General features: G+C 71.7%; 51 protein-coding genes and 1 pseudogene (1 of these 52 only partly in view). 6 read left to right on the top strand and 46 right to left on the bottom strand.

Annotated elements, in window-relative coordinates; translation table 11 throughout:
• The 3 genes in view from WA762_RS20220 to WA762_RS20210 are tightly spaced (at most 31 nt apart) and all read right to left on the bottom strand, a layout consistent with a single transcriptional unit that may run on beyond the window.
• On the bottom strand, positions 1 to 49 hold the 5' portion of the coding sequence (locus WA762_RS20220; RefSeq protein WP_335937317.1) for a cytochrome P450. Its footprint begins 1,136 nt before the window's first position; 49 of the gene's 1,185 nt are visible here — the first part of the coding sequence; the start codon lies at positions 47 to 49; its stop codon lies off the left edge, out of view.
• A 31-nt stretch (positions 50 to 80) separates the two neighbouring features.
• Complete coding sequence (locus tag WA762_RS20215; RefSeq protein WP_335937316.1) at positions 81 to 1,451, bottom strand: NAD(P)/FAD-dependent oxidoreductase; 1,371 nt, start codon at positions 1,449 to 1,451, stop codon at positions 81 to 83.
• Positions 1,438 to 1,650 (bottom strand): ferredoxin, encoded by a 213-nt coding sequence (locus WA762_RS20210; RefSeq protein WP_335937315.1) that lies wholly within the window; start codon positions 1,648 to 1,650, stop codon positions 1,438 to 1,440. Before WA762_RS20210 ends, WA762_RS20215 begins: the two co-directional genes overlap by 14 nt.
• Positions 1,651 to 2,111: 461 nt before the next feature.
• On the opposite strand from WA762_RS20210, the gene WA762_RS20205 reads away from it, so the two are divergent.
• Positions 2,112 to 3,950, top strand: a complete 1,839-nt coding sequence (locus tag WA762_RS20205; protein WP_335937372.1) for a glycoside hydrolase family 15 protein — start codon at positions 2,112 to 2,114, stop codon at positions 3,948 to 3,950.
• A gap of 191 nt (positions 3,951 to 4,141) precedes the next feature.
• On the opposite strand, the gene WA762_RS20200 is transcribed toward WA762_RS20205, so the two are convergent.
• Positions 4,142 to 4,906 (bottom strand): GNAT family N-acetyltransferase, encoded by a 765-nt coding sequence (locus WA762_RS20200; protein ID WP_335937371.1) that lies wholly within the window; start codon positions 4,904 to 4,906, stop codon positions 4,142 to 4,144.
• Between the two features lie 929 nt (positions 4,907 to 5,835).
• Positions 5,836 to 6,765 (bottom strand): NmrA family NAD(P)-binding protein, encoded by a 930-nt coding sequence (locus WA762_RS20195; protein WP_335937314.1) that lies wholly within the window; start codon positions 6,763 to 6,765, stop codon positions 5,836 to 5,838.
• A 256-nt stretch (positions 6,766 to 7,021) separates the two neighbouring features.
• Between WA762_RS20195 and WA762_RS20190 the strand changes: the two genes are divergently transcribed.
• Positions 7,022 to 7,648, top strand: coding sequence for an isochorismatase family protein (locus WA762_RS20190; protein ID WP_335937313.1), 627 nt, complete (start codon positions 7,022 to 7,024; stop codon positions 7,646 to 7,648).
• 340 nt (positions 7,649 to 7,988) lie between these two features.
• Positions 7,989 to 8,927 (top strand): NADP-dependent oxidoreductase, encoded by a 939-nt coding sequence (locus WA762_RS20185; protein WP_335937312.1) that lies wholly within the window; start codon positions 7,989 to 7,991, stop codon positions 8,925 to 8,927.
• Between the two features lie 759 nt (positions 8,928 to 9,686).
• On the opposite strand, the gene WA762_RS20180 is transcribed toward WA762_RS20185, so the two are convergent.
• Positions 9,687 to 10,853, bottom strand: coding sequence for an FAD binding domain-containing protein (locus WA762_RS20180; protein WP_335937311.1), 1,167 nt, complete (start codon positions 10,851 to 10,853; stop codon positions 9,687 to 9,689).
• Positions 10,850 to 11,527, bottom strand: coding sequence for a DsbA family oxidoreductase (locus tag WA762_RS20175; RefSeq protein WP_335937310.1), 678 nt, complete (start codon positions 11,525 to 11,527; stop codon positions 10,850 to 10,852). The genes WA762_RS20180 and WA762_RS20175 overlap by 4 nt, the downstream gene beginning before the upstream one ends.
• A gap of 89 nt (positions 11,528 to 11,616) precedes the next feature.
• On the opposite strand from WA762_RS20175, the gene WA762_RS20170 reads away from it, so the two are divergent.
• Entirely contained in the window at positions 11,617 to 12,177 is a 561-nt protein-coding gene (locus WA762_RS20170; RefSeq protein WP_335937309.1) for a TetR/AcrR family transcriptional regulator, read from the top strand.
• A gap of 145 nt (positions 12,178 to 12,322) precedes the next feature.
• Here WA762_RS20170 and WA762_RS20165 read toward each other — a convergent pair whose 3' ends face one another.
• From WA762_RS20165 to WA762_RS20065, 21 genes and pseudogenes are all read right to left on the bottom strand, one after another.
• Positions 12,323 to 12,814 (bottom strand): (2Fe-2S)-binding protein, encoded by a 492-nt coding sequence (locus WA762_RS20165; RefSeq protein WP_335937308.1) that lies wholly within the window; start codon positions 12,812 to 12,814, stop codon positions 12,323 to 12,325.
• The gene (locus tag WA762_RS20160) at positions 12,811 to 13,743 is read right to left on the bottom strand and encodes an FAD binding domain-containing protein (protein WP_335937307.1); all 933 of its coding nucleotides are present in this window, start codon (positions 13,741 to 13,743) and stop codon (positions 12,811 to 12,813) included. Before WA762_RS20160 ends, WA762_RS20165 begins: the two co-directional genes overlap by 4 nt.
• Positions 13,740 to 16,013 (bottom strand): xanthine dehydrogenase family protein molybdopterin-binding subunit, encoded by a 2,274-nt coding sequence (locus WA762_RS20155; protein WP_335937306.1) that lies wholly within the window; start codon positions 16,011 to 16,013, stop codon positions 13,740 to 13,742. The genes WA762_RS20160 and WA762_RS20155 overlap by 4 nt, the downstream gene beginning before the upstream one ends.
• Before the next feature lie 272 nt (positions 16,014 to 16,285).
• Positions 16,286 to 17,656 carry an IS1380 family transposase gene (locus WA762_RS20150; protein WP_335937305.1) on the bottom strand — a complete coding sequence of 457 codons (1,371 nt, stop codon included), beginning with the start codon at positions 17,654 to 17,656 and terminating at the stop codon, positions 16,286 to 16,288.
• 220 nt (positions 17,657 to 17,876) lie between these two features.
• On the bottom strand, positions 17,877 to 19,163 hold the full coding sequence (locus WA762_RS20145; protein ID WP_335937304.1) for a vanadium-dependent haloperoxidase: 1,287 nt from the start codon (positions 19,161 to 19,163) through the stop codon (positions 17,877 to 17,879).
• Between the two features lie 785 nt (positions 19,164 to 19,948).
• On the bottom strand, positions 19,949 to 20,461 hold the full coding sequence (locus tag WA762_RS20140) for a DUF6529 family protein (protein WP_335937303.1): 513 nt from the start codon (positions 20,459 to 20,461) through the stop codon (positions 19,949 to 19,951).
• 58 nt (positions 20,462 to 20,519) lie between these two features.
• Positions 20,520 to 20,684, bottom strand: coding sequence for a hypothetical protein (locus tag WA762_RS20135; RefSeq protein ID WP_335937302.1), 165 nt, complete (start codon positions 20,682 to 20,684; stop codon positions 20,520 to 20,522).
• 528 nt (positions 20,685 to 21,212) lie between these two features.
• Positions 21,213 to 22,433, bottom strand: a complete 1,221-nt coding sequence (locus tag WA762_RS20130) for an acyl-CoA dehydrogenase family protein (protein WP_335937301.1) — start codon at positions 22,431 to 22,433, stop codon at positions 21,213 to 21,215.
• Complete coding sequence (locus WA762_RS20125; RefSeq protein ID WP_335937300.1) at positions 22,430 to 22,843, bottom strand: hypothetical protein; 414 nt, start codon at positions 22,841 to 22,843, stop codon at positions 22,430 to 22,432. Before WA762_RS20125 ends, WA762_RS20130 begins: the two co-directional genes overlap by 4 nt.
• Positions 22,840 to 23,259, bottom strand: a complete 420-nt coding sequence (locus WA762_RS20120; protein ID WP_335937299.1) for a hypothetical protein — start codon at positions 23,257 to 23,259, stop codon at positions 22,840 to 22,842. Before WA762_RS20120 ends, WA762_RS20125 begins: the two co-directional genes overlap by 4 nt.
• Positions 23,256 to 24,866 carry a hypothetical protein gene (locus tag WA762_RS20115; RefSeq protein WP_335937298.1) on the bottom strand — a complete coding sequence of 537 codons (1,611 nt, stop codon included), beginning with the start codon at positions 24,864 to 24,866 and terminating at the stop codon, positions 23,256 to 23,258. Before WA762_RS20115 ends, WA762_RS20120 begins: the two co-directional genes overlap by 4 nt.
• Positions 24,863 to 25,231: a hypothetical protein gene (locus tag WA762_RS20110; RefSeq protein WP_335937297.1), complete on the bottom strand. Its 369-nt coding sequence runs from the start codon at positions 25,229 to 25,231 to the stop codon at positions 24,863 to 24,865. Before WA762_RS20110 ends, WA762_RS20115 begins: the two co-directional genes overlap by 4 nt.
• On the bottom strand, positions 25,228 to 26,727 hold the full coding sequence (locus WA762_RS20105) for an arsenate reductase/protein-tyrosine-phosphatase family protein (protein ID WP_335937296.1): 1,500 nt from the start codon (positions 26,725 to 26,727) through the stop codon (positions 25,228 to 25,230). The genes WA762_RS20110 and WA762_RS20105 overlap by 4 nt, the downstream gene beginning before the upstream one ends.
• A gap of 532 nt (positions 26,728 to 27,259) precedes the next feature.
• The gene (locus WA762_RS20100) at positions 27,260 to 27,679 is read right to left on the bottom strand and encodes a hypothetical protein (protein WP_335937295.1); all 420 of its coding nucleotides are present in this window, start codon (positions 27,677 to 27,679) and stop codon (positions 27,260 to 27,262) included.
• The gene (locus tag WA762_RS20095; RefSeq protein WP_335937293.1) at positions 27,676 to 28,632 is read right to left on the bottom strand and encodes a metallophosphoesterase family protein; all 957 of its coding nucleotides are present in this window, start codon (positions 28,630 to 28,632) and stop codon (positions 27,676 to 27,678) included. Before WA762_RS20095 ends, WA762_RS20100 begins: the two co-directional genes overlap by 4 nt.
• Positions 28,629 to 29,138: a cupredoxin domain-containing protein gene (locus tag WA762_RS20090; RefSeq protein ID WP_335937290.1), complete on the bottom strand. Its 510-nt coding sequence runs from the start codon at positions 29,136 to 29,138 to the stop codon at positions 28,629 to 28,631. The genes WA762_RS20095 and WA762_RS20090 overlap by 4 nt, the downstream gene beginning before the upstream one ends.
• Before the next feature lie 543 nt (positions 29,139 to 29,681).
• A pseudogene (locus WA762_RS20085) lies at positions 29,682 to 29,885 on the bottom strand (oxidoreductase C-terminal domain-containing protein); the annotation flags it as partial.
• A gap of 805 nt (positions 29,886 to 30,690) precedes the next feature.
• On the bottom strand, positions 30,691 to 31,242 hold the full coding sequence (locus WA762_RS20080) for a helix-turn-helix transcriptional regulator (protein WP_335937288.1): 552 nt from the start codon (positions 31,240 to 31,242) through the stop codon (positions 30,691 to 30,693).
• Between the two features lie 946 nt (positions 31,243 to 32,188).
• Complete coding sequence (locus WA762_RS20075) at positions 32,189 to 32,926, bottom strand: SDR family oxidoreductase (protein WP_335937286.1); 738 nt, start codon at positions 32,924 to 32,926, stop codon at positions 32,189 to 32,191.
• Between the two features lie 156 nt (positions 32,927 to 33,082).
• Complete coding sequence (locus WA762_RS20070; protein WP_335937370.1) at positions 33,083 to 33,790, bottom strand: SDR family oxidoreductase; 708 nt, start codon at positions 33,788 to 33,790, stop codon at positions 33,083 to 33,085.
• Between the two features lie 149 nt (positions 33,791 to 33,939).
• Positions 33,940 to 34,605: a TetR/AcrR family transcriptional regulator gene (locus tag WA762_RS20065; protein ID WP_335937284.1), complete on the bottom strand. Its 666-nt coding sequence runs from the start codon at positions 34,603 to 34,605 to the stop codon at positions 33,940 to 33,942.
• Positions 34,606 to 34,741: 136 nt separating this feature from the next.
• Here WA762_RS20065 and WA762_RS20060 point away from each other — a divergent pair, with 136 nt between their 5' ends.
• On the top strand, positions 34,742 to 36,262 hold the full coding sequence (locus tag WA762_RS20060) for a DHA2 family efflux MFS transporter permease subunit (RefSeq protein ID WP_335937282.1): 1,521 nt from the start codon (positions 34,742 to 34,744) through the stop codon (positions 36,260 to 36,262).
• A 640-nt stretch (positions 36,263 to 36,902) separates the two neighbouring features.
• Positions 36,903 to 37,580 carry a response regulator transcription factor gene (locus WA762_RS20055; protein WP_335937280.1) on the top strand — a complete coding sequence of 226 codons (678 nt, stop codon included), beginning with the start codon at positions 36,903 to 36,905 and terminating at the stop codon, positions 37,578 to 37,580.
• A gap of 96 nt (positions 37,581 to 37,676) precedes the next feature.
• Here the strand turns inward: WA762_RS20055 and WA762_RS20050 are convergent, their stop codons facing one another.
• The 18 genes from WA762_RS20050 to WA762_RS19965 all read right to left on the bottom strand — a co-directional run bounded on the left by WA762_RS20050 (position 37,677) and on the right by WA762_RS19965 (position 56,550).
• Complete coding sequence (locus WA762_RS20050) at positions 37,677 to 38,588, bottom strand: alpha/beta hydrolase (protein ID WP_335937279.1); 912 nt, start codon at positions 38,586 to 38,588, stop codon at positions 37,677 to 37,679.
• A 113-nt stretch (positions 38,589 to 38,701) separates the two neighbouring features.
• The gene (locus WA762_RS20045) at positions 38,702 to 39,526 is read right to left on the bottom strand and encodes an SDR family NAD(P)-dependent oxidoreductase (RefSeq protein ID WP_335937277.1); all 825 of its coding nucleotides are present in this window, start codon (positions 39,524 to 39,526) and stop codon (positions 38,702 to 38,704) included.
• Between the two features lie 148 nt (positions 39,527 to 39,674).
• Positions 39,675 to 41,570 (bottom strand): AfsR/SARP family transcriptional regulator, encoded by a 1,896-nt coding sequence (locus tag WA762_RS20040; protein WP_335937275.1) that lies wholly within the window; start codon positions 41,568 to 41,570, stop codon positions 39,675 to 39,677.
• Between the two features lie 11 nt (positions 41,571 to 41,581).
• The gene (locus tag WA762_RS20035; protein ID WP_335937274.1) at positions 41,582 to 42,259 is read right to left on the bottom strand and encodes a hypothetical protein; all 678 of its coding nucleotides are present in this window, start codon (positions 42,257 to 42,259) and stop codon (positions 41,582 to 41,584) included.
• A 187-nt stretch (positions 42,260 to 42,446) separates the two neighbouring features.
• The gene (locus tag WA762_RS20030; protein WP_335937272.1) at positions 42,447 to 43,130 is read right to left on the bottom strand and encodes a putative quinol monooxygenase; all 684 of its coding nucleotides are present in this window, start codon (positions 43,128 to 43,130) and stop codon (positions 42,447 to 42,449) included.
• 101 nt (positions 43,131 to 43,231) lie between these two features.
• Positions 43,232 to 43,825, bottom strand: coding sequence for an NADPH-dependent FMN reductase (locus WA762_RS20025; protein ID WP_335937271.1), 594 nt, complete (start codon positions 43,823 to 43,825; stop codon positions 43,232 to 43,234).
• Between the two features lie 54 nt (positions 43,826 to 43,879).
• Positions 43,880 to 45,097, bottom strand: a complete 1,218-nt coding sequence (locus tag WA762_RS20020) for an MFS transporter (RefSeq protein WP_335937270.1) — start codon at positions 45,095 to 45,097, stop codon at positions 43,880 to 43,882.
• A 19-nt stretch (positions 45,098 to 45,116) separates the two neighbouring features.
• Entirely contained in the window at positions 45,117 to 45,881 is a 765-nt protein-coding gene (locus WA762_RS20015) for an SDR family oxidoreductase (protein WP_335937268.1), read from the bottom strand.
• 82 nt (positions 45,882 to 45,963) lie between these two features.
• A complete protein-coding gene (locus WA762_RS20010) occupies positions 45,964 to 47,955 on the bottom strand; it encodes an SDR family oxidoreductase (RefSeq protein WP_335937266.1) in 1,992 nt (663 codons plus the stop codon).
• Between the two features lie 3 nt (positions 47,956 to 47,958).
• Complete coding sequence (locus WA762_RS20005; RefSeq protein WP_335937265.1) at positions 47,959 to 48,906, bottom strand: aromatase/cyclase; 948 nt, start codon at positions 48,904 to 48,906, stop codon at positions 47,959 to 47,961.
• A gap of 43 nt (positions 48,907 to 48,949) precedes the next feature.
• Positions 48,950 to 49,735, bottom strand: coding sequence for a 3-oxoacyl-ACP reductase FabG (gene fabG, locus WA762_RS20000; RefSeq protein WP_335937263.1), 786 nt, complete (start codon positions 49,733 to 49,735; stop codon positions 48,950 to 48,952).
• A 70-nt stretch (positions 49,736 to 49,805) separates the two neighbouring features.
• On the bottom strand, positions 49,806 to 50,075 hold the full coding sequence (locus WA762_RS19995) for an acyl carrier protein (protein WP_335937262.1): 270 nt from the start codon (positions 50,073 to 50,075) through the stop codon (positions 49,806 to 49,808).
• 89 nt (positions 50,076 to 50,164) lie between these two features.
• On the bottom strand, positions 50,165 to 51,385 hold the full coding sequence (locus WA762_RS19990) for a ketosynthase chain-length factor (protein ID WP_335937260.1): 1,221 nt from the start codon (positions 51,383 to 51,385) through the stop codon (positions 50,165 to 50,167).
• Positions 51,382 to 52,662, bottom strand: a complete 1,281-nt coding sequence (locus tag WA762_RS19985; RefSeq protein ID WP_335937259.1) for a beta-ketoacyl-[acyl-carrier-protein] synthase family protein — start codon at positions 52,660 to 52,662, stop codon at positions 51,382 to 51,384. Before WA762_RS19985 ends, WA762_RS19990 begins: the two co-directional genes overlap by 4 nt.
• On the bottom strand, positions 52,659 to 52,985 hold the full coding sequence (locus tag WA762_RS19980) for a TcmI family type II polyketide cyclase (RefSeq protein ID WP_335937258.1): 327 nt from the start codon (positions 52,983 to 52,985) through the stop codon (positions 52,659 to 52,661). Before WA762_RS19980 ends, WA762_RS19985 begins: the two co-directional genes overlap by 4 nt.
• Positions 52,986 to 53,011: 26 nt before the next feature.
• Complete coding sequence (locus tag WA762_RS19975; protein ID WP_335937257.1) at positions 53,012 to 54,517, bottom strand: FAD-dependent monooxygenase; 1,506 nt, start codon at positions 54,515 to 54,517, stop codon at positions 53,012 to 53,014.
• 87 nt (positions 54,518 to 54,604) lie between these two features.
• Positions 54,605 to 55,642, bottom strand: a complete 1,038-nt coding sequence (locus tag WA762_RS19970; RefSeq protein ID WP_335937256.1) for a methyltransferase — start codon at positions 55,640 to 55,642, stop codon at positions 54,605 to 54,607.
• Between the two features lie 317 nt (positions 55,643 to 55,959).
• Positions 55,960 to 56,550 (bottom strand): hypothetical protein, encoded by a 591-nt coding sequence (locus tag WA762_RS19965; RefSeq protein WP_335937369.1) that lies wholly within the window; start codon positions 56,548 to 56,550, stop codon positions 55,960 to 55,962.
• Positions 56,551 to 56,568 lie beyond the last annotated feature (18 nt).

Genomic DNA, 56,568 nt, shown 5'->3' with positions numbered 1-56,568 from the left:
GCCGGCTGGCGTAGTCGGTTATCCGGGCCAGCAGGGTCTCGGAGTCCATGATGGCTCCTCGTCGTGGGACGGGGCGTGGTTCAGCGTGCGGGCCGCACCACGGTCAGTCGGCGGTCGGGCAGGTATCCGGTGAGCGCCACGGTGGGTCCGTGCGACAGTCCCTTCGGATCCGGTACGTCGGACGGAACCGGGATGTCGGCCGCGAGCGCGCGGTCCAGCGCGCCGGGCGGGGGCGGGAACGGGGCCGCGGTCTCGATCAGGTGCCGGTAGTAGTCGAGCGACTTGGCCATGTCGACGGTGACCGCGGCGGTGACCCGCCCCTGGAAGCCGTAGACCATCGCCAGACGGCGCGCCTCCAGGGAGCCCTGGGCGATGACCAGGTGGTCGGAGAAGGTCGGTACGCCCACGGACTTGATGTTGAGTCCGAACTGGGTCGACCAGAAGGTCGGGATGGCCAGGTGCGGGCGTCGCCTGGGCCCCGGGTTGATCATGTTGTGGGCTGCCACTTCGGCCTGCTCGACCGCGTTGCCCCAGTGCTCCAGGGAGAGCATCTGATAGCCGAAGAGCGGGTGGGGGAAGCGGGAGACGTCGCCGGCCACGAAGACGTCGTCGGTGACGATGCCGTACATGTCGAAGGCGCGGCACCCGGCGTCGCAGGCGATCCCGCGCGGGCCCGCCGCCAGTCCGGAGTCGGCCAGCCATTCGACGTTGCGGATCGCCCCCAGCGCCACGACGCACACGTCCGCGTCGACACGCGTGCCGTCGGACAGGTCCGCGCCGGTGAAGCCGCCGTTCCCGCGCAGGGCCGTGACGGTGACCCCGCAGCGCAGGTCCACGCCGTGGTTGCGCTGCATGGCGGCCGCGAGTTTCGACAGGGTGCCGCCGAGTGCGCCCACCAGGGGCGCGGGGCCGCGTTCGGCGACCGTGACGTCCAGTCCGCGTTCCCGGCAGGCCGAAGCGATCTCCGAACCGGTGAAACCGGCGCCGATCACCAGGACCCGCCTCGGCCCGGCGTCCAGTCGCTCGGCCAGTCCCGCGGCGTCCTCGCGCGTGCGCAGGGTGAACACCCCGTCCAGGGCGCCCTCCGCCGGATTGGGCCAGGGCCGTGCCCGAGTCCCCGTGGCGATCAGCAGCCGGTCGTACGGCAGCGACTCCCCGTCCGCCAGCAGCACCCGCTTCGCCAACGGGTCCAGCCCGGTGGCGGCCGTTCCCAGCCGCCACTCGGCGTCGGGGTCCCGGCGCATCGGCAGCTCCGTGGTGTCCGCCTTCGCCCGGCCGAGCAGTACCTGCTTGGACAGCGGCGGCCGGTCGTAGGGCGGATGGGGCTCGTCCCCGACCACCGTGAGGGAGCCGGTGAAGCCCTCCTCGCGCAGCGTCTCCGCGGCCCTCAGCCCGGCCAGGGACGCACCGACGAGCACGATCCGGCCCTCACGAGGATCACCGGCGGCCATCGGGGTCCACCTCCTCACCGACGAGGATGGCCTGGACCGGGCAGGCTGCCGCGGCCTTGCGCACGTGTTCGACCTGGTCGTCGGGGACGGCCGTGGCGTACAGCAGTCCTTCCTCGCCGTGAAGTTCGAACATCTTCGGCGCGAGGAACACGCACTGTGCGTAGCCCTGGCAGCGCGTGAGGTCCACTACGGTTCGCATCCCCACCACTCCCTCAGTCGCCACCCCCCTTTTTCTTTGAGTTTCTCTTCGAGCATGAGCCGAGTACCGCTTCTTTCAGCATGAGCCGAGTACCGCGGGCCCGCACGGCGACTGCTCGCGGGGGGCCGCCGGGCCGGTCCTCGTCCCGTGACCTCGCCCAGGCCGCGTCCGGCGCCGACGAGGCCCGGATGTGTGAACGTCTCGGGAAAGAGCCTCAGTTGTTCTCCGGCGTGGCTGGTCTCCTCGGCTCTCTTCGGCGTACGGGCCGAGAGCGTCGGCGCGGGCGGGAGGCTCCTCCGAAGGCGGCGGCATGCTCCGCCCACCACCAGCATGACCGCGCCGAGCAGCGTCAGGCCCCCGGGTTCCGAGCGCCGCGCGCCCCGGGCCCATGGGTGCTCCCCTGGCGTCCCCGGCGAACGGGCACGACAGTGAAAGCGGGGACTCGGAAAGGCGACAGGATGATGGAGCGCTACCCGCCCATCGCCGACCACGGCATGGTCGGCGACCTGGAGACCGCCGCTCTGGTTTCTTCGGAGGGGGTCGTCGATTGGTTCGCGGCCCCTCGGTTCGACTCGCCGAGCATATTCGCCGCGCTGCTCGATCATGATCGCGGCGGTCATTTCCTGTTCGCCCCGGAGACCAGGGGCACCACGTGCAAGCAGCTCTACTATCCCGACACCGCGGTCCTGGTGACGCGTTTCCTGTCGCCCGACGGGGTCGGGGAGATCTTCGACTTCATGCCGCCGGGCCGGACCGGCAGGGCGACCGACCGCCATACGCTGATCCGCGGGGCGCGGGCAGTGCGCGGCAGTATGCGCTTCGTGCTGGAGTGCCGACCGCGGTTCGACTACGGCCGGGCCGACCACGAACTCGACTTCCGCGACGGCTCCGCCGCCTTCCGGGCCCCGGGTGTCACCGCGTATGCGCAGAGCACGTTCCCCCTGCGGCCGGACGGCAGGGATGTGCGGGGCGCCGTCACCTTGAACGCGGGGGAGGTGGCCGCCGCGGTGTTCACCGTCGACACCGTGGACAGTGGGCCCCCGGCTCCCCCGACGCCGGACGGTGTGACCGGCCAGTTCTGGGACGTGGTGGAATTCTGGCAGCGCTGGGTCCGCGCCTCCCGGTACCGCGGGCGCTGGCCGGGTGTGGTGAACCGGTCGGCCATCACTCTCAAACTGCTCACCTACGCTCCGACGGGCGCTCCGATCGCCGCGGCCACCATGGGGCTGCCCGAGCAGATCGGCGGGGAACGCAACTGGGACTACCGGTACACCTGGATCCGCGACGGCTCCTTGTCGGTGCGGGCCCTGCTCGACCTCGGGTACGTCGAGGAGACGGCGCACTTCACCCGTTGGCTGAGGGACCGCTTCCGAGCCCGTGAGAGCGCCGGAGGCGAACCGCTGCAGATCATGTACCGCGTCGACGGAGATCCCCGGCTGCCGGAGGAGGAGCTCACGCACTTCGAGGGCTATCGCGGCTCGTATCCGGTGCGGGCCGGGAACGGCGCCGCCGGTCAGTTGCAGCTGGACATCTACGGCGAGGCGCTCTACGCCCTGGCCGAGGGCGGCGAAATCACCATGCGGGCCGGCTACCACGGCTGGAAGAACGTCGCCCGGACGCTGGACTGGCTTGCCGACTCCTGGGACCGGCCCGACGAGGGCGTGTGGGAAACCCGCGGCGGGCGCAAGGACTTCACCTTCAGCCGGGTGATGTCCTGGGTGGCCTTCGACCGGGGGCTGCGCCTGGCCGCCGAGTACAGCCGTCCCGCCGATACGGCGCGGTGGACCGCCTCCCGTGACGCCATCCTCGAACAGGTGATGGAACGCGCGTGGAACGAGAGGGACCAGGCCCTCGTGCAGCACTACGGCGGCGACGTCCTCGACGCCTCGCTGTTGCTCATCCCCCGGGTCGGCTTCCTGACTCCGAAGACGGAGAGCTGGTTGTCCACGCTCGATGCCATGGAACGCACTCTGGTGTCGGACAGCCTCGTCTACCGCTACGACCCCGAGGCCTCCCCCGACGGACTGCGCGGCTCCGAAGGCACCTTCAGCATGTGCACCTTCCTCTACGTGGACGCCCTCGCCCGTGCCGGACGGCTGCGCCCGGCACGCTACGCCTTCGAGAAGATGCAGACCTACGCCAACCACGTCGGTCTGTTCGCCGAGGAGATCGGCCCCAGCGGTGAGCAACTGGGCAATTTCCCGCAGGCGTTCACTCATCTGTCGTTGATCATGGCCGCCACGACTCTGGACGACGCCCTCGACCGGCAGCGCGTGGAGGGCGCCGGCGCCCCCTTCTGAAGAACGGTGGGCCACCATGCCCGCCCGGGGATCGGGCAGTTGAGCGATGGGGCTGCCCGGAGACGTTGTCGCTCCGGGCGCAAGAAGCCGGGCCGTCCGTCGACACGGGCCGGGCGGCAGCTGATCGACGGCGTACGGTTTCGCACCCGGCCCGGCCGGTCCGTGCCGGGGGGTTGTGAGGGCCCGGCGGTTCAGGGGCTGATGGCGTGTTCGGTGAACTGGCCGCAGGAGCGGAAGCCCAGGCGGCGGTAGACGGGCTCGCCGTCGGCCGACGCCTGCAGGACCGCGATGCGGTGGTCCCGGTCGCGGGCCGTGCGGAGTGCGGCGAGCGTCATGGCGCCGCCGTAGCCGCGTCGGCGGTGGGCGGCCAGAGTGGAGATGTTGTAGATACCGGCGACCCCCGCGTGGTGAAACACTTCGGCCGAACACACCGGACGGCCCTCCGCATAGCCGACCAGGTATCGGGCCGGGCCGTGGGGGGCCAGCGCCTGCGGGGCGGCCTGGGCGAAGAAGCGGCGGACGGTGTCGGCGGGCGGGACCCAGTTCGCGGCGAGAACCGTGGCGTAGTCGGCAAGCTGGTCGGGCGTGGCCACCGTCCGAATGTCCAGTCCTTGGGCGGCGGGCGGTGGCGGGGCGTCGTCCAGTTCGGCCCACATGGCCGTCTCGCGTTCGGACGCCGGCAGGCCGGCCGCCGTCAGGCGGGCGCCGAGATCCGGTGGCGTCGAGGCAGGCCCCACCCACCAGGAGAAGCGGCGACCGGTGCGAGCCAGCGTCCGAACGGTCTCGGTGATGCGCGCCGGGGCGGTGGCAGCGGTGAAGCGGGCCGCGGCAACGATGTTGAAGGTGTCGTCGTCCAGGCCGCTGTCGGCGACCAGCAGGTCACCGGCTTCGGTGACGGCCGCACCGGTCATGCTCCGATGCAGGTGACAGGCATGTTCCGCCAGGTTCCGTTCCATCCTGTCCATCAAGTCGGCTTCATTGAGGAAATGATCATTCATAGCGATCGATCTCAGCATGACCGGGCGAAGGTCGCATGCGATTTTGGGTCGTCCGCCGTCGGTGCCGCGCCGGCGACCGGCGCGTTCGACACGCGGCCCGGCACTGGGCCGTGACTGCGCGATACGGCGAGCAGCCTCGGCTCGTCCGCGAGGCGTGGAGTCACGGCAGGTCGCCGACCGGGTCGACGATCAGTTCCAGGGGGGAGTGGCCGTTGTACCCTCAGCCCGTGTTGGTTCCACACGACGTCCTCGGGGCGAGGCTGAATGTTGCCTCTCGTGTCCTCGGCGCGCGTCGTGATCCGGTAGTAGCCCGGCCGCACATTCCGCCATGGCAGCTCGAAACGCACCCACATGAGGGGCTCGGCATCGGTGAGAAGCTTCTCCTGGCGCCACGGAATCACGGGTGGCCCATTTTCCGGGCTTGACGAGTTTCTCCAGAGTGACGTCGACCCGGTCGATGGCACCGCTTCCGGACCAGGCGCGACCGTACAGCGTGTGATCGCCCGGCATGAGCGTACGGTCGGGCTCGTGCTCGACGGCGCTGCGAACGCGCGGTCGGCACCGCAGTCGAGCGTGCGGCGCAAGGTCACCTGAGGCATCGCCAAAAGCTCGGCGTAGGTGAACGACCGGGCTTGCGCGAGCGCGTCGCCGGTAAGCCGAGCCGCCATGTCTCGACGTCGATGGCGGACGGCCCGGATCGATTATGGCTAAAGGACTGATCGTTCGGGATTTCGCGGTGCGACCATTCGGGTGCCGACATCGATTGAGATCGGAAAGGAAAGGCGTCCGATCACCCACCGTCAGATCGGTTGACTGCGCCACTGACTCCGCCGTCGAGGTGACGCTCACCGCGCTGCCTTGCACAGCAGGGCGATGGGGCCGCTGTTTCAGGAGCTGAACAGGCCGGGATTCTCACGGACGTATGCGGCCACCCCGGTCGGGGGTCGCCCGGTGACCTGCTCGACGCCTTCTGCCTTGCGGTCGTATCGGTTCTCCGCGTGGAGGCGCGCCATGGTGGTGATGTGCTGAAGGACGTGGTCGGGCAGCCCCAGCGGCCCGAGATCGTGGTCGATCCATTCCCGCAGGGGGACATCGGTGTACCCGACCGGACGGCCCAGAGCGGTGGAGACCTCCGCCGCCATGGCGGCGATGTCCTGCGAGCGCGGGCCGGTCAGCTCGTAGGTTCTGCCGATGTGCGGGGCCGGGGCGGCCAGGATCTCCTCCACGACCGCGGCGACGTCGCCGGCCGCCACAGGCGAGGTTTTCGCCCGGCCGAAGGGCAGCCTGATGGTCCCGTCCTTCGCGACCGAGGAGAAGCCCGCACGGAACAGGGGGTTCTCCATGAACACGGTGGGCCTGACCTCGACGACGGGCAGACCCGACCAGTCGAGGACCTGTTCCACCAGCCACTGCTGCCGCTGCTGCGTGGACTCGAAGGTGCTGGTGAGGCCGACCTCGGCGACGGTCAACTGGGACATGTTCACGAACGCTTCCAGCCCCCCGTGCGCACGCGCGACGGCCGCCGCTGTCACGGCGGCCTGCAGATACTGCGCCGACACCCCCATGCCGAAGTACATGCGCGTACAGCCGGCCAGGGCATCGGCGATGTCGCCCGCGCGCGTCAGATCTCCGACGACGACCTCGGCGCCGGTCGCACGCAGCGCCCGCGCCCGCTCGTCGTCGCGATGGACCATCGCCCGGACGGGCAGGTCCCGTCGCCGCAGCCCGTCGACCACGGACCGCCCGACGGCGCCGACGCTGCCCGCCGCGCCCGTCACCAGAATGGGCGGCAGGCCGACTTCTCGGGTGCCGTTCATAGAGGCAGCCTGCGGTGCGCACGACTACACCGCAACCAGAAGCCCGGCGAACCTCGGCGCTCGCCCCGCCCGCCCCGCCCGCCCGGCTCGACATGGCCTCCCTGGCCCCGACTCGGCCGCCACGGCGTCGGCTCCGGCACCGCCGAGGACCTGGAACGCGGGGCGTCCGGTGCTCGGCTCCGGGGCTGAGGCGCGGCCTCGAAGTCACTAAACTCGGTGAACAGGGCTGTGGCTCAACCCTCTGAAGGAGCGGAACATGAGCGAGCACAGCAAGTTTCTGGAGCCGATCACCCGCGAGAACGTCGCCGTGGTCCTGGTGGACCACCAGGTGGGCTTGTTGTCCGGCGTCCGGGACATCTCGCTCGGCGAGCTGAAGCACAACGTGGCGGCGCTGGCACGGGCGGCGACCGTACTGCGTATCCCGCTGGTCGTCACCACGACCGCGGCCGACAGCATGTGGGGGCCGACCGCCGCCGAACTGGTGCAGGCGCTGCCGGCCGGACAGCGGATCATCGACCGCAGCACCGTCAACGCCTGGCACGACGACCGGGTCCGCGCGGCCATCGAGGCCACCGGCCGGCAGAAGCTGATCTTCGCCGGAGTGTCGCTCGAAGTGTGCGCTGCGCTGCCCGCGATCTCCGCGACGGCCGTCGGCCACGACGCGTACGTCGCCGTGGACGCCTCCGGTACCTTCAGCCCGGCCAAGCGCGAGGCCGGACTGCTCCGGATGCAGCAGGCGGGCGTCATCGTCAGCGACTACGCCACCCTCATGGTCGAGGCCCTGGCCGACAACGCGGCCCCCGAATCCGGCGCCCTCTACGCCGCCCTCGACATGCCGTTCGCCGTCCTGGTCGGTCAGATTTCCGCGGCTCACCATGCCTAAGGGCTGTCCCGTAATCCGTGGTGGATCAGCGCGCGGCGTCAGATGTGGTGCATCGCAAGGCGGAGGGGCGCCCGCATACGGGACGTATGCGGGCGTTCCGACAACGCCGCGAGGCGCCGCAGCTGTCGTCGCACGCCCGCCAGGGATTACGGGACAGCCCTTAGGGGTGTCCCTGATGAGTACCCGATACGGGTGACGAAGAGATGCGCGCGAGCAGGTGGGGTCGATCGCGCGGAACGGCATACATCAACGTGACGCGTCTCCTCGACGACGGGCCGCCATGAGACCCGCGTACGAAGGGGCCGCGCTCAAGTCGTCCTCCGTCCCCGAAAGGACCTGTATGCGAGCCATCACCGTGCGGGACCGCGACGCCGGTCTTGCCGGGCTGTCCCTGACGGACATGCCCTACCCCCATGCAGCCGAGAACGACGTCATCGTGCGGGTGCACGCCGCGGGCTTCACACCGGGCGAGCTGGACTGGCCGGGCACGTGGACCGATCGCGCCGGCCGCGACCGGACGCCGAGCGTGCCCGGGCACGAGTTGTCGGGTGTCGTCGCAGAACTCGGGTACGGCACCACCGGCCTGAGCGTCGGCCAGAGGGCGTTCGGCCTGGCCGACTGGACCCGCAACGGCTCGCTCGCCGAATACGCCGCGGTGGAGGCCCGCACCCTCGCGCCGCTGCCCGCGGACATCGACCACACTCTGGCCGCCGCACTGCCGATCTCCGGGCTGACCGCCTGGCAGGGCCTGTTCGACCACGGTCGCCTCGCCACCGGCCAGACCGTCCTGATCCACGGTGCCGCGGGCGGCGTCGGGTCGATCGCGGTACAGCTCGCCCGCGAGGCCGGCGCCCGCGTCATCGGCACCGGCCGGTCCGACGCCCGGGACAGGGCGCTCGCCCTGGGCGTCGACGTCTTCCTGGACCTGCAGACCGAGAAGCTGGAGGACGCCGGGGAGGCCGACGTCGTGTTCGATGTGATCGGCGGTGACCTCCTCGACCGCTCGGCCGCCCTGGTCCGGGCCGGCGGCACGCTCGTCAGCATCGCCATGCCGCCCAAGGTCCGGCCCAGGGACGGGCGGGCGGTCTTCTTCGTCGTCGAACCCGACCGCGCCCGGCTCACCGATCTCGTCGCGCGGCTGAGGGACGGGCGGATCAGGCCGATCGTCGGTGATGTGCGGCCGCTGGCCGAAGCACCCGCCGCGTTCGCCCCCGGCAGGCGCACCCCGGGCAAGACGATCATCCGCGTCGCGCAGGACCGGACAGGAGACCGATCGTGATGGGAACGCGGATCGCCGTCGGCCTGCCGGCCGTCGTCACGCCGGCCGCGGCCACGGCCTGCTCGGCCTCGGAGCAGCCCGCCCGCGCCAAGGGGCCGACCGCGGCCGTGGCGTCGACGCGCCCCTCCGAAACCCTCACCACACTCCTTCAGCAGGCCCTTCCGAATGTGAAGGGCAAGACGTTCACCTCCGCGATCGTGGACTTCCCGCCCCACGCACGCGCGACGCCGCACCGGCACGGCCGGGCCTTCGTCTACGCCTACGTCCTCGAAGGCACCGTGCGCAGCAAACTCGACCGCGAGCCCGTGACCACCTACCCACCAGGGCGAGAACTGGGTCGAGCAGCCGGGCGCCCACCACGTCCTCACCGAGAACACCAGCCGAACCGAACGGGCCAGGCTGCTGGTCGTCTTCGTCTCCGACGCCGGAGACGAGCTCAAGGTCGACGACCCGGGTTCGTGGCCCGGGGCGGGCAGCTGACACCCGTCGTCGGGGACGTGGAGCCGGTCGACGCCGACGCCGCGGACCAGGCGGGCGGTGTCCGCGTCCGGCCACGAGCCGGAGGTGGGCCGGCCCTGTCCGGGCCGACAAGGTGGACGCGCCTCAGCGCCCCATTGCACCCGCGGCGGGGCCGGTTCCGGTGACGGGCCCGGCGGGATCGGCTTCCGGCGCGGGCCTTTCCCCCTGCTCTCCCGCCGCGGAAGCGCGGCGGGGCACGGCACGGAGTGGTCCGGCTCGCCGACTGCGCGTACCCGGCCGTCAGCCGGCTGGTCCGGCAGCGGCGGCGGGCGTCGCGGGGCCGCCCAGGCCGAGCCGGTGCCCGAGGCCGACGCCGTACCGGTAGAGCGCCATGCCTTCGGCGAGCCGGTTCTTCTCCCAGGCCCGCAGGGCGTCGTCAAGGGACGGAGCCTGCTGCAGGGCGGTGAAGAGCGCGATGGCGTCGGCGGCGGCCTTGTCCGCGCTGGCCGCGGTGTGGGGTCGGACCACGAAGGCCGCGTCGCCGGTCAGGAGCATCCGGTCGTCGCGCATCCGGGCGACCCGCCCGTCGAGGATCGCCTGCGCGAACGGCTCCCCGGTGTGCTCCACCAGTTCGCGCATGGGCTCGGGAAGCGACCTCCGCGCGCGGGCCAGGAGCTCGTCGTGCACCCGCGGGGCGATCAGCCCCGGGGGCAGGGAGAGTCCGTGGGCGGTGCCGTCGCGGTCGGTCGTGATGCGGTCCAGGCCGGCCGTGTCGGCCCGTACGTACCACACCCAGTTCATCCGGCGTCTTCCCGGCGTGACCGTGCCGGAGTCGCCCGGGATGAAGTAGCACAGGAACTGGGTGCGCTCCCCGTCGTAGAAGCTGAACCGGTCGCGGAAGACTGCGTTCAGGTCCTCGGAGAGGTCGGCCTCGCCGATGACGCCCCGGTAGGCGACGTACCCGGCGTAGCGGGGAGCGCTGTCGGGCGCGACGAGCCCGCGATGGCTGGAGGCGGAGCCGTCGGCGATGATCGCGAGGTCCACGGGGTGGACCGTGTCGCCGACGTGGACGTCCACGCCGCCGGGCCTGGGCGCGAGCGCCGTCACGTGCTGCCCGTCGTGGTAGCGCGCGGGGTCGAGGCGGTCCCGCAGGGATGTGTGGAGCGCACCCCAGGAGATCATCTGTTGCCGCATGGGCGTGTGATGGCTTCGCCCGTCCCGGCTGAAGAACTGCCGGTGCGTGACGGGCACGCTGATCCGGTCGGGGGTGACGCCGCAGAACACGGTGAGGAACCGGGCGACGCTCGGCTGGAGCACGATCCCCGCGCCCCGGTCGTCGGGGCGGCCGGAGGACCGCTCCCGGACGGTGACGTCCAGTCCCAGCTCGGTGAGCGCGACCGCCTGGAACAGGCCTCCCAGCGAACCGCCGACGACGCCCACCGTCTCGATGTCCGGCACGGCGGTCATTGCGAGCACGCTCCGTTCTCGCACCCGGCGCCGTCCGGCGCCCGGGTGGCATGACGTCGCAGGATCTCCACGAGCGTGTCGGCGCCGACGACGCCGTCGAGCGCCTTGTCGCCGATGATCAGCAGCGGCACTCCGCGAAGGCCGAGGTGTTCGGCGAGTTGTTCGTCCTCCGCCACGGCCGTCTCCAGCGCGGGGTCCGTCAGCCGCGTGGCCACGTCGTCGCCGAGCCCCATGTCCTCGCCGATCCGGGCCAGCACGTCCACATCGCCGATGTCCTGCCCCTCGGAGAAGTAGGCCACGAGCAGGCGGTCGGCCATCGCCGCGCTCGGCTGTGCGCTCCGCTCGGCCAGCGCGATCAGCCGGTGCCCGGCCCGGGTGTTCGGTGTCCTGGTGATCGCCTCGTAGTCGAAGACGATGCCCTCGTCCCGGCCGACCCGCACCGTGTCGGCATCCAGTTGCTGCGACCGCTCCCAGCTGCCGAACTTCTCACTGCGATAGGCACGCCGGTCCACACCGATCGCCGGCATCGCCGGGTTGAGCTCGAAGGCGTGGTGGCGGATGCGGAACTCCTGGCCGGTGCGCTCCGTCACGCTGTCGACGGCCCGTCGCAGCCGGCGCCCGCCGATGTAGCACCAGGGGCAGATCAGGTCGCTGAACACATCAAGGTCGATCATGGTAGAGCCTCCCTAATCAAACCGACTAGTCTGTTCGATTGCAACGGCGGTGGAGCCTTTCCCATTCCCGCCCTTCACCGGAGGTGCCGATGACCGCTTCTGAGACCACCCGCGCCAGGATCGTCACGGCGGCGGCCGACCTTTTCACCCGCTGCGGCGTGCGCGCCGTGGGTGTCAACGAGATCTGGCGCGCCGCCGAGGTGGCCAAATCGACCCTGTACCAGCACTTCCGCTCCAAGGACGAACTGGTCGCCGCTGTTCTGCGCCGGCGCAACGACGCGTGGTGCGCGCGTCTGCGCGCACGCGCCGCTGCCGCGGAGACGCCCCGGGGCCGGCTTCTCGCGATCTTCGACCTGCTGGCCGAGGAGTTCGCCGACCCCGCCTACCGCGGCAGTGATCTGGTGAACGTCGCCGCCGAGTACCCCGACCCCGACCATCCCGTGCGTGTCGCCGTCCGCGACCACAAACGCGAAATCCTCCACTACCTGGGAGCACTCGCCGCGGAAGCGGAGGAGACGGATCCCGAGATGACCGCGGCCACCGTGCTCATGCTCGCCGACGGAGCGGCCTGCGCCCGTGTCGGCCTCGGCGACACGGGCGCCGCCGGCCTGGCCCGGCGGGCGGCGTCGCGTCTGCTGGCAGACTCCTGAAGTCTGCCGGCACACTCCTGGACAGGGCCGGCCCAGTCGCCGCCGCGCTGTGCGCGGGCAGGACAGGCGGCGCGGAGTCCGCCGCTGCGAGGGCCGTGACCGCGCGCCGATCGACCGCGCGTTGTATCCGTCGAGACGCCTTGTATCACGGCTGTCGGGCGGTGGCCTCCCGTTGTTCGCGGGCCGCGCGCGCGATGGCGCGTCGGATGGGTTCGTAGCCCGTGCACCGGCAGATGTTGGAGCCGACGACGCCCGCGATGGCGTCCGGATGGTCGGCGAGGTCGGGATCGGCGTCGAGCGCTCCTGCGGCCACCATGAGGAAGCCGGGTGTGCAGAAGCCGCACTGGAGCGCGTGCTCGGCCGAGAAGGCGCGTTGCAGCGGGTGGGGTTCGCCGTCGGGTCCCGCGAGGCCCTCCACCGTGCGAAGGGAGCTGCCGTCGCACTGCACCGCCAGCACCAGGCACGCGCGGACCGGCTCGCCGTCCATGAGCACGCTGCAGGCCCCGCAGATGCCGTGCTCGCACCCCAGATGCGTGCCGGTCAGGCCCAGGTCGTCACGGAGGACGTCGGCGAGCAGACGCCGGGGCTCCACGTCGAGGCGGTGGGCGGTTCCGTTCACCGTGAGCGTGATCTTCATCGGTGGTCCCCCTCGCGTGCGGCGAGACGTGTGCGCAGATCGGACGCCGCCTCGCGGAGTGTTCTGCCGACCAGGACGGCGACGGCCTGCCGTTTGTACTCCACGTCGGCGTACGGCTCTGCGAGCGGTGCGGCGTCCTCCTGGGCGGCGACGCGGCCGGCGCGGGCGAACGGGTGGTCGTCGGGCAGCCGCCGCCCCGCGGGGAGCGGGCCGATCTCGGTATCGAGCAGGGTGCGTTCGGCGGCACGGGCCCGTACCGGGCGGTCGGCGGAGTTGACCAGTCCGATCCGCGCGTCGCGGATCACTCCGTCGTGCACCGTGAGAGCGGCCGCGACGGCGACCTGGGCGAAGCAGAAGTGGGTACGGCGGTGTTCGATGAAGCCGACCCCGGTGTGCTCGCCGAGCAGCGGGAACCGTACGGCGGTGATCAGCTCCTGCGGTCGGCGCGCTGTGCGGTACGGTCCCAGGAAGTAGTCGCCGGCCGGGATCGCGCGGGCGTCGTCGGGGCCGGTCACGTCCACGACGGCGTCCAGGGCGACGCCGATCGCGCACCATTCCGAGGCGGGATGGGCCCAGCCGAAGCTGCCGGCCATGGTCCCGCGGGAACGGATCGGCGGGTGGGCGATGTTGACGGCGGCCCGTGACAGCAGGGTGCCGAGCGGGCCCGGCACGGCGCCGGCCGGCTCGAAGGCCGCGTGGCGGACGAGGGCGCCCACGCGCAGTTCACCGCCCTCGACGCCCATGCGGTCCAGTTCCGGGATGCGGTTGATGTCGACGACGAGTTCGGGGCGGATGCGCCGCAGGTGCATCTCCAGGATCAGGCTCTGCCCTCCGGCGAGCACCTGGGCCCTGCGCCCGGTGCCGCCGAGTGCCTCGACGGCCTCGGCGACCGTGCGGGGGACCGTGTAGTCGAAGGATGCGGGTTTCACCGGACGCCCTCCTCGTGTCGGGGAGCCCGCGCCGCCCGCCACACGCTGTCCGGGGTGAGCGGCATCTGCAGCAGGCCGGGATCGGCGATCCGCAGGGCATCGGCCACGGCGTTGACGATGGCGGCCGGGGCGCCGATGCAGCCCGACTCCCCCGCGCCCTTGGCGCCCAGCGGGGTGCCGGGACCTGGTGTGCGGGTGTCCTTGACGTCGATGGCCGGGATCTCCGTGAACGTCGGGAGCAGGTAGTCCAGGAATCCGTTCGCCAGCCGCGGCACTCCGGCGTCGTCGAACGTCATGCCTTCGTAGAGGGCCTGGCCGATGCCCTGCACGGCCGATCCGAACGCCTGCCCGCGCACGATGGCGGGGTTGAGGACCACACCGCAGTCGTCGACTGCCACGAGCCGCAGGACGTTCACCGTGCCCAGCTCCGGATCCACCTCGGTCACCGCGGCGTGCGCGCCGAAGGGGAACGCCATGCCGGCCTCGTAGCGCTCCGCCACCCGCAACGGGCCGGTGGACTTCACCAGATCGCCGAGGCCGCTGGTCACCGAACCGTCGTGGACGGCGTGCACGGCGCCGTCCGACCACGCGACCCCGTCGACCGGCAGGCCCCACAGGTTCGCCGCCCGGGCGCGCGCATCCTCGATCAGGCGGGTCGCGGCGTGCCGGAGCATGGCGCCGTCCACCTGCGCCGACCGGCTGGCGAAGGAGCCCAGTCCTTCGGGCTGTTCGTCGGTGTCGCCCTCGACGAGACGGACGTGCGTCTCCGGGATGCCGAGGACCTCGGCTACCAGTGCGGGGAAGACCGTCTCGTGCCCCTGGCCGCTCGGGGCCGCGCCGCAGCGGGCGGTGACGGTGCCGTCCTCGTGGACTTCCAGGCTGCCGGTCTCGTGCAGGCCGCCGGGTTCGCCGCCCGAGCGCTCCACATAGCAGGAGACGCCGATGCCCAGCGGCAGGGCGTCCGGATCCTCGCGACGACGGGCCCGCTCCGCACACCACTCCTCGTGGCCGAGCGTCTCCAGCGCCAGGTCCAGGGCGGCGGCGTAGTCCCCACTGTCGTAGCGGCGCCCGGTCGGCGTCTCGTACGGGAAGGAGTCGGGCGGAATGAAGTTGCGCCGCCGCAGCTCGATCGCGTCGATCCCGAGCCGCCGGGCGAGCAGGTCCATCGCCCGCTCGATCGCGAACGTCGCCTCGGGACGCCCGGCGCCACGGTACGGGTAGGTCACCATGGTGTTGGTGAGCACCGACCGCACGGTCGCATGGACGCGTGGGGTCGAGTACGCGCCGGTCGCCATCCACGCCGTCTGCATCGGCAGTCCCGCGCCCAGGTGCGGATAGGCGCCGACATCGGCGTCGATCGTCAGCTCGTAGGCGAGGAGCCTGCCTTCCGCGTCGGCGGCGAGGCGTACGGTCTGGTCCTGTCCCCTGCCCCGGGTGGCGACGAGCATCGACTCCAGGCGGTCCTCGATCCAGCGGACCGGACGCCCGAGCCGCGCGGCGAGGTACGCGACGACCACGAACTCGGGGAAGGCCGCGCTCTTCGACCCGAAGGCCCCTCCGGTGTCCGGGACGACGACCCGGATCCGATCGGCGGACCGGCCGAGCAGTGCCGCCAGTTCGCGGCGCAGCCGGTGCGGCATCTGGTGCCCCGACCACACCGTCAGCCGGTCTCCGTCCGGCACGGCGAGGATCGTCCGGCATTCCATGGGGCTGGGCATCAGCAGTTGCTGGCGGTACGTGGCCTCGACGACGGCGGCCGCGTCCTGCCAGACGGACGGGTCGACGGGTTCTCCCGCCTCGCCCCGCAGGGCGATGTTGCTCAGCCCGTCGAACAGGCGGACGGAGTCGTCCAGCGCCGCGGCGGGTGTCACCACGGCGGGCAGGGGATCGATCACGGCGCTGATCTCCGCGGTCCCGTCCTCGGCCCGGTACCGGTCCTCCCCCAGGACGACCGCCAGCGCCTCGCCCGGGTAGCGGACCCGGTCCTTCGCGAGGGCCGGCCACTCCCGGCCCGCGACAGCGTCCTCCGTGGAAAGCCCGGCCAGCAGGGTGTGCGGAACCGGAGGAAGCTCCGGCAGATCCTCGGCCGACCAGGCTCCCACGACGCCCGGCACGGAACGGGCCGCCGTACAGTCAACGGTCCGCAGCACGCCGTGGGCCGCCCCGCTTCTCGCGAATGCCGCGTCCAGACATCCGGGAACGCGGATATCGGCGACGTACCGGCCTTTCCCGGAAAGCAGCCGCTCGTCCTCTCGTCTCGCCCATCGCACCACAACAACACCCCGTTCGTGTCTTTGCGGGAACTGAAGCCATTCCGACGTCACGCCGACGCCATTCCGATGGAACAGCGCGCCGGTGGAATTCAGCTGCTCGGATACTAACCTCGAAGTTTCGTGACGGTCCGCCGACGGGGTCGGTGGACCGTTTTCGTGCCGTGGGCTGAGGCTGTGCAGGCCGAGGGCCCGAGTGTCGCCTCGGGGTGGCGCCGGGTTCCACTGCTCCGGGTGTTGAGGTGCTGTCGTAGGGACGGGGAATCCGCTGGTCAGCCAGGGTCGGGCAGTTGGGTGAGCCGGTCGAGGGCTGCGGTGATGTGACCGGTCCAGGGCCAGTGCCGGGCCAGACGGAGGATTCGCCGACGGCCGGTGGTCACGAGCTGTCCGGCCGCGGTGAACAGGCGGAGCCGCAGGCGGCGGGGCTCCCAGAGACGGGCCTTGCCGGTCAGGGCGAGCATCGGCATCCAGGCCAGCAGGTCGAGAGCCATCTGCACGATCTCCAGCCAGATCCGGTTCTGGGCCGTGCGGTGCAGGGGCAGGTTGCGCAGGCCGGTGGCACGGGCGGCGCGGATGCGGTCCTCGGCCCGGGCCCGCAGCCGGTGACGGAGCTCGGTGATCGGCCGGCCCAAGGTGGTGGTGGCGAAACAGGTCAGCCGCATGCCGTCCGCATCCGTGAGCCGCAACTGGGCCCCGGGGTGCGGTCGTTCCTTCCTGACGATCAGCCGCATACCCTTGGGCCAGCTGTCCAGGACGTCGCCGGTGAGTTCAGCGACCCAGGCGCCGTCGCGGATCTCGCCGTCCGCCTCGACGGCCGCCGTCCAGGCCGGTGCAGGAACCCTCAGCACGTGCTGGTGGATCGCCTCGGTGATCACCATGCCGACCGAGTAGGACAGCCACCGTCCCCGCTGGGCGAGCCAGGCGACGAAGTCGTGGGTGCCGCCCGCGGAGTCGGTGCGGATCAGGGTCCGGCGCCCGCGCCGGTACTTCTTCGGCAGCTGGGCCAAGGCCAGTTGGGTGGCGGTGATGTGGTCGGCCGCCGTGTTCGATCCCGCGTTGCCTGGTCTGAGCAGGGCCGCGACCGGTTCACCCGTGCCGCCCGGTCCGTGGTCGACGAACCCCATCAGCGGGTGGTGGCCGTAGGTTCGCTTCCACGTGGGTACGGCGTCCTCCTTGTCCGAGTGCGCGATGACCAGCACCCCGTCGAGGTCCACGGTCACCGGCCCGCCCGCGTCAGGCGCTTCCCGGTCGGCCAACCGCCGGACACGTTGGCGGACTTCAGCCCGCGCGGCACGGATGGCCCGCAGGGCCTTCTCCTCGGAGGCTGCGAGGTTATCGATGAGGCGGGAGACCGTCGGGTCGGAGGCCACCAGCCCGAACACTGCCGGCTCGGCCCGAAGCATCCCGACATCTGCCAGGCAGTCCCCGCCAAGGGCGACCGCGAGGGCCACGTCCAGCAGGACCTTGCCCGGATCGTGCACCGCCCGAGCCTTCCGCCACGGCGTCAGCGCCGCTGATATCGCGGTGTCCAGGCCGGCCTTGCGGACGGTCTCGACCAGCAGCACGCCCCCGGCCTGCGAGACCACCGCCCGGCCGCCGCCCTCGATGCGGACACGCGGGTAGGACTCGATACGCTTCTTCACTCGAGGAGTGCTTCTTTCCATGCGACGACCTGGACCCTAGACAAGTCCCATCGTTGCTGGTCAGGAGCACTCTTCGCGTTCCGATCACACCTCGGACACCCGCCCACATGAAAGCCCGTGGTTAGCACAATGTTCGGGCCAGCTGTACCCGATACGCTGGGTACAGCTGGCTCCTTGGCCACAGCCATGCGTCGCGTTGGCGCTGCACGGGTGCGGGCAGTCAGATGTGTTGCGCCACGAAATCGGCTACCTGCTTGCCGAGTTGTTGGCCTGCCCGGTTGTCGATGGAGGTGTGCTGGCCGGTCCATATCCGGCTGAGCCACGCTTCGGTGGCGGCGCGTTGAAAGCCGGCGAAGGTTCGGGTGACGCCCTTCGACGTCACCACGAGGTGGTGCTGCGCACCGTAGAACCTGGTGAGCGTCGTTGCCGCCGCCTGGCTGAGAGCGCCGTGGGCGGCGGGGTAGGACGGATCCGGGGCGGTCGGCAGCAGGGGGGTCCAGTTGGGATCGCCAGCGATGCGCGGGTTGTAGTGCGTACCACCGAGCCGGAGGGCGGTCACGGGCCGCCATACGCGGTATGTGTACTTGGCGTCGTACATCGCGATCGCGGTGTCGGCGAGGGACAGGTTGAGCTGGGCGAAGACCTTCACCGCGTTCTCCAGGCTTGCGTGCTGGGAGGTGACGAGGCCCTGCGCGATCTGATTCCAGACGTTCCAGACGGGCGCTGCCGCCCAGAACTTCCCGGCTGCGGTCTGATCGGGGGTGCGGGTGGTACTGGCCTTGCTCCCCAGGCTCTTGACCTCATTCAAGGCTGTGGCGTACTCGGCGGTGCTGACGGCCGGCGGCGGCGCCGGGCGGAACTGGCTTCCTTTGGCAAGCACGAACGGCTTGACCGAGCCCCAGTTGGTGAACACCGGTGTGGGGAAGTCGGGCGGTGTGGGCCGGTAGCCGCCGGCCACGTTGCGGGGACTGAACGGCGGCGGCTTGGTCGAGGACCCATCATGGGATCGCAGGCTGACCAGCCGGCGGGCGACCTCGGCTCCCACGCGAATGCCCGCCTGCTTGCCAGGGCCGTTGGGAATCGCGGACAACTGGCTGCTCAGCCGTCGGTCCATGCTTGCGCGCTTGGCCGGGTACAGGGCCACCAGCACATCGTGGGCTGCTTGGTCCGCTGCTGCGTCTGCACGGGCGTCTCGCGGCGCCGACACCGAGAACATGTAGGCAGGGCCTGCCCGGGTGACCGATACCACCGCGTCGTACTCGGCGGCCTGAAGGAGCGCGAAGCTGCGCGTGGGGTGGACGGTGGGCGGTTGGGCCTTCGGATCGCTCAGGACGGTGATGAGCTCACGGTTCCACTCCACGACCGACATCCCAGAGGGCCCGGCGGCGGCGCGCAGGGTTGGGGAGTGAGCAGGTGTGGTGGCGGTGGGCCCGAGGGTCAGGCCAGTGAGTCCGGCTGTCAGCGCAGTTCCGGTCAGAGCAGCGAGTATCTTGTGCTTTCCGTCCATGTGCTGTGGCTCCCTGTGATGGGTGGTGGGCTGGGGCAACCGGTGGTCTTACACCTCGACCTCGTGGGCCGCTTCGGGCCAGACGGTCAACGGGCACCACTGAGCGAGAGGGGAGTCCGCAGCGTGTGCCGCAAAGAAGTACTCCGGGCACCTGATCCGGAGTCCGACTGGGGTATGAAGCCAGTTCCGTCTGCCTGAGTCCCGTGCCGGGGCGGGCGTTGGAGTATTGCGACTGGACTCACCGGGGTACCGGCCCTTGAGGCGGCGCGCGTCACCCGCGCCCATGTTTCGAGAGGTTGACCGGGCGCGAGTGGTCCTGCAACCTGATCACCTCTTTGCGTCATCAAGGTCGCTTGCCAGATACAGCCTGCGGGTTCCGGAAGCACGCCGCAACTCCGGACTGTGGCCATCTGGCTGCAGTCAGTTGCGCCGGTTGCAGGTCGGCGCCCTCCGAGCCCCGCCTTTCGCACTGGCACGACGGCAAGGTCAAAGCGCCGCCTACGGCCGCTTCCACTCGGGCACGAGCCGGCGGTCGGCCTCCCGCAGAGCGCGCAGCGGAGAAACGCTTGGGTCGGAGACGGGCATGGTTGGTCCGCAGGCCCTTCGCAGAAGCCTGCCTCCGGCGTGGTGGCTGCAGGCGAAGCAGATGACCACCCCGGCAGAGGCCGCGGCCACCGCGGCCACGATTGCGCTGGGGGGTCGCTGGGCAGTGTGTCGCTCACCGTGGTGTTGTCGGTCCGGCCGGGGCCGCCGTTGGCTGCTGGAAGAGACGTCTCGTGCTCTGCTCACAGGCCGGGGGCCTGGAAGCCGTTCAGGTACCAGAAGGCGGCGGCGTACCAGATCAGGGCGATCGCGGTGACGAGGGTGCCTCCGGCCAGCGGGAGTGCCCAGCCGGGCCAGTGGCGGTGGCGGACCACGATGACCTTGGCGACGAAGGCCCCGTAGAGGAAGCAGCCGGTGAGCGAGTGCACCGCCACGCGGGTGTCGGTCAGCTGGACACCGTAGGTGGTGATGCAGTGCTGAGCGATGGGGAGGGAGAGGAGGAAGGCGATCAGACCGATGAGGCGGTGCGTCGTGTGGACCCGGTGCGGTGCGGTTCGCAGTGCGGGCAGGCGGCCGTACATCCAGAGGGCGAGAAGCAGCTGAATCAGCGCCAGGCCCAGCAGTGCGGAGCCGAGTTGGGCTTTGAGCAGTCTGGCGTCGTCGCCGCGCTGCCCGAAGAGGCTGTTCTCGTAGGAGGGGGTGTGTACCCGGCCGTACCAGTAGAGACCGACCATGACCGCCACGGGCAGAAGCATCCACACGACGCCGTAGCGCCGTCGGTGGTTCGCAGGGTGAGCGAGACCGTCCACGTGGTCAGCCGCCCACGCTCTCGTTTTTGCCGCCCTGGAGCTGGAGGGCACTCCACGTGGTGCCGAGCGCGGCGCTGGGAGTGCCGGTGGTGCGGTCCGACGGCCCGGAGACAAAGCGAGGATCGGTGCGGGCGGACGCGACTGCCGCCGGTGCGGGCTGCGGGCTCACGCCGATCGTCGTCCTTCTGCTACCGGAGCAACCGATGTCCACTGGCACGCAGGGCGTCAGCGGCGACCGAGCCGGTCGCGAGGCGAGGGTTCTCAACAGGTTCTCCAGGCGTTGCGGGCCGATCTCGCCAGTACGTCCGAAGCGTCCCGTCCGGGTCCAGTCGGCGCGCCAGCAGGTACGCGGATCAAGGAGAGCGGTTGGACCGGACGGCCGATGAGAGCGACATGCCGACCCAGGTGACGGAGAGGCCGGGGCCGTAGAGCCATACGTGTCCGAGCCTTCGGACCGCCTACGGCACCGGCCGGGACGACGAGGGCGGGAGGACATCGCCGAAGTGTGGCCCTTCGCAGGTGCACGACGGTGATCGGAGCGCGTTGTGCGGGCTGGAACCCGCAGTGGGGACAGCCCTCGCGTGTGGCGATGTGCAGTCAGCAAGGCTGCGACACACGTGAATCGAAGTGAGGTCTCGCCGTGTGAGACCAGACGGATCGGATGACGTGTTCCCTTACCTGGCTTGAGGGTTCGGAGTCATGGTCTGTGGAACGACGGGTCGTGCTGCTCGCCGAGTACGGCCCGCCCGATGGTCGCCAGAACGTGGTCGTCGTTGTCATGGAGCTCGTAGAAGGTCAGGTCGCGCAGGATCCGCTCCACGGGGCTCGGGCGGATCAGGCTGCGGGCACCGCACGCGCGGATGACGTGGTGCACTGTCTCTTCCGCCACATGCTCGATCACATGCCAGGCCCTGCTGCCGGCGATCCGTGCCTCCTCGACCCTGCCTTCGTCCCACAGACCGGCGACGTAGCGCAACCAGAGGCGGGCGGTGTCGATGTTGACCGCCATGCTGCCCACCCGCTGCTGCACATGGGGATCACCGCTCTTGCCCTGCCGCCTCAGATACCCGAGCCCGTATTCGTTCGCGGCCAGGGCGCCGCCGAGGAAGCTGGCAGCGTAGTGCGGGATGAAAGCGGTCTGCCAGTGCCCTTCGAAGTAGCCGCCGGGACGGCCGATGAGATGCTCGCGCGGCACGAAGGTGTTGTGGAACCGCACCACATGGCTGACCGTCGCGCGCATGCCGATCGGGTCCCACCACGAACTGTCCACACTCACAGTCGGGTCGGACAGGTCGCAGGCGAGCAGCAGGAGTTTTCCGTGGGCCTCTCGGCTGTGCCGGGCACCGCCGGGGCCGGCCGGATCGACGAGCAGGATCGCCCACTGGGCTCCGGTGGCGCTGGTGGCGAACGCCTTGCTGCCGCGGAGGGTCCAGCCGCTGCGGACGGGTGTCAGCAGGGTGCCGAAGCCACCGCTCTCGCCCGGTTTGGGGGCCTGGGGTTCGCCGCTCCAGGCGGCCCATTTCTCTCCGTGCTCGACCACGCCGGTGAACCAGTGTCGCTTCTGGTCCGGGCCGGCCAGGGCGTCGATGAGGACGAGTGCGTTGGCGTGTCCCTCCCAGCAGCGGGCCAGTGACAGATCGGCCTTGGCCAGCGTGGTGGTCATCTCCCACAGGGGCAGGGTGTTGCGCTGCTGGGGGCCGTAGCCCAGGCCGCCGTGCTCCCGCGGCACAGGGGCGGCCAGGAACCCGCCGGAGAACAGATCGTCGAAGTCCTCGGCGGGGAAGGCGGCCCTGCGGTCGTATTCCTCGGCGCGGGGGGCGAAGCTGTCCGCGGCCAGCTTCGCCAAGGCGTCGAGAACGACCCGGTCGCCCCAGGCCGCCGGATCGCGGGCCGGACCGTGGCCCAGGTCGTCGGTCATAGGAGGACGGCCCCTTCCGAACGGTAGAAGTGGGCGCGGTACATCACGTTCGGTATCTGCGGATCGACGGTATGGACGGTATGGACATCGATGGTCAGCAGGCCGCGGTTGAGGTAGCCGCAGAGGATGACCTGGCGGGAGTCGAGCGGACCTTCGGCGAGGAAGGCCACGGCCTCGGGGGCGTCCATGTCGTCGGCCAGAGGGACGGCCGGCAGGGTGGCGCCGGTAACGGGCGTTGCCGTCGGTACGAGCGCCTCTTGCGACGGGTTCGGGTCGCCTCGCTCGGTGATCCGCAGCATGAGCCGGCTGCCGTCGATCGCGGCATCGACCAGGTGGATGCCCGCGGCGGTGATGTCGAAGTTGACCCAGCCTCCGGCCAGGGGCGCCGGATCGGCCGTCCGTGCCGTCATGCCCGCTCCTCCGCCCTGTGGAAGAACGAGCGGGCCCAGTGGTCGGCCCCCTCGCTGTCATCGCTGAAGATGCTGCTCGTGGTGGCCACCAGGATGCCCGCCTTGTGGTAGGCGCACAGGACAGTGCGCAGCGCGCCGAAGTTGTAGATCGCCGAGAACGACCAGGCAACCGATGGGGTTCCTGGCGCGGTGTACACGACCGCCGACACCTCGCCCCAGTCGCGCGGCTGCGGGCTGCCGGTGCCGAAAGCTCTGACGAACAGGCCCTTCTCGTGCCACGTCACGTTCAGCCGTAGGGCGCCCTTCGAACTGCCCTGGTCGGTGTTGACCCAGTCGCCCAGCAGCGCCGAGACGTCGGGGGCGTCCGGCGGCCGCGGTGCGGCCGGTCCGGCGGGGGAGGCCGAACGGGTCGTCATGGTGCTTCTCCGCTCGTGGGTTGCGCCGGGGGCGATTCCCCCGGCTCGGTGAGGTCGTGGACGTCGGCGCGCTCGGCCTGGCTGAAGCAGAGGGAGCGCAGTGGCAGCGCATCGGGGAACGGATGGCCTGTCAACAGCTGGAATTGTTCGCTCACTTCGACGAGCAGGACGTCCCAGCCGTCGATGCCGGTCAGTCCGCGGGCACGGGTGGCGCTCATGAGCGCGGTCGGAGGATCGCGGTAGACCATTTCCAGCACCGCCGCGTCCCGGTCGACGGCGGCAACCGGAAACGGTTGCCTTTCCGCCAGGGGTGTGGCGTGGACGAGTACAGCGTGTCCTGCCGGGGAGAACCGGGAGAGCGGTACGAAGGGAGCCCCGAGGCGCGAGGAGGCTTCCCGGCCGCGCGCATGCCCCCGGTTGACCAGGGTCACCCGGGCTCCGGCCTGGAGCAGGGCCAGCGCGACGGCCTGTCCGGTGCTGCCGCAACCGATGACGGCGGCCCTGCGGCCGCTGGGGTCGACCCCGGCCCGGGCAAGGATGTGCAGGGCAGCCGCGGTGTCGGTGGTGGACGCCTGCCAGCGCCCGGCGTCGTGCCACAGAACGTTGGCCGCGTCGCACCGCAGCGCCTGCGGGCCGACGATGTCGGCTACTTCGACCACGCTCTGCTTGTGGGGAGCGGTCACGGTCAGCCCGCGTAGCGGCAGCCGGGCCAGCGCCCCGAAGTCGTTGGCGCAGTGCCAGAAGCGGGGGAATGTGTCCACCTGGAAGGGCAGGTAGAGCGCGGGCAGCCGCAGCTCCCGCAACGCCGCATTGTGCAGCCGGGGTGACAGCGAGCTTCCCGGGGCCTGGCCGGCAATGCCGAGCAGGGCGCTGAGCGGTGGCAGCGCGGGCAGCCCGTAGTCAGTCAGGAGTTGGCCCACGCTCGGCATTCCGTCCGCCCCTGGGGTACCGGCCCGGCCGAAGGTGAGGGGTGCGCCCAGCCACGGCGCCAGCACCCGGGTCCAGGTGCCGGCCGCACCGGACGCGAACGCGGTCACGTCGGAGCGCCCGAGCCCGGTGAGCAGCAGCGGCGAGGCCGCCCCATAGTGGGTTCCCGACTGCGGCACGAGGAGGTACAGCAGCGCAGGTGTGGTGGCCATCGTGGCGAACCGCTCCCGCAGTTCCGCGGATGCCTCCAGCACGCCTGCCCCGCGGTCGGCGCTCCGCTCAGGGCGTGCGGGTTCGGGCTGGTGCCAGGAGACGCGCCGCTGCCGGGCGGGGATTTCCGCCAGCAGTTCCGGAACCAGGTCGTCCACGGCCTCCAAGTCGACCACGTCATAGTGGTCCGCCGCGCGAAGGAGCCGGGTGCGGCGTTCGACTGGGCCGGCAGCCGAGCGGCCGCCGTGGCGCGGGGAGCGCAGGCTGTAGGTCACTGGCCCGGTGAAGTGTTGGCGCAGCCGGTGCGGATCGGGGTCGCCGACCAGGTCGGCACGCACCTCCAGCGCGTCGGCCACGCCTGCGAGGCCGCGCAGGCGAGGCGTGGTGAGATCCTCGGGCCGGGCGACCACTGCGACTATGTGAGCCCGCCGCGTGACGGCGGTATCGCACCCGCTCGTCAGCCGTTTCATCGGACGTACTCCTCCAGAGGGGCCCGTGGCAGGACGAACCGATTGACAGCCGGGGTGCACACGATGGGACGCTCGGGGTCGATGCCCAGCAGCAGGCGCAGGACATTCGCGTAGCCGGCGGTCGGCGGCCCGTGGAAGCGCAGGTTGTCGCGGAAGTGGGCCCGTGGGGCGGCGGTGTCCGCGGTGGCGTTCCCCTTGGCCGGCGGCGCTCCCGACCTGGCGGCGCGGGCACGGCCTTCGGCGACGTCGTCCAGCGACGGTGGCCGGTTGGCGTCGTCATCAGGCGTGGGCCGATCACCGCGGTAGAACGCCTCGCACAGTGCGTCCACCAATGCCTCCGGGTTACCGCCGGTCATCGCGATCACCTGCCCCATCCGAGTGTTGCGGCTCGACGGTGCGCCGCGAGGAGGTCGGAGCGAAGGAGTTCGCCCAGGCGGACGCGGACGGACCGTTGGATATGCCGGGCGCACCGGCTGTACACCTCCGGTGACTGCCCCTCCGGATCAGGGATGTCACAGCGCGGATCCAGACACAGGGTGCGGCCCTCGGCCTCGGGTGCCATGGCGATCACCCCGTGGCGATGGGCCCGGGTCATGCAGTAGATGACAGAGCTGTCCCGGCAGAGCTCAGGGGTGACCGGGCGCGATCGGTGAAGCCGGGGATTCCCCGGACCCGGCACTCGGTCCAGTCCGAGCCCGGCGAGCGCGGACCGGGCGTCGGGAGCCATCGGGTCCCCGGGCCGCGTCGTCGCAACCCCCGCGCTGGAGAACCGGAAGGCGTACGCGACTCCCGCCTCCGTGGCCTGGGCCCACGCAATGACCTCGGCCATGGGCGAACGGGAGGTGTTCCCGCCGCAGACGAACAGTACGCGGCACACCGCCCCGGTGGCGCGTACCCGCCACCAGGTGACGGCCGACGGATACGACAGCGCCGCCGCCGCGCCGACGCCGAAGACGAGCGCGAGGAGCTGAGCGTTCCCCGGAGCTTGGAGCCCGGCCACCCACGCCAGCGAGAAGGAGGCGGCCAGGCCGGACATCAGGCTGGCGAACGCCCATGCCGGCACGCCCCAGGTGTACTCGCGCCGGTCCAGGTAGATCAGCGAAGCGAAGACGAACAGCACCTCGTACGCCACGCCGATACCCGCCGCCGCCAATGCGACAGGGGTACCGAGGAATGTGGTGAAGCCCGCACGCAACTGAGCTTGCCCGGCCAGTGCCCCTGCCGCCAGCAGCAGAGCCAGCCAAACCGGCGCGGCAACATGTTCCTCCACGAAGAAGCGGCGGTCTGTTGCGAGAACCCCCGACTTGGCCACCCGGCTCATGATTTCGAACCGGCCCACGTAGCCGACGAGATAGATCAGGACGCTCAGCACGGCAGCCGGCGTGAGGTGGTAGCTGTTCACATCACCGAGTGCCACTGAAACCGCGATCAGGCTGAGGCACAACCCCACCCAGGAAGATGCCTTCACCCGCCGTTTGCGCGCCTTGTCGACCAACGGGGAAACAACCAGAACTCCCCCGCGCATCAACAACAGCATGAAGAGGATCGAGACGCCGGAAAAGGTGTAGTTCATCGTGGTGGTGCCGATAATAAGTGAAGCGAAGAAGCCGGCTGCCAACGTTTCCCGACCCGCCACTGGAATCAGACGCCCCCCGGTCCCACTCCGCCGCATACGCCGCCACCAACCCGACAGGGCTACGAACACAGGCATCACCACGAGCTGTCCCAGGACGGCTGCGGGCAGCAACTCAAAGCCGCTGACCGGCTTCCCCGACAGCGGTGTCACTCCGCTGGCAAGTGCTTTCACCAGCATGGCGTACGGAATATACGACAGGAAATAACCGAAGGTGAGCCATCCCATGCGCAGGCCCCGTTTCTGATCGAAATGTTCGGGATATTCCTACAGGTGGAGTGGCGAGGTGCGGCAGAGCGGCACTCAAGCCTTGAGGAGTGACCTCGGGTCGACGTGTCCGCCCGTCGCCCGAAAATAAAACCCCGATGACCGCTCTGGTTCTGGACCGACACGCACGGTCGAATCACACATCGGTGCGGCTCGTGACCATCTATTGTGCTGGCGTCGCGAACCGTCAGGCGCACATCCCAGGACAACGAAATCACGTCAGTCCAGGACTGCGCGCATCCCGTGGCCCGTGCAAGAAATTCGAGCCCAGTAATTCAGTCCGGTGCGCTTCCTGAAATATTTTTGCCGTTCGCACGGACATGCAGCCGGCGCATGAAGCACACGCTTCTTTTCCATCTTCCCCCTTCGACAGCCGGCCTGCCACTCGTCGACCGGCGGGTGGGCCGCCGCGCCGGGTGGTGCCCGCTGGGTGGGAGGCGCGTCGGTGTCTGGCTCATCTGTCCGGTGCCGTGGTGCGGAGGCCGGGCCGCACTCAGCTGGTCTCGTCATGGTGCGGCCGGGTGCGACGGTGTTGCCGGGCCTCGAGCGCCTGCCAGGCCACGACAGTCAGCAGGGTGAGCGTCTCGGCGATGAGGCTGAGCAGCGCCTGCGGGGCGGGCTGCAAGCCACGTTCGGTGAACCCGAACAACCCGATGGTGCGGGATGCGGCGAACCCGGCGAGCGCGCCGATGGCGATTGCGGCGGCAGCGAATCGGAGTAGCAGGGGTGCCGCCAACAGGAGAAGTGCGGCAACTGCGAAGGCGGCGCCGGCCTGCAGCAGGAACAATGGGCCGATGACGTGGATGAAGCGGTATCCGTCGATGTAGAGCTGGGCGTGGATGTATCCGCTTGCCGCGAGCGTGGCGGCGAGTACCAAGCGCAGTGCGAGGGCGGACAGGCTCCGGGGGTTCATGTGAGTTTCTCGTCCTTGACCGCCAGTGCATGGCTGCCCTGACGGTAGTTGACCGTGCGGATGCCTAGTGCGTCCTTGAGGCGTCCGGCGGGCAGCACCTGCGGAATGGGGGCGGGGCCCTGGCCGGGTTTGGGAAACGGGTAGCAGGTGGGGGCGGCCGAGTGGAAGGTGATATTGCCTTCGGTCTTGGTGAAGAGCTGGTGGACGTGCCCGTTGAGGCACGTGACGGAGGAGAAGCGGCGCAGCATCGACAGCACCTTCACCGCATCGTCGGTGCCCCAGCCCCACTTCGGATACATCGCGAACAAGGGGATGTGGCTGAAGACGACGATGGGGGTGTCCGACGACAGGCCGGCGATGTCCTTGCGGACGAAATCGATCTGATCGCTGCCCAGGTGGCCGAGTCGCTCAAGGTGAAGAGTGTTGACCAGCGCGATGAAGTGCACGCCGTGGGTATCGAAGCTGTACCAGCCGTCGCCGAGGGTGTTTTTGGCGAACGCCTTTCGGTATGCGCGTCCGTTGTCTCCGATCGAGTCGTGCTCGCCCGGCACGGTGAAGATCCGGTCCGTGCGCAGCTGCGACAGCATCTGCTTGACCTGGTCGAACTGCGCGGGGGTGGAGAGGTGCGTCAGGTCGCCGCTGTGCATGACGAAGTCGGGGCGGAACCCGAGGGAGTTGATCTGGGTGAGGGCTGCGCTGAATGTTCCGGCGACATCCATGTTGGCCGGGCCGTGGAAGCCGATGTGGCTGTCGGAGACCTGCACGAACCGCAGGTCTGCGCTGCCTGCCGGGGTGGGGTCCGACGAACCGGGGATATGACTGATCACCTCTCCCCCGGTGACTGTCAGGATGACGGCGCCACCGAACCAGGCGGTGTGCCGCATGAGCTGACGGCGGTTCATACCGTGCTCGCGGTCGCCGTCGCCGTCGGAGTCGCGTGTGGGTACGGTCATGGGGTCACCTCCACGGTGGCGGTCATGAACGGGTGGATGCTGCAGTAGTAGGCGTAGGTGCCGGGTTTGGTGAAGGTGTAGCTGTAGGTGTCGTTGGTGGCCAGGCCTTTCGACTTCAGCGGCCCGCCCGATCCTTGTTTGCTGGTGACGGTGTGGTTGTCGGGGTCGGTGTTGGTCCAGGTCACCTTCGTGCCCGCCTTGACCGTCAGTTTGGCCGGGGAGAACGCAAAGTTCTTGATCGTCACCGCGTTGGCGGAGGCCGGAGCGGACGATTGGCCGGCGGTGGGTGAGGTCGAGGGCGTGCTTGGTGGTGGGGTGACCGTACCGCCCGTTCCGGAGGCACCGGGCGTTCCGGGCAGGGTCTGGCCAGTGCCGGGACTCAGTGCTCCTGCTGGTTTGGATGACGATCCGCCGCACGCGCTGAGCAGTCCCAGCGCTCCGGCAACGGCGACAGCGGCCAGGCACGTGCGTGACCGCCGGACCAGCACAGAGGCGTTCGCATTCATGGTCATCGTTCCTTCTACGCATTCCCCATCGCACGGGCGGGTGTGATCCAAGACCGATCCGGGATCGGCCTGTTTCAGGCAGATAGGCGACCGGGTTACGCCACCCGGGGGTATTTGAAGGGGCGTAACCCGGTGGGTTAATTTAAGTGGGCAAACAGTGGATTCCATTCAGCGAAACGAATGCCACAGCGAAGTCTTCGTTGTTTCACTGCGGCGGCGGGTAGCAGTGTGCCTGGAGCCAGGAGAGTTTCTGCGGTGTCCGTAATGGACCGCGGGCGAAGGCGGACAAAGACTGCACTTCGACCCGACCGAAGACCTGTTGCCATCGGCGGCTCACATCGGGTATGGGAACGCGGGCAACCGTCCGGATCGGCAACGCCGGGGTCCGTCGGACCTGACCGATGCGGAGCTGGCTGAAGCGCCGCGACCGGCCGGAGTGAGTGGGCATGAAACAGGGGACTCGGCCTCGCCAGGGCATCGCCGGCTTGCCCACCCCTGTAGGCGGGCGCCCGACGAGCCCGTGAAGCGGCCCGCGGCCGTACGTCACCCGGCAGTCAGCAGTTCCAGCGGAAGATCCGGGTCGGCGAGCCTGTCCCGGTCGATCTGCTCGCCGGAGCGGACCAGGTGCTGGATCGCTTCGCTGATGTCCCAAATGTTGACGTTCATACCGGCCAGGACGCGACCGCCGGCCAGCCAGAAGGCGATGAACTCCCGGCTTGCGAGATCGCCACGCACCACCACGTTCTCGCACGCCACCCACGCGATCCTGGACAGGTCGCGCCCGGCGTCCTCTGCGCGTTCCATCCTGGTCAGGAATTGCTCCGCGCAGCCGCTCGTGAAAGCACGAGGCTAAGGGCTGTCCCGTAATCCGCGGTGGATCAGCGCGCGGCGTCGGACGTGAACACGATCCGCTTCCCGGAGTTCCGCATACCGGTGAGCGCTTCCCGGGCCGGCTCGTAGGCCGGCCCCGTGCGGCGCAGGCGTCGTCTGTCGCGGCGCGCTGGAAGGCCCTTTGTTCCCCGCGGTCACGGAGGGCGGTCAGCCCGGCGTGCTCGCCGTCGGCCAGGATTTCGCAGCACTTCTCCGCAGCCACGCGCTCGACGACCGGAGCGACGGAAGGCCGGCTCGCCGAATGTCCTTTCTTCCGGGTGAGGAAGAAGTTCGTCGCTCCAACGGGACGTGACAATATCCTCGCGACTTCGACCGGTGGCTGTGGACCAGGAAATTCCACGCCTCGCGGTCCGTTCTCCGAATTCCTTCGGCACGTTCTTCGCCCGACGACACCTCGTGCGCCCGTCGGCAGACCGCTCCCCGGACCCGTCGTACGGCCGTCGGAACCGGCTGGGAAGGCAGCCGGACAGTCGCGGGCAGGGAGGCGGCGCGAGACGGCGTCCTGCCGGCGCCGCGCGCAGGGACCCGATCGTTCTCATGAGGCCGGCCCCTGCCACCGTGGCCGTCGATCCGCCCGTACCGCTGCCCGCCGAGTCCCGGTGCGCCGCGGCGGATTCCCTGCGCCGTGCGCCTGTCGCCGGGCGCCCCCGCCGCCGTCGGGTCAGCTCGTCAGGAGCGGCGCCTTCGGGCGAAGCGGCGCGGTCCGGCCGCGTCCCCGTACGGCGCCCATCGCCTCCTCCGTGCGCGAGCGGCCCACCATCGGCGAGGTGATCAGCCCGGCGGCGAGCGCCTGGGTCACCGCGTCCAGCCGGGAGACGGCGCCCAGCTTGCGGAAGGCCGCGTGGAGATGGCGCTTGACCGTGCCGGTGGTGATTCCGAGGCTGCGGGCGATCTGCTGGTTCGTCATGGCCGTCGCCACGCCGCGCAGCACCTCGGTCTCACGGGGCGTCAGTGGAGGGGACGACTTCCTCGCGTCCTGAGCGCTCGACGGGGCGATCTCGCGCACCGTCGACAGGACGGTCTCCCAGCCCGCGTCGCGCGGCAGATACGCGTGCGAGCCGGCCGTCTCCAGGGCGCGGCGGTCGACCACTCCGCCCCGGCCGGACAGCACGAGCACGGCCGGTCCCGGCTCCAGCCGGCGTACGGATTCCACCGTGCGCGTGAGCGCCGCGCCTCCCGCCCATGGTTCCAGAACGAGCACCTGAGGACGCAACGCCCTCACTTTGCACAGCAATTGGTGATCGCCGGCGGCCCGGCCGACGACGGATATATCGGGCTGAAGATGGAAGCACATGGTAATGGCATCGCCCAGTAACGCGGAATCACTGGCGACCAGAACGGTCAGACGGGGCATCATAACCTCCAGATGACCAGGACATAGCGCGGTGGTGGCGTGCCGTTCACCCACCCGGCACCCGTGTGCGCGTCGAATCCGGACAGATGAACCATGACATTCCCCATCTGCACCTCCAGGGCATTTTCCTTGTGGAAGGGGCGTTTCTTGACGGTATTCGAACCGCGTCGGCCGCCTAGGTCGGCGTCGAACGGGAGCCCGCCCGGGCGCGCCCGGCGGGCCGGGGCCGGCAGACGCTCCCGCGCCCCGCGGCGGCGTCGCGCGAAGCGATCCGGGCAGCGTTCCGCCGGGCGTTCCCGGGGCGGGAACGCAGAGACCCGCTCCCGCGGGCAGCCGGACGGGACACGGAGAAGACGGAGCGCAGAGGTCCGGCTCGCTCGGTCCGTTCACTCCAGGATTCGCATCGGATCCGGAGTCCGAATACAGCGGACGGGCGAAGAGAGAAGGTGAGCGGCTCGGGTCGGGCGGGCCGCGCGACATCGCCCTCGCGGGCGGCCGAACGGAGTGGCGCTACAGACTGAACCGCGGTCCAAGGCAGCTTCCTTCGTCACCGACGGCAGGGCCCCTCGCCTCATGCGAGGCGGGGCGCCCTGCTCGACATGAGCCCAAGTCAATTCAGGCGCAAACACTCAATATCTTGGCACCCGTCGACGGATGCTGGCAAGCGTTTCCGGATATCGCTCCAGGAACGACCGCAGAAGGGCAGTGATTTCAGCCAGAAGAGCGCGAACACCGGTGAATACGGCGGCGCATACGCGAAGTCGTCGGCCGATTCCCCGAGTTGCTCAGACAGAATTTCCCACGCTCATCCGAGCAGTGTGCCCCCGGTCGCGTCGATGAACGATCCGGTGATCCAGCGGGATGCGTCGGAGGCGACGAACGCCACGATGTCGGCGATGTCGGCGACCTCGCCGACGCGGCGGAACACCGACAGCCCGGACATCTCCCTGACGGATTCCGGGTCGTCGAACACGGGGTCGCCGTTGTTCGTCACCCCGGGCGCGACGGTGTTGATCGTGATGCCCTTCTCCGCGGCGACCGGAGCCAGGTGCAGGGTGATCTGCTCCAGGGCCCCTTTGCTCATCGCGTAGGCGATCTGCGGAGGGACGGCCGCGCGCGTCATGCCCGAGGAGATGTTGATGACGCGCCCGCCCGGCGGCATCGTCTCCAGGGCCTTCCGGGTGAGGAGGAAGGGCGCCTTCGCGTTGACCGCGAAGTAGGTGTCGAGCATCTCCTCGGTCACCTCGTCGGGCATGGCGCCGCGGAATCCCGCGTGGGCCGCGTTGTTCACGAGGATGTGCAGGGCTCCGTCGGGGGTGCGCGCGTCGAGCTCCCCGGTCAGGGACGCGAACAGCTCGTCCGCGGCGCCGGGAGCCCCGAGCCGCGCCCCCAGGGCGAAGGCGCGCCCTCCCTCCTGCTCGATGAGCGTGACGGTCTCCCGCGCCGCCGACGCGTTGGTCGCGTAGTGCACGGCGACGAGCGCGCCGTCGCGCGCCAGACGCAGGGCGATCCCGCGCCCGATCCCCCGGCTGGCCCCAGTCACCAGAGCCGTCCTGCCGCTCAATCCGCCCATGTGTCAACCCCCTTGGTCCGGTCTTCTCCTACCCCTGTGCAGAGCGGGCGCCCTCCCCGCCCGGCGGCGGCCGCCGAATCCCCTCCCGCGGAGACCGGCTGTCGCGGCGGCCGGGGGACGCGCCGTCTACCAGGGAACGACGCCCTTGTTGCCGAGGAATCGCCCGGTCGGGGCGTCCCCGCCCGCGAGCGCGGTGCGCACGATGACCTCCGCACCCTCCTCGACGGTCTGGATCCCCGTGTGGCCGTTCAGATCGGTGGCGGTCCAGCCGGGATCCACGGCGTTGAACGCGATGCCGGGAAACGCCTTCGCGTACTGCGCGGTCAGCATGTTGAGGGCCGCCTTGGACGAGTTGTAACCGAGGTCGGCGTAGTACACGGGCAGCTGGGAGGTGTGCTTCCCGGGGTCGGCGGCGATGGCCAGGGAGCCCAGCCCGCTGCTCACGTTCACCACCGCCGGGCTGCCGCTTCTTCGGAGGAGCGGCAGGAACGCCTGGGTGACGCGGACGACCCCAAAGAGATTGGTCGCGTAGACCGCCTCGATGTCCTCCGCCGTGACCTCCTCGGACTCCTTGCGGGACCCGGCCACGCCCGCGTTGTTCACCAGGACGTCCAGACGGCCCGCCTGTTCCCGCACGGCCTCCGCCGCCGCCCGCACGGACGCGTCGCTGGTGACGTCGAGCACGAGCGGTCGCGCGCCCGCCTTCTCCGCAGCCGCGCGGCCGGCCTCGGCATCGCGCGCCCCCAGATAGACGGTGTGCCCCGCCTCGGCCAGCCGGCGGGCGGTCTCCAGCCCCAGCCCCCGGTTCGCACCGGTGATCAGTGTCGTGGTCACGGTCTCCAGCCTCTTCTCGGACATGGGCGCATGAGCGGGCCACCGGAACCGCACCGCGCCGTACGGCGTACGGGTCCGGCGCGGCGGGCGCGGGAAACGGCGCGCGCCCCCGCCCGCCGCGTTTTCGGGGACCGCGCTCGGACGACGCCTCAGCCGACCGCTTCGCGCGGGCCGTAGGCGCACAGGAAGGTGTCGGTCGCGGCGCGGGCCACGGAGCGCAGCTCGGCGTCGGGCACCCGGCGGCTGCCCAGCTGGGAGCGCAGCTCCAGGGGGCCGGTCAGCAGAGCCAGGAACTGCTCGCTCGCCACCTCCGGCGCGCTCACACTGAGCCGGCCGGAGAGCGCGAGGCGCGCCAGCCGGTCGGCGAGGGCGTCATGGACGCGCTGGACCCCCTCCTGCCGCACGACCTTCAACAGCTCGGGGAATCGCGCGCCTTCGGCGGACAGCAGTCCGCGCAGCGCCCGGGACTCCTCACCGCAATGGCTGCGCAGCAGATGGTGGCCGGCTTCTTCGAGCATGGCGCGCACCTCGCCGTCGGTCCCGCGCAAGCGGTCGAACGCGGCCAGCTCCTGACCGACCGTGCGGGAGAGGACCGCCTGCACCGACTCGTGGAACAGCGTCTCCTTGTCGTGCAGATGGTTGTAGATGGTGGGCTTGGCCACGTTGGCCTCGGCCGCGATCACCCGCACGCACGCCTGTCCGTACCCCTCGCGGGCGAACACCCGGAACGCCGCCTCAAGAATCGCCTGGCGCTTGTCGATGCGCCCGCGCACACCCCCGCGCCCGCTCTCCGTCGCCCTCTTCGCTCCGCTCACCCGGTCATCATACCGCCCCGGCCCTCGAAGTGAACCGTGCGGTTCAACAGGACGTCCCGGTTGGTTGTGACGCCCGGGGGCGGACGCTACATTGAACCAACTGGTTCAAGTATCTTTACAGCCTGGAGTTGAACACATGTCTCAAACCAGCGACGACCGGCTGGACACCGGGCTCTTACGGCTGGTCGGCGTCACCCTGCTGGGCGGGATCATGGGCATCCTCGACAGCACCATGGTCACCGTCGCCGCCGACACGCTCGCCGACGAGTTCGACAGCTCGCTGAGCGCGATCAGTTGGGCCTCGACGGGTTATCTGCTGGCGCTCACGGTCACCATCCCCGTCACCAGCTGGGCCATCGGCCGGTTCGGCGTGAAGAGGCTCTGGCTGTTCGGCCTGTGCCTGTTCCTGGTGGGCTCGCTCGCCTCCGCGCTCGCCTGGAACGTGGGAAGCCTGATCGCCTTCCGGATCGTCCAGGGCGTCGGCGCCGGTGTGGTCGATCCGCTGGTCCTGGTCATCCTGGCCCGTGCCGCCGGTCCCAGCCGGGCCGGGCGCGTCATGGGCATGATGGGTGTCGTGCTGTCCCTGGGGCCGGTGCTGGGGCCGGTGCTGGGAGGCGTCGTCCTCGAGTCCCTGGGCTGGCGCTCGATGTTCTACATCAACCTGCCCATCGGCATCGTCGCCCTGCTGCTCGCGCTGCGGGTGGTCCCGGCCGACGGGTCCGGGGCGCGGTCCTCCGGCAGCCGCCTCGATCTCGTCGGCGCCCTGCTCATGGCACCCGGCTTCGCGGCGGTGGTGCTCGCGCTCACGCAGGCGGGCGAACGTGCCGGCTTCGGCTCGCCGTTCGTGCTCGTTCCCCTGGTCGTCGGCGTCGCGCTGCTGGCCGGGTACGTCGTCCACGCGCTGCGGATCCGGGGCGCCGAACCGCTGATCGACATCCGGCTCTTCACCAGCCGCAGCTTCGCCGCGAGCGTCACCGTGCAGGGGCTGGTGGGCCTGGCCACCTATGCGGGCCTGTTCGCGCTGCCGCTCTTCTACCAGGTGGTGCACGGACACGGGGCCCGCGCGGCGGGGCTGCTGGTGGCGCCGCTGGGTCTGGGCTCGGCCCTCGCCATGCCCCTGGCCGGGCGGCTCAGCGACCGGCTGGGCGCCCGCAGCCTGGTGCGCGTGGGTGCGGTGCTGGCGGCCTGCGGGGCGATCGTGCTCGCGCGGCTCGGCGCGGACGACGGCGAGGCGTGGTCGGCGGCGGCCGCGTTCGCCATCGGTCTGGGGCTCGGCGCCGTCGGCGCGCCGACCATGGGGTCGCTGTACCGCACGCTGCCGCCCGAGAAGGTGCCGCAGGGCAGCTCCATCCTCTACAACCTCAACCAGCTGGGCGGCGCCCTGGGCGTGGCCTGCGTGGCGCTGATTCTCGCGACCGTCGGCTCCGACGGGTCCTCCGGCGGGAAGATCGAGGGGTTCCAGGACGCCTACTGGTTCGTGCTCGCGGTCTCCGTGGTCATTCTGCTCGCCGGCACCCTCCTGCCCGGCCGCCCCGAACCCGCGGCGGCGGCACCGGCCGACACGCCCGACGGGGGCGGCTCCGCGGACCGGCCGGCCGAGGCGTCGCGGCGGGAGCGGGACGTTCTGGCGAAGGGCGGAGGTCCCTCCGGCGGATGAGGCGCGGCCGCCGCACCGGCGGCTCGCGCCAAGGGGCCGGACACGCGTCGGGGACGCGTGTCCGGCCCCTCCCTGTGTCCACCCGCCGCGTGTCCACCCGCCCCGGGTCCACCCTCCGTGTGTCCGGCGCCTCCGCGGGCACGGCACTCCGCGTGTCCGCCCTGCGCGGGCACGGCCGTTCGCGCGTACGGCCCGGGGTGAGCGGCCGGGCACGTTCCGCCCGCCCCGCGCCGGTCGGCCGGGAACGGCGGGCGGCGCACCCCGGCGCACGCCCCCGTCGCGCCCTGACGTGGCACTGCGTGCCGTTCCGTGGCGCCTCCGCCGTGCCGGGGGCGCGCTCACCGGCGGACCGGCGAGGTCAACCTTGGTGCTATCGACGTCGACCATCCGGGCTGCGCATGCCACGCTTCCAACGGCAGCCCCCATGGGGATCAGACGGAGCGACTCGCGCGCTCCATCGCGTGTCCGCGCGTCAAGGATGCCGTGGCGACCGCAGTTCACCGCCCGACTGCCCGTGATCACACACCCGGCCGCAGGAGAGCAAGTGCAGGTGCCCAAACTGGTTCCGTTACCTTCCCATACGCCGATACCGCCCCGACAGGACGACCCCGCGCCCGGCAGACCCTGGCGCATCCTCGTGGTGGACAGCGACGAGTCCGCGGCGCGCGACATGGCCCGGCGTCTTCGGCGCCATCGGCACGAGGCCCGCGCCGTCACCACCGGAGCGGCGGCTCTGCGCGCCCACGGCGACGCCGATGTCGTGCTCCTCGACGTCGACCTCCCCGACGTCGACGGGCTGGAGATCTGCCGGTCCATCGCCATGGCATGCGGCACGCCCACCCTGGCCATCACCTCCCACGGCAGCGAACTGGACTGTGTGCTGGCACTCCAGGCCGGCGCCGACGACTACCTGGTCGAGCCGTACGGGTTCCGGGAGCTGCTGGCCCGCGTGGACGCCGTGATGCGGCGCGCCCGCCCCGCGCGCGCGGCCGGGCCCGGAACGCGTCTGGGCCCGCTCGTCATCGAGCAGGCCATGCGCACGGTGCGGCTGCACGGCAGCCCTCTACCGCTCACCCGCAAGGAGTTCGACCTCCTCCAGCTGCTCGCGTCGCCGCCCGGGGAGGTCGTCACCCGGCGGCACATCCTCCAACAGGTCTGGCAGGACACCGACATCAGCCGGAGCCGGACCATCGACACCCACGTCAACAGTCTGCGCCGCAAGCTGGGTTCACCGGAGTGGATCATCGCCGTCCGCGGGGTCGGGTTCCGTCTCGTGCAGGCGTCGGCCTCTCCCTCGCAGCCCCTGGCACGCTCGTGACCCGCGTGGAGCCGGGGCCGTTCCCGCGCCCCGGCTCCCGCCCCGCCTCCGTACCGCCGGCCCGGACGGGGCCGGGGCGCCTCGCGGGCCGTCCCGTCAGGGATCGCCGGCGCCTCCCCGTTCCCGTCGTAGCAGGCACTCCTCCAGGAAGGCGAGGACCCGCAGGTGGTAGCCGCGGGCGGCCAGGCCGAGGCTGATGTTGTGACCCGCGCCCTCCTGGCGTTCCGTGCGCACCAGCGGCGAGGCCAGCCGGGCGGTCATCGCCTCCACCGTCCGCGCGTCACAACGCCACCAGCGCTCGTGCTCGGCGAACGTGAAGCGCACCGGGACCCGCACCGAGCGGGCCAGCTCCCGGTATCTGGCCGGCCAGCCGGGGGCCTCCGCCGCCTCCCGCGCCGGAAGGGGCGCGACCAGGTGCTCGGCGAGCTGGAAGGTCCGGGGCGGGTAGAGGGAGAGCGGGCCCCAGTGCAGCCGGCGTGTGCGGAGCCCGTCGGCCCCGACGAGGGCCCGGGGATCGACCGCCCAGCGGTCGCTGATGCCCGAGACCTCCACCCCGAGGAGGCCGTCGCCGCTCCAGTCCGCGGCCACGGCGAGCGCGACCTTGCCGCCGAGCGAGTGCCCGACCAGGAAGAATCCGGCCCCCGTGGGATGCCCGCGCGCGTGCGCGGCCAGCGCCTCCCGCACCCTGCGCGCCTGGGCGTCGAGGCCCACTCCCTCGGGGTGGGCGGACGTCGAGCTTCCGTACCCCGGGCGGTCCAGCGCCAACGCCGTGTATCCGCAGGACGCGGCGAGGGTCAGCAGGGAGGTCGAGGGATCGGCCCGGCCGTCGAAGTAGCCCGCGCGCATGCCGCCTCCGTGCAACGCCACGACCACCGCCCGGGGCGGCGACTCCCCGGGCAGGGCCAGGAGTCCGGAGAGGGGCAGACCGTCCGCGTCCAGGACGACCTCCCGGACGCGGGGTCCGGCGTCGGCCCCGGGCAGGGGTGCGGATCGCGCAGGGTGGGCCACGGAAAGCTCCAAGTCCGCTGGTTCCGGTGTGATTCCGGCTCCGGGCGCGGGCTCCCCGGCCAGGTCGCCGGGGAGCCGGCCGGTCCCGCGGGGCGGCCGGCCGCCGCGCGCCGTCACCGGGAGAGCATCTCCCTGGTCCGCTCGTCGAGCCTGCGCGCGTCGCGCACGTCGAAGGACGGGCCGTCCAGACCCATCGGCAGCCCTTCCACGAACGCGCTCAGCGGGGCGGCGGGCGGGGCGTACAGCGTGTCGACGATCGGCGCGATACCGACCTCCACGGGCTTGCCGGTCCGCTTCATCGACTCGACGTGCCGCCGGGTCTGCGCGTCGTAGTCGCCGGAGAAGCTGGTGGCCACGCTGCCCGGGTTGAACAGGACGTACCGCGTGCGGTCGGAACCGTAGGCGTCCGCGAAGGCCACGCCCAGCAGGTCGTTGGCCTTGCCGCCCTGCATCTGGGCCGCCAGGCCGTGGTATCCGCGGGTGAACTCCAGGTCCTCCCAGTTGATCTCGCCCATCGGCGAGCCCGGTCCGGCCACGTTGACGATCACCGGCCGCTCCGCCTTCTCCAGCAGGTCGCGCAGGCCGTGGCCGAGGAGGTAGCGGCTCAGGTAGAAGAGCGCGAAGGTGGCCTCGTACCCCTCCGCGGTCTCCGTGCGCCGCCACAGGTAGTGCCGGGCGCACAGCACCAGGGCGTCCACCGCGGGGAAGCGGTCCGCGACCTCCCGGATGACGCGCTCGTTCTCGCTGATCAGGCTCAGGTCCGCCGGGATGAAGGCGGCCCGGTCCCCCGCGCCGATTCCGTCGGCGGCGGCGCGGAAGGACTCCCCCTTCCGCCGGTCCCGTCCCACGATGACGACGGCGTCCCCCCGTTCGAGGCAGCGGAGCGCGAGGGCCCTGCCCATCCCGTCGGTTCCCCCCTGCACCACGATGTTCTTCACCGGACGGTCTCCTCACTCTCGTCGTCCGGCGCGGCGGCACCTCCGCTGGTGCGCCGGCCGGGAGGGCCGGCGGCCCGCACCCGACCAACCTATCCAATCGGCTGAACCGGGCGGTTCATTCTGAGCCCGATTCGGCCAATCGGACCGTCTACTCGACACAGGTCAGCACTCCCGCAGGCACGCCCGCCGCGGGGCCTCCGGCCGCCTCCCCTCCGGACGGGGCCGGCGGCGGAGGGGTCCGGGGCGGCCGGGCGTGCCCGCCGAGCGCGAGCCGGGACAGATCGGGCACGGTGACGGTCAGATCGCCGCCGCTGCGGTGCAGTTCCACGAAGTTGGCCGCGACCAGGGACTCGATGAGACGGCCGAACTCCCCGGTGGGCCGGCCGGAACGGCCCATGGCCCGCAGCAGCTCCGGCTCGCGCACCGGGCGGGGCAACCGGCACAGCAGCGCCAGCAGTTCGCGCTCGGCGACCGGCAGCCGGAGGTGTGCCCGCCCCAGCCGCGCCAGCGCGTCACCGCGCGGGCCCTGGAGGGCGGTCAGGCGTTCCGCGTCCCGCCGTGCCCGCCGGAGCAGGTCGCCCACGGACAGGTCGGCACGCCCCCAGAGCCGCTCCCCCAGCGCCCGCACGGCCAGCGGCAGCCCGTCGTACAGCCGCACCAGTTCCTCGGCCGCCGGCCGCTCCCGTGCGACGCGTTCCGCCCCCGCGACACCGGCGAGCAGTTCCACCCCCTCGCGGGTGCTCATTCCCCGCAGCGGTACGCGTGTGACGGCCCCGGGCAGGCCCTCCAGGCGCCAGCGGGAGGTGATGAGCACCGCGCAGTCCGGGCTGCTGGGCAGCAGCGGCCGCACCTGCTCCGGGGAGTGGGCGTCGTCGAGCACCACCAGCATCCGGCGTTCCGCGGTCCAGCTGCGGAAGAGCCGGGCGAGGTCCTCCGTCCCCTCCGGCAGCCGGTCGCCGGAATGCCCCGACGCCAGCAGCAGGGAGGTCAGCGCGGAGCGGGCGGCCACCGGTGTGCCGTCGGGGTGGTGCAGCGTCGCGAAGAGCTGGCCGCCGGGGTAGCGGGGGCGCAGCCGGTGCGCGGCCTCGACCGCCGTCACCGTCTTCCCGGCGCCGACGGCGCCGGTCACCACGACGACGCGCACCGCGGAGGCGCCGCCCGCGTCCGCGCCGGCCGCCGCGGCCATCCGCTCCAGCTGCTCCCGCCGCCCGGTGAAGTCGGCGATCCCGGGCGGCAGTTCGGCTGGAACGGTGAGGTGGACGGGCTCGTCGGCGGGGGGCTCCGGCCGGCGCTCCGGCAGCAGGCCGTCCGCCAGGACGCTCTGTTGCAGATCGCTGGTCTCCGCCGACGGCTCCAGGCCGAGCTGGTCGACCATCGCGGCGCGCAGCCGCCGGTAGGCGTCGAGGGCCTCCTGCCGGTGCCCCGAGCGCGCCGCGGCGCGCATGAGCTGGCCGACGATCACCTCGTTCAACGGGTGGTTGACGGCGAGTCCCTTGAGTTCGCTGAGCAGTTCGCGGTGCCGGCCCAGGCGCATGTCGGCCTCGACGCGCTGCTCCAGGGCGCCCATTCTGAGGTCTTCGAGTCGGACCCGCTGGGCCGAGAGCAGCGCGCCCGTCGCGGCTCCCGAGAACGCGGGGCCCCGCCACAGGGCGAGTGCCTCGCGGTAGGCGTCGGCCGCCGCCCCGGGGCGTCCGGCGTCCAGCGCGGCCCGGCCCGCGGCGCACAGCTCCTCGAAGCGCCACAGGTCCAACTGCCCGGTGTCGACCCGGATGCGGTATCCGCGCGGCTCCGTCTCCACCCGCTCGACGCCTCCGGCGCCGTCGCGCAGCGCCCTCCGTACGTGGTAGATGTGCGTCTGCACGGTCTTGCGGGCGCATTTCGGGGGGCTGCCGTCCCAGAGTTCCTCCACCAGGCTCTCCATCGGGACCACCTGGTTCGCGTGCACCAGCAGCAGGGCCAGCGCCTGACGGCTCATGGGGAACGCCGGCTCGCACGGCCCCCGGTCGCCGCGTGCTTCCACCGGGCCGAGAACGGAGAAGTACATGGACTGCCGCCTCAGGAGGCCGTGAGCGTGAGGCAGTGGGTGTACCGGGCGCCCGCGTCGCCGCCGCCCGCCGCCTCCAGCAACGGCTCGATCACCTCGTCGATGTGGTCGGCGGCCTCCTTCTCCGAGGCCCACTCCGACAGGACCAGGACGCTGCCGCCGTCCACGCCGACGTGGAAGTTCGCGGCGATCGCCCCGGGGTAGGCGCGCTCCGCGCCCTCCGCCTCCTCCTCGGCGGCCAGCAGCCCGTCGATCCACCGGCGGGCGGCTTCCCCGCCGGCCATCGGGAACGTCGCCGCCGGGAAGCACTGGGGCACGGGGGCCGGTTCGGTGATCGCGCCGCCGCGGACCACGCGGTAGAGCTGGAACGGCACGGGTCCTCGGGACCGGGCGCCCGCGACTCCCCAGCCGGGCTCCGGGCGGGGCGCGGCCCCCTCCGGTCCCTGGAAGTCCTCCAGCGCCGTGCGCGACGACCACTGCGCATAGGTCAGCACCGACGTTCCGTCGGTGCTGCGGTAACAGCTGACCGACTCCAGCTCCTTCGGCCAGTCGGCGGCACTCCAGTACGCGACGACGGCGTCGACGACGGCCTGCTGCCGCTGGGGGCCGTCGACGCCGATCATCTCGACGAGAGCGACTTCGATGTCCGGGCGGTCGATGACCGGAAGGTCAGTGGAACTCTGCGGCATTCTCGACTCCTGTCGGCAAGTCGGCGGAAGCGCCGGCGGATTCCATCCTTCAGGGGTCCCCAGGGCATTTCCAACGGCCGCCGGTGCAAGCTCCGGACGGAAGGACAGGTTCCGCGGAAGCGGGGCCGGAGATTGTCAGATCGGGGTCAGGAGATCCACACCGGAACTGCAGAGGCCGTCGGGCGGCTCAGCGAGTCATGCCGCGGTGGAGGTGGTACCGCTGGAAACCGATGGGCCGTACCCCCGGGATGCCGCCGCTGGCGCGCATCGTGGCGTCCCTGGCGGTGCTGTCGAGAAACGCGAGGTGGGCCTCGTCCGAGGTCCACTCCGCGTAGTTGAGCACGCGTGTGGCGTCGACGCTGGCGTGGAAGTTGGCGGAGAGCATGCCGGGCGGCCGCCCGGCCGGGTGCGCCCGGAGCGCGTCGACCAGCGAGCCGATGACCGCGTCCTGCCTCCCGGCGTCGTCGACGTCGAACGTGGCGATGACCATGCACGCCGGTGCGCCGGAGGCGCCCTCCGGCACCACGCTGGCCCGCAGCCGGTACTCGACGGCTCCGGCGCGGGGCCAGGTCCGCACGCCGTCGTCCGCCGCGCGCCGCCCGGCCGGGCCGTCGGGCGCGTCCGGGAACGCCCCGCGGGCGTACGCGTCGGAGCACTGCGCGTAGGTGAGCACGGTGTCCTCCTCCGTGCTCAGATAGCAGCTGAACGAGAGGACCCCGGCCGGCCAGGGGTGCTCGCTCCAGCCGGCGACCGTCCGTTCCAGAACGGCCCGTGCCCGGGCGCGGTCCGGCACATGGCGACGGCCCACGAACACGGACGCCACACCGGCGCGCCGGACGTCCGGCATGCCCTCTCCGGCGACACGGCTCATACGCTCTCCTCCTTCTTCTCCCACTCCTGCTCCTGCTCCTCGTTTCTGTTTCTGCTCCCGCTCCCGCTGTCCGCGCCTGTCGGGTGCGCCGTCCGCCGCGCTCAGCGCCGGTAGGGGGACGCGCTGCGCGCCGTCCGGAGCGCGCGCGCCCACCACACCAGCTGATCCAGCATGGCCTTCGCGGCGGCCTCGCTCTCGGCCGGGGCGGAGAGCCGGCCGTCGCCGCCGACCAGCTCCCACGGATGGTGGAAACTGACGCCGTTGCGAACGGTGACGGCGTGCAGCTCCGCGAAGACCTGGCGCAGATGCTCCACCGCGCGCAGTCCGCCGCCCAGGCCCCCGTAGGACACGAACCCGGCCGGCTTGGCCGCCCACTCGTCGAGGTACCAGTCGAGGACGTTCTTCAGCGCCGCCGGGTACGAGTGGTTGTACTCGGGTGTCACCACGACGAACGCGTCGGCGGCGGCGAGCCGGGCGGCCAGCTCGCGGTGCCGCCGCCCGGCGTCCCCGGACGGCGTCTCGACACAGGCCGCCCTCGTCAGGGGCAGCGGGTGGTCCGCGAGGTCGATCACATCGACGTCGAGGTCGGCGCGCGTCCGCGTCCGGCCGGTGAACCAGTCGACGACGACGGGGGCGAGGCGTCCCTCGCGGACGCTGCCGACGAGGACCGCGAGGCGGATCGGGGTGGCGGTCATGAAGGGCCTTTCGATGGACGGTGGTGGGGAGCGCGCGGGCGGGAGGGTCCGCGGTCAGCGGTGTGCCGTGCGTCGCAGGCCGGTGAGCGCGGCCGTCAGACCCGCCGCGCCGACCGCCGCCAGGCACAACGGCGCCGACCGGTGGCCGGCCCCGCCCGCCGACAGCGCGACCAGCGGCAGCGTCACCACCGCCCCCAGCTGCACCCCGGTCTGGTAGAGGGAGACGGCCGGGCCCCGGTCGGCGGGCCGGATCGTGGCGGTCGCCTGTGTGTTCAGCGCGGCGAAGGAGAGGACGAAGGCCGCTTCCACCAGCAGCAGCGCGGGCAGGATCGCCGTCCCGTAGGACTGCTCCGGCGCGCGCCACGCGTACACCGCGCAGCCCAGGAAGGAGGCCAGTGCGCCCAGGGCGATCAGCCGCTCGGTGCCCCAGCGGGCGACCAGGCGCCCCGAGAACGGGACCGTCGCCATCAGGGGGACGCACGCCGGCAGCAGGGCCAGCGCGCAGCGCCAGGGCGACCAGCCGAGGCGCTGCTGGATCTGGAAGGTGACCAGCATCAGCAGACCGGCGTAGACGCCGTTGAGGGATGCCGCCCCGATCGCCGATCGCCGCAGCCGTCCGTCCCGCAGCGGCGACGGGCCCGGCGCCGGACTCGCGGCGCCGGGTCCGGCGGGGATCACGCGCGCCGCCACGAGCAGCAGGACGAGGGCGACGGGGGCCGGGAAGAAGAACGTCCAGCGCCAACTGGACGTCAGCAGCGCGGCGGAGAGCAGCAGCCCGGCGGTGAACCCGGTCGCGCCGAACATGGAGTAGACGGACACGGCCCGGCGCCGGTCCGGGCCTTCGCGGAAGGCGGTGCCGATGATGGCGAGCCCGAAGGGCGCGGTCAGCGCGGCGCAGCAGCCCTTGACCACCCGGGTCGCGATGAGCAGCGACTCGCTGTCGGCCAGACCGCCGGCGGCGGAGGCGAGGGCGAAGACGGCCATCGCGGCCAGGTACGGGCGGCTTCGCCCCCATCGCGCGGCGACGCGGCCGCCCAGCGGCAGCATCGCCGCGAACCCGAGGGCGAACCCGCTCATCAGGCACTGGGCGGTCAACATCGACATGCCCATGGCGTCGCCGACCGTGGGCAGGCCGACGAGCACCACGGAGACCTCGACGGCGTCCAGGAGCATGTTCCCCGACAGGACGCACAGCAGGACCCACTGCGCCGCTCCCCAGGCCGGGGACGTGCCCGCGGCGGCCGGGGCGCCGGTCGTTCGGTTCGGTGTCATCGTCGTTCCGCTCCCGTCGTCACCAGGCCAGCGGTTGGCCGGCCGGGGAGCCGTCCTCCCCGAGGAAGGCGGCCGTGGGCCCGTCGTCGCCGCAGGTCGCGAGCAGTACGGGCAGGCGCGCTCCCTGTTCCGGGGTGAGGTGTCCGCGGTGGCCGTTGATGTCGGTGGCCACGAAGCCGGGGGACACGGAGTTCACCAGGATTCCCTCGGCGCGCAGTTCGTTGGCGTAGGTGACGGTGAGGGCGTTGAGCGCCGCCTTGGAGGTGTTGTAGTCCAGCACCGCCGGGAAGACTCCCTCGGGAAAGACTCCGCTGGGGTCCTCCCGGGCCGCGGCGTGGGCGAGTGATCCGAGCAGGCTGCTGACGTTCACGATGCGCGCCGACCGGGAGCGGCGCAGCAGCGGCAGCACGGCGTTGGTGACGGCGATCACCCCGAAGACGTTCGTCTCGTAGGTGCGGCGCACCACGTGGACGGGCGTCTCGCTGGGCGGGGCGACGGGCGCCCCGGTGCCCGCGTTGTTCACCAGGGCGTCCAGTCGTCCGGACTCCTCGTCGATGTGCCGGGCGGCGCGGGCCGCGGAGGACTCGTCGGTGACGTCCAGGTGCACATAGCGGGCGTCCAGTCCCTCGGCGCGCAGTTCGCGCTCGGTCCGCCGGCCGCGGTCCGGGTCCCGGGCGCCGAGGTAGACCCGCAGGCCCAGCTCGCCGAGCCGGCGGGACACCGCGCGTCCGATGCCCTTGTTGGCGCCCGTGACGAGGGCGATGCGGGGGCTGGTGGCCGCCATGATGTGCCTTCCTGTCACTGGTGGTCGGGTGGCTCCGCGGTTTTGGCCCCGCCGGTGCGCGGCCGGACCGTTCCGCCGCGGGTCAGAGCAGCGTTCCCCCGCTGGCGTCGACGAACGAACCGGTGATCCACCGGGCCTCGTCGGTCGCCAGGAAGGTCACGACGTCCGCGACGTCACGGGCCTCGCCGACCCGTTTGAACGCGGAGACCTGCGCCATCTGCTCCACGGCCTCCGGGATGTCGAACACCGGCCCGCCGTTGTCGGTGATGCCGGGGGCGACGCTGTTGACGGTGATGCGCCGGGGGGCCAGGTGCTTGGCCATGTGCAGGGTGATCTGCTCGATCGCCCCCTTGGTCATGGAGTACGCCACCTGCTCGGGCGCGGCGAACCGGGTCAGCGCGGACGAGATGTTGATGACGCGTCCGCCGTCGGGCATGTCGCGCAGCGCGCGCTGCACGATGAGGAACGGCGCCCTTGCGTTCACCGCGAAGTACCGGTCCAGCTGTTCCGCGGTGACCTCCTCGGGCGGGGTGCCCTCGGCGCTCGTGGCGCCCGCGTTGTTCACCACGATGTCGAGCGCGGTCCCGCCGGTGCGCTCCTTGAGGCCCCGTTCGAGGCCGAGGAAGAGTTCGTGCACGTCGCCGGGGACGCCGAGTTCCGCGCGGACCGGGAACGCGCGGCCGCCCTCCTTCTCGATCAGGGTGACGGTCTCCCGGGCCGCCTCGTCGTTGGCGGCGTAGTGCACGGCGACCAGGGCGCCTTCGCGGGCCAGCCGCACCGCCGTGGCGCGGCCGATGCCCCTGCTGGCCCCGGTGACCAGGGCGGTCCTGCCGGTGAGCCTGTCCATGGTGGAACTCCCGTGTGTCGTCGATGGGCGGGTGGTCTCCGGGGAGGGCGCCGGGGGCGCGGGCGGCGGGGGCGGGGCGGGCCCGTCCAGGCCGCTGATCATCCGGGCGAGGTGGCGGCGGACCGCCGGCATGCCGAGCAGTTCGCCGAACAGCTCGCGCGCGCCGTCGACTTCGGGCCCGCCGAACAGCAGCAGCTCCTGGGCCTGGATGTTGGCCAGGGTGCGGGCTCCCACGGGGTGCCGCTCGGCGTGATAGTCGTCGAGCGCGGTATCGCCGGCGCGTCCCGTGACCCGCGCCGCGAGCCTCGCGCCCAGGCCGGCGGCGTCCTGGAGGCCGAGGTTGAGCGCCTGGCCGCCGACCGGCAGCTGGGCGTGGGCCGCGTCGCCGGCCAGGAGGAGCCGGCCCTCGCGGTATCGGACGGCCTGGTGGCGGCGGTTGTCGAAGGCGTCGACCCAGACCGGTGTGCCGTCGCGGACGTCCTCGCCGGTCACCCGGGCCCAGGCGGCGGCGACCTCGGCGTAGTCCGGCTCCCCGGTGCGCGGTTCGGGCGCACGGGTCCGGTCCTGCACCATGAGGCGGGTGGTCCGCCCGTCGGGGCGGCGGTGGGCGGTGGCCGTGCCGCCGGGGTAGCGCCGCAGGCGCCGGGCGGGGATGTCGAGGCCCCGCACGTCGGCGCGGAGCATCTGCCGGGTGGCGTCGTAGCCGCTCGTCCCGATCCCGGCGAGCCGCCGCACGGCGCCGTGCTCCCCGTCGCAGCCGACGAGGTACGCGGCGGCGAGGCGCCGGGGCCCGCCGTCGGGGCCGCGGACGTCGGCCTCGACCCGGTCGTCGTGCCGGGTCAGGCCGGTGAGCAGGTGGTTCCTTCGGATGTCGGCCCCCTGATCCGCGGCCCACTGTTCGAGGACCGGTTCCAGGCGGCTCTGCAGGCATTCCCACTGTCCGGCGTACGCGTGTCCGGGGTCGGCCTCGGCGAGGTCGAGCGGGATGCCTCCGAAGTGGCCGCGCCCGCCCCGCGGGACGCGGCCCAGCCGGTCGAGGATGCCCCGCGCGGCGAAGATCTCCATGGTGCGCGTGTGCAGGATCGAGGCCCGGGACTCCTCGGTCGGCGCGGCGAGGCGCTCCAGGACGACCGTCCGGGCGCCGCCGGCGCTCAGTTCGCCCGCGAGCAGCAGCCCGACCGGCCCGGCGCCCACGACGAGGACGTCCACGTCCGCTGTGTCCGCCATCGCTCAGCGCAGGCCTTCCGCGAATTCCCTGGCGTGCGCCAGGGTCGCCCGGCTGTTGGTTCCCAGGGCCTCGCGGAGGAAGGCGCGGGCCTCCTGGACCCCGGCGTCCGGGCCGAGGATCCGGGCGATGTTGCGTTCGTTCACCACGACGGTGTGCTGGGAGACGGCCGTGCAGACGCCGTCGTCGCCCTCCTCGAACCGCCAGAAGCCGGTGTGCAGGCTCAACAGGGCGGGCAGCGTGGTCTGTTTGTACGCGATGCCGTGGTACGGGAAGCAGACCCGGACCGACTCGGTGGTGTGGGTCGAGCCGTCCTTGGCGGTGGTGTCCATGCGCAGGGTCTGGATGCCGGGCGCCTCCTCGGTGAGCCGGACGTCGGAGACGTGGGGCAGCCGCTCGGTCCACAGCTGCGCCTGGTCGATGAAGTCGTAGACGTCCTTGGCGGATCCGTCGACGCTCACCCGGTCCTCGAAGGACAGCGTGAGGTCGTCGGCGTGCGCGGCCAGTTCCACGTTGGCCTTCAGCGCGGCGAGTTCGGTGCGGCTGTTGCGGTCCACCGCCTCGTCGATCCAGGCGAGGCCGGCGGGGTCGTCGTCGACGGACCCGTAGGCGTGCAGCAGGCGCACCCGGCACCGGGACTCGTCGTGCGGCTCCAGGATCCAGGTGCCGCTCATGTGGGCCACGGGCGGGGCGGAGACCTCCTGGGCGAAGGCGATGCGCAGATTGCCGGGGTCGAGCCGGCGGCGGGAGGTCCACTTCTTCGGCCGGCCGTTGGCCGTCGCCCAGATCTGTATGCGCTCCTCGTCGCCGTTCTTCTCCAGGTGGTCCACGTACACCGTGGGCGGGAAGAGCCGGGGCCAGTTGGCCACCTCCGCGAGGAGGCGGTAGACCTCTTCCGCCGGGGCCCGCACGGTGATCTCGTGCTCGACTTCCCGGGGGGACTGCTGGGGCATGTTCGTCTCCTTGGCTGCGATCGGGGCGCGGGGCACGGCGGGGTCAGAAGTTGCCCAGGCCGCCGCAGACGTTGAGGGCCTGCGCGGTGATGGAGGCGGCGGTGTCCGAGACGAGGTAGCCGACCAGTCCGGCCACCTCGTCGGGCGTGGAGTAGCGGCCGAGCGGGATCTTGGCCGTGAACTTCTGCATGATCTGTTCCTCGGTGGCGTCGTAGGCCGCGGCGTAGCCCTGGCGGACGCGCTGTGCCATCGGGGTCTCGACGTAGCCGGGGCAGACGGCGTTCACGGTGATGCCGGTGGGGGCGAGTTCGTTGCCGAGGGCCTTGGTGAAGCCGACGACGCCGTGCTTGGAGGCCGAGTACGGGGCGCCGAGCACGACGCCCTGCTTGCCGGCGGTGGAGGCGATGTTGACGATCCGGCCCCAGGACTTCTCGCGCATTCCGCCGGCGTTCAGCACCTCCCTGGTGGTGCGGAAGACGCTGTTGAGGTTGGTCTCGATGACGTCGAGCCAGAGCTCGTCGGTGATGTCGGCGGTCACCCCGCCGCCGCTGCGGCCGGCGTTGTTGACCAGGACGTCGATCGTCCCGAAGCGCTCGACGGCGGCCCCGACCAGGCGCCGGACGTCGTCCGGCCGCCCGACGTCGGCCACGGTCCCGTCGACGTCCAGGCCGTCCGCCTGGAGTTCCTTGATCCGGGCGGTGACGGTGTCCTCGGTGCGTGCGCACAGGTACACCCGGTGGCCCTGGGCGGCGAGCAGGCGGGTGACGGCGAGGCCGATGCCGCTGGTGGCGCCGGTCACCAGGGCGACCTTGGAGGAGTTCCGGGTCATGCTGCGTCTCCTGAATGCGTCGTGTGCGAGGGGTGGCGTGAACGGGTCGGTCCGGCGGGGCCGGGGCGGCTCAGACGGACCGCTGGGCGGACAGGCCGTCGTTGACGAGCGCGATCAGCTGCCGGGGCGTGCGCGCGTCGGCGAACGCCTCCTCGTCGAGGCTGATCCCGTAGAGCCGCTCGATGCGGCCGGCGGTTTCGAGCATCGCCAGGGACTCGTATCCCAGGGCCTCGAACTCCGAGTCGAGGACGTCGCCGTCGAGGTCGACGCCCTCGTCCGTGCCCGCGCCCTCGCGCAGGATGGTCGTGAGGGCGTCGAGGGTGAAGGGGCCGTCGGGCATGGGGGTTCCTCTTCCTGTGCGTCGATGGGCGGGTCGCGGACCGGACCGGCGGCCGGACGCGGAGTGGTCCGCGTCCCGCGCCGCGCGGGTCAGTGCCGGGGGGCGCGGAGGACGGCGGCGGAGTTGAATCCGCCGTAGCCGCGGGCGAGCACCAGCGCGGTGCGCACGGGCACGCTGCGCGGCGCACCCGTCACCAGGTCGATCTCGTACCGGTCGGAGAGCGAGCTGTGGACGGCCGGCGGGATCACCCCGTCGCGGATGCCGAGGCAGGCGGTGGCGACGTCGAGCGGGGCGGCGCCGGAGTAGAGCCGTCCGGTCATGGTCTTGGGCGCGGCGACCGGTACGGCCCGGGGCCCGAAGACCTCGGTGATCGCCTCGACCTCCGCCCGGTCGAGGTCGGGCACGGCCGCCGCGTCCGCGTAGACCACGTCCACGTCCTCGGGCGCGGTCCCGGCGTCGGCCAGGGCCTGTTCGATCGCCCGTCGGAGCCCGGGGGCGCGGCCGCTGCCCGGCGCCGGGTCGAAGGTCGAGGCGTGTCCGGCCAGCTCGGCGTAGACGTGCGGCGCGCCGCGCCGGCGGGCGTGCTCGGCGTCCTCCAGGACGAGCAGGGCCCCGCCCTCGCCGGGAACGTGTCCGGCGGCGTCGTCGTCGAACGGCAGATAGGCGCGCGCGGGGTCGCTCCCCCGGCTGATCCGGTCGCTGGCGAGCTGGGCGACCCAGCCCCACGGGCAGATGGACGCGTCCACCGCGCCGGAGACGACCAGGGGGGTGCCCTTGCGGATCTGGCGGCGGGCCTGGGCCAGCGCGTCCAGGCCGCCTGCCTGGTCGCTGACGACGACCCCGCTGGGGCCGCGCATCCCGTTCCGGATGGAGATCTGGCCGCTGTTGACCGCGTAGAACCAGGCGAAGGACTGGTAGGCGCTGACGAACCGGCCGCCCTTGCTCCACAGCGCCTTCAGCTCGTTCTGGCCGAACTCGAATCCTCCGGAGTGGCTGGCCGTCATCACGCCCATGTCGTACTCGGGGAGCGCGGCCGGATCGACTCCGGCGTCCTGGAGCGCCCAGTCGGCGCCGACGAGCGCGATCCTGGTCATCCGGTCGGTCTGCGGGAGCAGCCGGCCGGGCAGATGGTCCTCGGCGCGGAACCCGTCGATCTCGCCCGCCAGTTGGGCGGGGTACGACGAGGGGTCGAAGCGGGAGATCCGGCCGATTCCGCTGCGGCCCGCGAGCACGGCGGGCCAGTACTCCCGGGCCCCGAGTCCGTTCGGCGCGGCGACGCCGAGCCCCGTCACCACGGCGACCGCGTTCACCGCTCCCTCCTGTCGGGGCGGGCGAGCACCACCGCGCTCTGGAACCCGCCGAAGCCGCTGCCGACGGAGAGCACCGTGTCCGTCCGCTGCTCGCGCGCGACCAGGGGCGTGTAGTCCAGGTCGCACTCCGGGTCGGCGGTGTGCAGATTGGCGGTGGGCGGGATGGCGTGGTGCTCCATCGCCAGGGCGCAGGCGGCCAGTTCGATGGAGCCGACCGCGCCGAGCGAGTGGCCGACCATGGACTTGATGGAGCTGACCGGGGTCCGGTACGCCTCCTCCCCCAGGCTTCGTTTGAAGGCGGCGGTCTCGTGGCGGTCGTTCTGCTTGGTGCCGGAACCGTGCGCGTTGATGTAGTCGATGTCCTCGGGGTTGATCCGGGCCTCGGCCATGGCGACGCGGATCGCCTCGGCCATCTCCCTGCCGTCGGGGCGCAGTCCGGTCATGTGGAAGGCGTTCGAGCGCGTGGCGTAGCCCGCGATCTCCGCGTAGACATGGGCTCCGCGGCGCCGGGCGCTCGCGGCCTCCTCCAGGACGAAGACGGCCGAGCCCTCGCCCAGGACGAAGCCGTTGCGGCTGGCGTCGAAGGGCCGGGAGGCGTGCTCGGGGTCGTCGTTGCGCGGTGTGGTCGCCTTGATCGCGTCGAAGCAGGCGACGGTGATCGGGGAGATCGGCGCGTCCGTGGCCCCGGCGATCATGACGTCGGCGGATCCTTCCCGGATCACGTCGGTGGCGAACCCGATCGCGTCGAGGCCGGAGGTGCAGCCGGTGGAGACCACCGTGGCGGGTCCTTCCGCCCCGACCGTCCAGGCCACCTCGGTCGCGAAGGAGCTGGGGACCATGTGGTGGTAGAGGTGGGGGACGGCGTAGCGGTGGTCGACCAGTTGCTGGCGTCCGCCGTCGCTGACGGTCCGGTACTCCTGGTCCAGGCTGATGGTGGCGCCCACGGCGCTGCCGATCGTCACGCCCATGCGGGCCGGGTCCGCCTCGTGGAAGTCGATCCCGCTGTCGGCCACCGCCTCGCGCGCCGTGACCACGGCGAGCTGGGCCGCGCGGTCCATGCGGCGGATCTCCTGGGGGCCGAGCCCGGCCGCCTCGGCGTCGAAGTCCACTTCGGCCGCGACCTGGGAGCGGAAGGGCGTGGGGTCGAAGTGCGAGATCCGGCGCGTGGCGGTGCGGCCGTCGGTGAGCAGTTGCCAGAACGCCTTGGTCCCCTGGCCGCCGGGCGCGGTGACGCCGATGCCGGTGATGACCACCCGGCGGGTGCCGGCGGCGCTCACCTGCTGCTCCAGTGGTAGAAGCGATGCGCCATGGCGTCGGCGGGAGAGCGCCAGGTCGCGGGGTCGTAGGCCTCGATGTGGGGCTTCAGGTCCTCGCTGATCCGGACGAAGCGCCGATCGGTCTTGGCCTCCTCGATCCGTTCCCCGCCGTCGTCGCCGTCGAAGGCCTGGAGGTGGAAGTAGAGGCCGCGGTACGCGAAGAGCTCGCGGCGGCGGGTGCCCATCCGGTGCGGCATGTCGGTGGCGTCGAAGGCGGCGAAGACGCGGGCCACCTCCTCGGCGGATCCGGGGTCCATCCGGGCGACGATCAGGGTGCTGTGCATCGTGAACCTCTCTCCGTGCGGGTCGCTCACAGGACGTTGCGTCGGTCGGCGGTGGTGGGAGGCCGTCCGGCCGGGCCGAACCAGCGCTCCAGTGCGGTGGGCAGATCGTCGTGGCTGCCGGGCGCGATCCAGGCGACGTGGCCGTCGGGGCGCAGCAGCACCGCGCCGGCCCCGTCGGGCGGGCCGCCGGGGACGACACCCCGGGGGGCGGCGGTGACCACGTCGATCCGGTCCGTCCAGGGGGCCGCGCGCCGCCGCAGCGGCGCCGTGTCCTCCAGGTCGAGCAGCAGGCCGCGGCCGGACCGCAGCAGTGCGGTGCTGGACGTGGTGGAGCCGCCGCGCCGCAGCTCCAGCCGGGGCAGCCGCCGGCCGAGCAGGGGACTGTCGCCGCCTCCCACGTCGTAGCGGATGTCCAGGCCGCTCGCCGCGGCCGCGAGGTGCCGGGCGACGTCCTCGTGGCGCGTCAGCTCGGTCAGGAGGTCGCGCAGCGGCCCCACCTCCGTGCCGCCGAGCAGGAGCAGGCTCTGGGCGCGGGTGTTGGCGAGCAGCCGGCGTCCGACCTCGTGGCGTTCGCCGTGGTACGTGTCCAGCAGGGCGGCGCCGGCGGTGCCGTTCAGGACGGCCGCGAGCTTCCAGCCCAGGTTGACCGAGTCCTGGACGCTCGTGTTCATGCCCTGGCCGCCGGCCGGCAGGTGGATGTGGGCGGCGTCGCCGGCGAGCAGCACCCGGCCGCGGCGGTATTCGGTGACCTGCCGGGTGGCGTCGCCGAAGGCGCTGACCCAGAGCGGTTCGGCGTGCGAGATGTCGATGCCGGTGAGGCGTTTCCAGGCGTCGGCCACCTCCGTGAAGGGGGGCGGGGCCGTGCGCCGCCGGGGCGGGGCCCCGCGCTCGGCGACGATGACGCGGTGCACGCCGTCGGCGAGGCGGCCGACCATCACCATCCCGTCGGCGACGCGGTCGGCGACCGTGCGGGGCGGCAGGTCGACGCCGCGGATGTCGGCCAGGAGGAGTTCGGTGGTGGCGGGGGTGCCGGGGAAGTCGAACCCGGCGGCCTTGCGGACGTCGCTGCGGCCGCCGTCGCACCCGACCAGGTAGCGCGCGGTCAGGGTCTGTTCGCCGGCGGGTCCGCGCACCTGCGCCTCGACGTGGTCGCCGTGGTCCGTCAGGCCGGTGAACGCGTGGCCGCGGCGGATGTCGGCGCCGAGTTCACGGGCCCATCCGTCCAGGACCGACTCGGTGAGGGACTGCGGCACGGTCCTGGCGGCCCGGTCGTCGCCGCCCAGGACGCCGAAGTCCAGCGGTATGCCGCCGAAGTGCCCCTGGCCGCTCATCTCGACGCCGCCGAAACGCGGCAGCAGGCCCCGCTGGTCGAGGACCTCGACGGTACGGGGGGTGAGTCCGATGCCCCGTGACTGCCCGGTGCGCCGCGGAAGGCGGTCGAGGACGATCACGTCCACGCCGGCCAGGCGTAACTCCCCGGCGAGCATGAGCCCCGCCGGACCCGCTCCCACGACTATGACAGAAGCATCCATATCGTCTTCCTCATCGCCTTCCTCGGCTGGGGACACGGTCGTGCGCCATGCGGACGGCGGCCGTCGCGCGGCCTCTCCGGCCGGTGCTCAGCGCTCCTTGCGGCCGATGACCAGGACGTCGTCCGGCGTGTCCTCGGGGCCGACCGTCTCCGGACGGAATCCGGCCTCCCGGAGCCATGCGTGGCATTCGCCGACCGAGTACTCGCCCCCGCCGGCGGACCACACCAGCATGCTCAGCGCCGCCAGGGTCGCGTAGAGCGGCGGCCTGCTGTTGCTGACCATGGGGTCGTAGACGACGACCGCGCCGCCGGGGCGCACCGCGTCGTACGCCTTGCGCAGCAGCGTGCGCCGGTCCTCCGTGCTCCAGTTGTGGAGCACGTGCCCCAGGATGAGCACGTCGGCCTCGGGGAGCTCGTCCACGAAGAAGTCCCCGGGGTGGAACGACACCCGGCCCTCGTCGCCGAGCGACTTCATGTGGGCGTCGAACGACGCCTCCAGCTGCGGCAGGTCGAACACCCCGCCCTTCAGGTGCGGGTGCCGCCGCACCAGATGGCGGGCGACGTTGCCCCGTGCCCCGCCGACGTCCACGAACGTGGCGTGGCCGCTCCACTCCAGCCCCTCCAGCCGCTGCAGGAGGGGGGTGTTCAACATGTCCATGCTTTCCAGGAAGGACTCGGTCGCCTCCCGGTCGGCGTAGAGCGTGTCGTACGGGTTCCCTTTCCGCGCGGCCGGATTCTGCGGGAGTCCGGTGCGCAGTGACGTGCCGAGTCCGTCCCACGCGGTGTTCAGCTCGCGATCGACGAATTGCACATAGCCGCCGATGTATTCGGGGCGTCCGCGCACCAGATACCGTTCCGCGGCGGGGGAATTGCGAAAGGTGCCGTCCTCGGCGGCCTCCACCATTCCCAGTCCGGCAAGGGACAGCAGGAAATCATTCGCTCCGGGCATCCGGAAGCCGAGCCGTTCGCCCAGTTCCGCGGCGGTGGCCGAGGTACCGGACAGTGCGGTGAAGAGGTCGGACCGCGCAGCGGTCAGCAGAATCCGCGCCGTCCAGTATCCGCTCAGAATCCCCATGATCCGGCCGACCGACGGCTCTTCCTCCACCGGCGTGCGCTGGTCGCTCATACGAGGCCCTCCAGGGGTATCGGTTCTCCGCCGAAGGCCGCCGGCCGCGGCCTCGGAATCCGGCTTCGCCCAGCTTCACAGCCGCCGCCCTAGGAGGGGCAAAAATCCAACCAAAATGAGAAAGGAAACGCCGGTCGACGGGAAATCGACCGGCGAGGAAATGCGCGGTGCGAACCCCGGCGAGCGCCTTTCCGCGGGCCGGGCGCCGGGCAGGGGGCGCGGGCGGGAAGGGCGCGGGGCAGGGGGCGCGGCGCGCGCGAGGGAGGGCAGGCGGGAAGGCGCGGGCGGGAGAGCGCGGCGCGCGAGGGCGGCGCGGGTCAGGGGGTCGCGGCGGAGACGACGTACACCACGGGGCTCATCGGGTCGGCCATGTTCACGGTGATGTCCTGGGTGGGCCGCGGCCCCTCGTTGGTGTGCGTGGTGCCCGCCCACTGGACGCCGGGGTTGAAGCTCCAGCCGGAGACCTGCCGGTCGCGGGCGCCGATGGTCACCTTGCCGGGCTCCAGGGCGGAACGGCCGCTGCCCAGCCGGCTCAGGAACCGGTCGAGCCCGGCGGAGGTGGTGCGGAACTCCACGTACAGCCGGCTGACCTTCCAGTTGTTGGTCTCGTAGTACTGGACGTCCTGTGCGTTGCCGGGCATCGGCAGCTCGTAGATCCGCCGCTGCAACCGGGACGGCCAGCCCTCCTGGAGGCTGCGCACGGCCGCCTCGGCCTCCTTGTTCTGACCGGCGCGGCGGCTCTGTCCCGCCGAGATCAGCAGATAGCCGGCCGGGATGCCGATGAGCAGCACGATGATGGTCGCCGTGATCAGACGGCGGCGGATCGTCCGGCGCCGGTCCTGCGGCGGCCTGACGTCGTCGGGCGGCGAGGACGGGCGCGGCAGGACGGGGTGCTCGGCTGCGGTCATGGCTGTGGCGATCCCTAG

The organism is Streptomyces tyrfis (assembly GCF_037034285.1).
In the GTDB taxonomy this organism is placed as follows: domain Bacteria; phylum Actinomycetota; class Actinomycetes; order Streptomycetales; family Streptomycetaceae; genus Streptomyces.
Note: the sequence above shows the minus strand (reverse complement) of the source record. Positions and strands in the feature narration are given on the sequence as shown.

Bases quoted from the DNA above. Each gene is read 5' to 3' on its own strand.
- WA762_RS20215 (WP_335937316.1), bottom strand. From the start codon at position 1,451: ATGGCCGCCGGTGATCCTCGTGAGGGCCGGATCGTGCTCGTCGGTGCG.
- WA762_RS20210 (WP_335937315.1), bottom strand. From the start codon at position 1,650: ATGCGAACCGTAGTGGACCTCACGCGCTGCCAGGGCTACGCACAGTGC.
- WA762_RS20205 (WP_335937372.1), top strand. From the start codon at position 2,112: ATGGAGCGCTACCCGCCCATCGCCGACCACGGCATGGTCGGCGACCTG.
- WA762_RS20200 (WP_335937371.1), bottom strand. From the start codon at position 4,906: ATGGAACGGAACCTGGCGGAACATGCCTGTCACCTGCATCGGAGCATG.
- WA762_RS20195 (WP_335937314.1), bottom strand. From the start codon at position 6,765: ATGAACGGCACCCGAGAAGTCGGCCTGCCGCCCATTCTGGTGACGGGC.
- WA762_RS20190 (WP_335937313.1), top strand. From the start codon at position 7,022: ATGAGCGAGCACAGCAAGTTTCTGGAGCCGATCACCCGCGAGAACGTC.
- WA762_RS20185 (WP_335937312.1), top strand. From the start codon at position 7,989: ATGCGAGCCATCACCGTGCGGGACCGCGACGCCGGTCTTGCCGGGCTG.
- WA762_RS20180 (WP_335937311.1), bottom strand. From the start codon at position 10,853: ATGACCGCCGTGCCGGACATCGAGACGGTGGGCGTCGTCGGCGGTTCG.
- WA762_RS20175 (WP_335937310.1), bottom strand. From the start codon at position 11,527: ATGATCGACCTTGATGTGTTCAGCGACCTGATCTGCCCCTGGTGCTAC.
- WA762_RS20170 (WP_335937309.1), top strand. From the start codon at position 11,617: ATGACCGCTTCTGAGACCACCCGCGCCAGGATCGTCACGGCGGCGGCC.
- WA762_RS20165 (WP_335937308.1), bottom strand. From the start codon at position 12,814: ATGAAGATCACGCTCACGGTGAACGGAACCGCCCACCGCCTCGACGTG.
- WA762_RS20145 (WP_335937304.1), bottom strand. From the start codon at position 19,163: ATGGACGGAAAGCACAAGATACTCGCTGCTCTGACCGGAACTGCGCTG.
- WA762_RS20140 (WP_335937303.1), bottom strand. From the start codon at position 20,461: ATGCTTCTGCCCGTGGCGGTCATGGTCGGTCTCTACTGGTACGGCCGG.
- WA762_RS20130 (WP_335937301.1), bottom strand. From the start codon at position 22,433: ATGACCGACGACCTGGGCCACGGTCCGGCCCGCGATCCGGCGGCCTGG.
- WA762_RS20125 (WP_335937300.1), bottom strand. From the start codon at position 22,843: ATGACGGCACGGACGGCCGATCCGGCGCCCCTGGCCGGAGGCTGGGTC.
- WA762_RS20120 (WP_335937299.1), bottom strand. From the start codon at position 23,259: ATGACGACCCGTTCGGCCTCCCCCGCCGGACCGGCCGCACCGCGGCCG.
- WA762_RS20115 (WP_335937298.1), bottom strand. From the start codon at position 24,866: ATGAAACGGCTGACGAGCGGGTGCGATACCGCCGTCACGCGGCGGGCT.
- WA762_RS20105 (WP_335937296.1), bottom strand. From the start codon at position 26,727: ATGGGATGGCTCACCTTCGGTTATTTCCTGTCGTATATTCCGTACGCC.
- WA762_RS20100 (WP_335937295.1), bottom strand. From the start codon at position 27,679: ATGAACCCCCGGAGCCTGTCCGCCCTCGCACTGCGCTTGGTACTCGCC.
- WA762_RS20095 (WP_335937293.1), bottom strand. From the start codon at position 28,632: ATGACCGTACCCACACGCGACTCCGACGGCGACGGCGACCGCGAGCAC.
- WA762_RS20090 (WP_335937290.1), bottom strand. From the start codon at position 29,138: ATGAATGCGAACGCCTCTGTGCTGGTCCGGCGGTCACGCACGTGCCTG.
- WA762_RS20060 (WP_335937282.1), top strand. From the start codon at position 34,742: ATGTCTCAAACCAGCGACGACCGGCTGGACACCGGGCTCTTACGGCTG.
- WA762_RS20040 (WP_335937275.1), bottom strand. From the start codon at position 41,570: ATGTACTTCTCCGTTCTCGGCCCGGTGGAAGCACGCGGCGACCGGGGG.
- WA762_RS20035 (WP_335937274.1), bottom strand. From the start codon at position 42,259: ATGCCGCAGAGTTCCACTGACCTTCCGGTCATCGACCGCCCGGACATC.
- WA762_RS20030 (WP_335937272.1), bottom strand. From the start codon at position 43,130: ATGAGCCGTGTCGCCGGAGAGGGCATGCCGGACGTCCGGCGCGCCGGT.
- WA762_RS20025 (WP_335937271.1), bottom strand. From the start codon at position 43,825: ATGACCGCCACCCCGATCCGCCTCGCGGTCCTCGTCGGCAGCGTCCGC.
- WA762_RS20020 (WP_335937270.1), bottom strand. From the start codon at position 45,097: ATGACACCGAACCGAACGACCGGCGCCCCGGCCGCCGCGGGCACGTCC.
- WA762_RS20015 (WP_335937268.1), bottom strand. From the start codon at position 45,881: ATGGCGGCCACCAGCCCCCGCATCGCCCTCGTCACGGGCGCCAACAAG.
- WA762_RS20010 (WP_335937266.1), bottom strand. From the start codon at position 47,955: ATGGCGGACACAGCGGACGTGGACGTCCTCGTCGTGGGCGCCGGGCCG.
- WA762_RS20005 (WP_335937265.1), bottom strand. From the start codon at position 48,906: ATGCCCCAGCAGTCCCCCCGGGAAGTCGAGCACGAGATCACCGTGCGG.
- fabG (WP_335937263.1), bottom strand. From the start codon at position 49,735: ATGACCCGGAACTCCTCCAAGGTCGCCCTGGTGACCGGCGCCACCAGC.
- WA762_RS19995 (WP_335937262.1), bottom strand. From the start codon at position 50,075: ATGCCCGACGGCCCCTTCACCCTCGACGCCCTCACGACCATCCTGCGC.
- WA762_RS19980 (WP_335937258.1), bottom strand. From the start codon at position 52,985: ATGCACAGCACCCTGATCGTCGCCCGGATGGACCCCGGATCCGCCGAG.
- WA762_RS19975 (WP_335937257.1), bottom strand. From the start codon at position 54,517: ATGGATGCTTCTGTCATAGTCGTGGGAGCGGGTCCGGCGGGGCTCATG.
- WA762_RS19970 (WP_335937256.1), bottom strand. From the start codon at position 55,642: ATGAGCGACCAGCGCACGCCGGTGGAGGAAGAGCCGTCGGTCGGCCGG.
- WA762_RS19965 (WP_335937369.1), bottom strand. From the start codon at position 56,550: ATGACCGCAGCCGAGCACCCCGTCCTGCCGCGCCCGTCCTCGCCGCCC.